This window comes from Amycolatopsis sp. NPDC004625, from assembly GCF_040609695.1.
Taxonomy (GTDB): Bacteria; Actinomycetota; Actinomycetes; order Mycobacteriales; family Pseudonocardiaceae; genus Amycolatopsis.
In genome coordinates this window covers 172616-225131 of sequence record NZ_JBEXKX010000012.1, presented here as the reverse complement: position 1 = coordinate 225131, position 52516 = coordinate 172616, and the positions used below count along the sequence as shown (strand labels likewise).

General features: G+C 69.0%; 44 protein-coding genes and 2 pseudogenes. 22 read left to right on the top strand and 24 right to left on the bottom strand.

All coding sequences use genetic code 11. The annotated features are described in order from the left end of the window. The 3 genes and pseudogenes from ABZW17_RS16745 to ABZW17_RS16735 form a co-directional block, all read right to left on the bottom strand. A pseudogene (locus tag ABZW17_RS16745) lies at positions 1-127 on the bottom strand (IS5/IS1182 family transposase); the annotation flags it as partial. Between the two features lie 55 nt (positions 128-182). Further along, complete coding sequence (locus ABZW17_RS16740) at positions 183-2885, bottom strand: tetratricopeptide repeat protein (RefSeq protein WP_354814184.1); 2703 nt, start codon at positions 2883-2885, stop codon at positions 183-185. Positions 2886-3235: 350 nt separating this feature from the next. Next, the gene (locus ABZW17_RS16735) at positions 3236-4720 is read right to left on the bottom strand and encodes a pentapeptide repeat-containing protein (RefSeq protein ID WP_354814182.1); all 1485 of its coding nucleotides are present in this window, start codon (positions 4718-4720) and stop codon (positions 3236-3238) included. A gap of 448 nt (positions 4721-5168) precedes the next feature. Between ABZW17_RS16735 and ABZW17_RS16730 the strand changes: the two genes are divergently transcribed. From ABZW17_RS16730 to ABZW17_RS16700, 7 genes and pseudogenes are all read left to right on the top strand, one after another. After that, a complete protein-coding gene (locus ABZW17_RS16730) occupies positions 5169-5606 on the top strand; it encodes a GNAT family N-acetyltransferase (protein WP_354814195.1) in 438 nt (145 codons plus the stop codon). Positions 5607-6152: 546 nt separating this feature from the next. Continuing rightward, positions 6153-6392 (top strand): hypothetical protein, encoded by a 240-nt coding sequence (locus tag ABZW17_RS16725; protein WP_354814180.1) that lies wholly within the window; start codon positions 6153-6155, stop codon positions 6390-6392. Further along, a complete protein-coding gene (locus ABZW17_RS16720; RefSeq protein WP_354814178.1) occupies positions 6389-6817 on the top strand; it encodes a hypothetical protein in 429 nt (142 codons plus the stop codon). Before ABZW17_RS16725 ends, ABZW17_RS16720 begins: the two co-directional genes overlap by 4 nt. 79 nt (positions 6818-6896) lie before the next feature. Continuing rightward, positions 6897-7799, top strand: a pseudogene (locus ABZW17_RS16715) (nucleotide sugar dehydrogenase); the annotation flags it as partial. Between the two features lie 89 nt (positions 7800-7888). After that, entirely contained in the window at positions 7889-8194 is a 306-nt protein-coding gene (locus ABZW17_RS16710) for a UDP-glucose/GDP-mannose dehydrogenase family protein (protein WP_354814177.1), read from the top strand. Positions 8195-8337: 143 nt separating this feature from the next. Then, positions 8338-8832: an isochorismatase family cysteine hydrolase gene (locus tag ABZW17_RS16705; RefSeq protein WP_354814194.1), complete on the top strand. Its 495-nt coding sequence runs from the start codon at positions 8338-8340 to the stop codon at positions 8830-8832. 960 nt (positions 8833-9792) lie between these two features. Further along, positions 9793-10545: a hypothetical protein gene (locus ABZW17_RS16700; RefSeq protein ID WP_354814176.1), complete on the top strand. Its 753-nt coding sequence runs from the start codon at positions 9793-9795 to the stop codon at positions 10543-10545. 63 nt (positions 10546-10608) lie between these two features. On the opposite strand, the gene ABZW17_RS16695 is transcribed toward ABZW17_RS16700, so the two are convergent. The 7 genes from ABZW17_RS16695 to ABZW17_RS16665 all read right to left on the bottom strand — a co-directional run bounded on the left by ABZW17_RS16695 (position 10609) and on the right by ABZW17_RS16665 (position 17415). Next, positions 10609-11706, bottom strand: a complete 1098-nt coding sequence (locus ABZW17_RS16695; protein ID WP_354814174.1) for a 3-oxoacyl-[acyl-carrier-protein] synthase III C-terminal domain-containing protein — start codon at positions 11704-11706, stop codon at positions 10609-10611. 2 nt (positions 11707-11708) lie between these two features. Further along, positions 11709-11906, bottom strand: a complete 198-nt coding sequence (locus tag ABZW17_RS16690; protein WP_354814172.1) for a hypothetical protein — start codon at positions 11904-11906, stop codon at positions 11709-11711. A gap of 108 nt (positions 11907-12014) precedes the next feature. Then, positions 12015-12488, bottom strand: a complete 474-nt coding sequence (locus ABZW17_RS16685; protein WP_354814170.1) for a hypothetical protein — start codon at positions 12486-12488, stop codon at positions 12015-12017. Between the two features lie 22 nt (positions 12489-12510). Then, on the bottom strand, positions 12511-13620 hold the full coding sequence (locus ABZW17_RS16680) for a hypothetical protein (RefSeq protein WP_354814168.1): 1110 nt from the start codon (positions 13618-13620) through the stop codon (positions 12511-12513). A gap of 145 nt (positions 13621-13765) precedes the next feature. After that, positions 13766-14509, bottom strand: a complete 744-nt coding sequence (locus ABZW17_RS16675) for a hypothetical protein (RefSeq protein WP_354814166.1) — start codon at positions 14507-14509, stop codon at positions 13766-13768. Positions 14510-14543: 34 nt separating this feature from the next. Further along, a complete protein-coding gene (locus ABZW17_RS16670; RefSeq protein WP_354814164.1) occupies positions 14544-15413 on the bottom strand; it encodes a L,D-transpeptidase in 870 nt (289 codons plus the stop codon). An 82-nt stretch (positions 15414-15495) separates the two neighbouring features. After that, positions 15496-17415, bottom strand: a complete 1920-nt coding sequence (locus ABZW17_RS16665; RefSeq protein WP_354814162.1) for a S53 family serine peptidase — start codon at positions 17413-17415, stop codon at positions 15496-15498. 836 nt (positions 17416-18251) lie between these two features. Here ABZW17_RS16665 and ABZW17_RS16660 point away from each other — a divergent pair. After that, positions 18252-20555: an NB-ARC domain-containing protein gene (locus ABZW17_RS16660; protein ID WP_354814160.1), complete on the top strand. Its 2304-nt coding sequence runs from the start codon at positions 18252-18254 to the stop codon at positions 20553-20555. Here the strand turns inward: ABZW17_RS16660 and ABZW17_RS16655 are convergent. Next, positions 20509-21744, bottom strand: a complete 1236-nt coding sequence (locus ABZW17_RS16655; protein ID WP_354814158.1) for a cytochrome P450 — start codon at positions 21742-21744, stop codon at positions 20509-20511. The genes ABZW17_RS16660 and ABZW17_RS16655 overlap by 47 nt on opposite strands. Positions 21745-21963: 219 nt before the next feature. On the opposite strand from ABZW17_RS16655, the gene ABZW17_RS16650 reads away from it, so the two are divergent. Beyond that, the gene (locus ABZW17_RS16650) at positions 21964-22524 is read left to right on the top strand and encodes a hypothetical protein (RefSeq protein WP_354814156.1); all 561 of its coding nucleotides are present in this window, start codon (positions 21964-21966) and stop codon (positions 22522-22524) included. Further along, on the top strand, positions 22517-23731 hold the full coding sequence (locus ABZW17_RS16645) for a hypothetical protein (RefSeq protein ID WP_354814154.1): 1215 nt from the start codon (positions 22517-22519) through the stop codon (positions 23729-23731). The genes ABZW17_RS16650 and ABZW17_RS16645 overlap by 8 nt, the downstream gene beginning before the upstream one ends. Positions 23732-23758: 27 nt before the next feature. Here the strand turns inward: ABZW17_RS16645 and ABZW17_RS16640 are convergent, their stop codons facing one another. Next, positions 23759-24406 (bottom strand): hypothetical protein, encoded by a 648-nt coding sequence (locus tag ABZW17_RS16640; RefSeq protein ID WP_354814152.1) that lies wholly within the window; start codon positions 24404-24406, stop codon positions 23759-23761. A gap of 236 nt (positions 24407-24642) precedes the next feature. Between ABZW17_RS16640 and ABZW17_RS16635 the strand changes: the two genes are divergently transcribed. The 9 genes from ABZW17_RS16635 to ABZW17_RS16595 all read left to right on the top strand — a co-directional run bounded on the left by ABZW17_RS16635 (position 24643) and on the right by ABZW17_RS16595 (position 34932). Continuing rightward, on the top strand, positions 24643-25560 hold the full coding sequence (locus tag ABZW17_RS16635) for a hypothetical protein (RefSeq protein WP_354814150.1): 918 nt from the start codon (positions 24643-24645) through the stop codon (positions 25558-25560). Positions 25561-25650: 90 nt separating this feature from the next. After that, a complete protein-coding gene (locus ABZW17_RS16630) occupies positions 25651-25941 on the top strand; it encodes a hypothetical protein (protein WP_354814148.1) in 291 nt (96 codons plus the stop codon). Positions 25942-26010: 69 nt separating this feature from the next. Beyond that, the gene (locus ABZW17_RS16625; protein ID WP_354814146.1) at positions 26011-26760 is read left to right on the top strand and encodes a hypothetical protein; all 750 of its coding nucleotides are present in this window, start codon (positions 26011-26013) and stop codon (positions 26758-26760) included. Next, positions 26757-28166 (top strand): hypothetical protein, encoded by a 1410-nt coding sequence (locus ABZW17_RS16620; RefSeq protein ID WP_354814144.1) that lies wholly within the window; start codon positions 26757-26759, stop codon positions 28164-28166. Before ABZW17_RS16625 ends, ABZW17_RS16620 begins: the two co-directional genes overlap by 4 nt. Further along, positions 28163-29671, top strand: coding sequence for an SCO6880 family protein (locus ABZW17_RS16615; RefSeq protein WP_354814142.1), 1509 nt, complete (start codon positions 28163-28165; stop codon positions 29669-29671). Before ABZW17_RS16620 ends, ABZW17_RS16615 begins: the two co-directional genes overlap by 4 nt. A 107-nt stretch (positions 29672-29778) precedes the next feature. Beyond that, the gene (locus ABZW17_RS16610; RefSeq protein ID WP_354814140.1) at positions 29779-31206 is read left to right on the top strand and encodes an ATP-binding protein; all 1428 of its coding nucleotides are present in this window, start codon (positions 29779-29781) and stop codon (positions 31204-31206) included. After that, positions 31203-32330, top strand: coding sequence for a C40 family peptidase (locus ABZW17_RS16605; RefSeq protein WP_354814138.1), 1128 nt, complete (start codon positions 31203-31205; stop codon positions 32328-32330). The genes ABZW17_RS16610 and ABZW17_RS16605 overlap by 4 nt, the downstream gene beginning before the upstream one ends. Before the next feature lie 44 nt (positions 32331-32374). Then, positions 32375-34231, top strand: a complete 1857-nt coding sequence (locus tag ABZW17_RS16600) for a TraM recognition domain-containing protein (RefSeq protein WP_354814136.1) — start codon at positions 32375-32377, stop codon at positions 34229-34231. Further along, positions 34228-34932 carry a hypothetical protein gene (locus tag ABZW17_RS16595; RefSeq protein ID WP_354814134.1) on the top strand — a complete coding sequence of 235 codons (705 nt, stop codon included), beginning with the start codon at positions 34228-34230 and terminating at the stop codon, positions 34930-34932. The genes ABZW17_RS16600 and ABZW17_RS16595 overlap by 4 nt, the downstream gene beginning before the upstream one ends. Before the next feature lie 176 nt (positions 34933-35108). Here ABZW17_RS16595 and ABZW17_RS16590 read toward each other — a convergent pair whose 3' ends face one another. Further along, positions 35109-35516: a helix-turn-helix domain-containing protein gene (locus ABZW17_RS16590; protein ID WP_354814132.1), complete on the bottom strand. Its 408-nt coding sequence runs from the start codon at positions 35514-35516 to the stop codon at positions 35109-35111. 103 nt (positions 35517-35619) lie between these two features. On the opposite strand from ABZW17_RS16590, the gene ABZW17_RS16585 reads away from it, so the two are divergent. Further along, the gene (locus tag ABZW17_RS16585) at positions 35620-35994 is read left to right on the top strand and encodes a DoxX family protein (protein ID WP_354814130.1); all 375 of its coding nucleotides are present in this window, start codon (positions 35620-35622) and stop codon (positions 35992-35994) included. Positions 35995-36416: 422 nt separating this feature from the next. Here ABZW17_RS16585 and ABZW17_RS16580 read toward each other — a convergent pair whose 3' ends face one another. Both ABZW17_RS16580 and ABZW17_RS16575 read right to left on the bottom strand, forming a co-directional pair. Next, complete coding sequence (locus tag ABZW17_RS16580; protein ID WP_354814128.1) at positions 36417-37883, bottom strand: alpha/beta fold hydrolase; 1467 nt, start codon at positions 37881-37883, stop codon at positions 36417-36419. Positions 37884-38102: 219 nt separating this feature from the next. Next, a complete protein-coding gene (locus tag ABZW17_RS16575; protein WP_354814126.1) occupies positions 38103-38534 on the bottom strand; it encodes a hypothetical protein in 432 nt (143 codons plus the stop codon). 333 nt (positions 38535-38867) lie between these two features. On the opposite strand from ABZW17_RS16575, the gene ABZW17_RS16570 reads away from it, so the two are divergent. Further along, positions 38868-39302: an Lsr2 family protein gene (locus ABZW17_RS16570; RefSeq protein WP_354814124.1), complete on the top strand. Its 435-nt coding sequence runs from the start codon at positions 38868-38870 to the stop codon at positions 39300-39302. 125 nt (positions 39303-39427) lie between these two features. Here ABZW17_RS16570 and mobF read toward each other — a convergent pair whose 3' ends face one another. The 3 genes from mobF to ABZW17_RS16555 form a co-directional block, all read right to left on the bottom strand. Next, positions 39428-44539: a MobF family relaxase gene (gene mobF / locus ABZW17_RS16565; protein ID WP_354814122.1), complete on the bottom strand. Its 5112-nt coding sequence runs from the start codon at positions 44537-44539 to the stop codon at positions 39428-39430. 362 nt (positions 44540-44901) lie between these two features. Further along, positions 44902-45123: a hypothetical protein gene (locus ABZW17_RS16560; protein ID WP_354814120.1), complete on the bottom strand. Its 222-nt coding sequence runs from the start codon at positions 45121-45123 to the stop codon at positions 44902-44904. A gap of 68 nt (positions 45124-45191) precedes the next feature. Then, on the bottom strand, positions 45192-46376 hold the full coding sequence (locus tag ABZW17_RS16555; RefSeq protein ID WP_354814118.1) for a hypothetical protein: 1185 nt from the start codon (positions 46374-46376) through the stop codon (positions 45192-45194). 868 nt (positions 46377-47244) lie between these two features. On the opposite strand from ABZW17_RS16555, the gene ABZW17_RS16550 reads away from it, so the two are divergent. Continuing rightward, positions 47245-47859, top strand: coding sequence for a hypothetical protein (locus tag ABZW17_RS16550; RefSeq protein WP_354814116.1), 615 nt, complete (start codon positions 47245-47247; stop codon positions 47857-47859). An 80-nt stretch (positions 47860-47939) separates the two neighbouring features. Here the strand turns inward: ABZW17_RS16550 and ABZW17_RS16545 are convergent, their stop codons facing one another. From ABZW17_RS16545 to ABZW17_RS16520, 6 genes are all read right to left on the bottom strand, one after another. Next, positions 47940-48398: a hypothetical protein gene (locus tag ABZW17_RS16545; RefSeq protein WP_354814114.1), complete on the bottom strand. Its 459-nt coding sequence runs from the start codon at positions 48396-48398 to the stop codon at positions 47940-47942. 257 nt (positions 48399-48655) lie between these two features. Then, complete coding sequence (locus tag ABZW17_RS16540) at positions 48656-49150, bottom strand: single-stranded DNA-binding protein (protein ID WP_354814112.1); 495 nt, start codon at positions 49148-49150, stop codon at positions 48656-48658. Between the two features lie 401 nt (positions 49151-49551). Further along, complete coding sequence (locus ABZW17_RS16535; RefSeq protein WP_354814110.1) at positions 49552-50592, bottom strand: DUF4192 domain-containing protein; 1041 nt, start codon at positions 50590-50592, stop codon at positions 49552-49554. 66 nt (positions 50593-50658) lie between these two features. Continuing rightward, a complete protein-coding gene (locus tag ABZW17_RS16530; protein WP_354814108.1) occupies positions 50659-51096 on the bottom strand; it encodes a hypothetical protein in 438 nt (145 codons plus the stop codon). A 39-nt stretch (positions 51097-51135) separates the two neighbouring features. Then, a complete protein-coding gene (locus tag ABZW17_RS16525) occupies positions 51136-51504 on the bottom strand; it encodes a hypothetical protein (protein WP_354814106.1) in 369 nt (122 codons plus the stop codon). A gap of 406 nt (positions 51505-51910) precedes the next feature. Then, positions 51911-52513, bottom strand: a complete 603-nt coding sequence (locus tag ABZW17_RS16520; RefSeq protein ID WP_354814104.1) for a hypothetical protein — start codon at positions 52511-52513, stop codon at positions 51911-51913. Positions 52514-52516 lie beyond the last annotated feature (3 nt).

Here is a 52516-nt window from a genome sequence, read left to right as displayed (position 1 = left end):
GTCCGTCCGCGATCTCGTCGCCGCCCCGTTTGGCGACCAGCCGTACGAGCTTGCGGAACTGGTCTGGTTCGAGCCCGGTGAACGGGGCAATCCACTCCGGCCGGGACGCTGTGATCACCTGAACCACACCAACATGATCAACTAGCAGCCCGCAAGCCCGACACCGGGTTACGAGACATCCCTCAGGGCGTGCTGTCGGTGTCGTGGGTACGCTGGCGTAATTCGGCGGCGCGGTGGGGATAGCCGGTGTCGTCGAAGATGGACGCGGCTTCCAGCCAGCAAGCTATCGCATCGTCGGTGCGGCCGAGATGGTTTAGACAAGTGGCGAGGGCGTCTAGCGGCTCTGCGACGGTCTCGTTGCGGCTTTGAGGTATGCGGCGGCCGATTGCAATCGCTTCTCTGCACATCCGGATCGCCTGCTTAGAGTTACACAGTCCATGCCAGGCGCGGGCGAGATGTGTCAGCGCGCATGCTTCGCCGACGCGGTCTCCGGCCTGCCGTCGCAGTCGCAGGCCACGTTCGCCATGTTCGCGGGCGAGTTCGTAGCGGCCGAGGCCGGTGTATGCCTCGCAGAGATTGCCTTCCACCACCGCCTCCATTCGTCCGGTGTCAACGCCCCGGCTCAGCGGCAGGGCCCTGTCGAGCCACCGCAGCGCCTCGTCGAACTGTCCCCGATGCAGCAACAGCAGCCCGCGATCGTTGAAGGTCCACGCTCGAAGTGTGCTGTCGTCGAGTTGATCGGCTAGGGATGCTGTGCGATCGAAATCTTCCTGCGCCTGGATCCATGCGCCGAAATAGGTCTCCATTTCTCCCCGGGAGTTCAGGAGGAGCGCTTCTAGGGAGTGATTTCCGGATTGCTGGGCGGCCGCGATTCCGAGGCCGCAGGCATTGATTGCTTCTTGTGGGCTGCCCGCGGAGTGGAGGCCACGGCAGGCGTAGGCGAGGGGAATGGTGTGGTGGTTGAGTTTGTGGTCCGCTGCGTGCTGGAGTACGGCCAGGATGTTGAAGCGTTCGCTGGTGAGCCAGGTCCATGCCTCGTCGGCGCCGACGATTTGGTGTGGGTGATCGGGTCCGATCACCACCGCGGGGAACGGCAAAGCCATGGGAAAAAGGTGGCCGTCGGCGGTACGGGCAGTGTGGGTGTACCAGGTGAGGAGGGATTCGAGGGCCTGGTGGCGCTCATCGAGGGTGTCGTGGTGGCGGGCTTGGTCGGCGGCGTAGGCGCGCAGCAGGTCGTGAAACCGGTACCGCCCGCTCGCGCCGGGTTCAATCAAATGTGCGCCGGCCAGCGCGGCCAGCAACGGGCGGGTGTCGGAGGGGGATTGTTGAGCAAGCGCGGCGGCGGCGGACAGAGTCAGGTCCGGGCCGGGGTGCAGGCCGAGGCGGCGGAACAGCAGTGCGTGCTCGGGTGGCAGTTGCTCGTAGGACCAGTCGAAGACGGCGCGGACGGCGGCGCGTTCGTCGCCGGTTTCGCTCAGGACGTCGAGGCGAGTGCGTTCGTCGGTGAGGTCGGCGACTATGTCGGCGACGCTCTGACGGGGGTGGGCGGCGGCGCGAGTGGCCGCGATCCGCAGCGCCAGCGGTAGACGCGCGCACTGGCGGATGAGGTCGTCAACGGCGTCGGGTTCGGCCGCGGCACGCCTGGCGCCGAGGATGCCGGTGACCAGGTCGAGGGCTTCCGGCGGGTCGAGCAGGTCGAGGGTGAGGCGGTGGGCGGCGTCGGTGACGACCAGCCCGGTGAGACTGTCGCGGCTGGTCACGAGGACCATGCAGCCGGGGGTGCCAGGTAGCAGGGGCCGGACCTGCTCAGCGCTGCGGGCGTTGTCCAGGACCATCAGCATCCGTCTGCCCGCCAGCAGCGACCGCAGCAGCGCTGACTGCTCCTCTACCTCGGCTGGGATCGCACGGGCAGCCACGCCGACGGCGCGCAGGAACCCGCTCAGTGCCTCCCCAGCGGTGGCGGGAGTGGCGGGGCCGTAGCCGCGCAGGTTCACATGCAGCGTCCCGTCGGGGAACCGGTCTTGGTTGCGGTGGGCCCAGTGCAGCGCGAGGGTGGTCTTGCCGATGCCTCCGGCACCGTCCACCGCAGTGATTACCACCGAGTGGGTCTCCGGTCCGCCGAGCCTGCCTTGGCCGGGGTGCCGCTCGCGGTCATGGTGGTCGGGCTCGGGCGGGGCCAGCGCGTCGAGGGCGGCCAGGTGCTCGGCGCGGCCGGTGAAGTCCCGCACAGCGGCGGGTAGCTGTCGCGGCACCAACCCGCCCGAGCTCGACTTCGAGCCGAGGCGGGGATGTCCGACGCCCTGCCGGCCGCCGCCGCGCAACGTGGGGTCAGGTGTGTAGGGGTGGTCGGGCAGGGTGATCCATCCGGTGGTGTCGGCTTCTTTCACTGTGACCGGGACAGGCCGCCATGTGGCGGGGGCAGCGGCCGGGGTGTGGCGGATGACGTCGTCGAACAGCCCGTCGGAGGCGATCACCGCCAGTACTCCCGGTGACCCGGCCAGTGCCGCTTTCAGCGGTTGGGCGTCGCACAGCCGGAACGTCCGGATCAGCGCGGCGGAAGAGATGCCATGGGTGTCGTAGCGGACCTCGCCGGCGTGCAGCGCGACCCGCAGCCGCAGCCGCTGCGCTTCTGGGTAGGTGTCGTTGTGCACGCGCAGCCGAATCACCAATACCGGCAGTACTGTTTCCACGAACCGATTTTTGTCTGTCGCAGCTGATACGAGTACGACCACTGCATCCCCGCGCATCTCCCGGTAGCAGTCCTCCCACACCACCCCGGCTGCGGTGAACGCCGTCCGCATGACCGCGTCGAGCCCGTCGCGTACCGCTGGCAGATGCTCGCCAGTCCGGCGCGGGTCCCCGAAGCCCTCGATGTCTGCGACCACGATCAGGTGGTGCCGTGATCCCGATCCTCGATCCGCCGCCATCGCCCGTCCTCTCCTCGCCTGATGAACACAAGATCCGACCACCGTCGCAAAAATCCGGCACGAGAGGTAGCCCCTGGACGGCGTTTCCTGATTCTGAATGTGTTGACGACACGGCGCGAAAGGTCCGACGTCAACTTTGTGCTGGGGGTGCTCCTCCGCCGTAGCAGGCGGAGGAGCGCATTTGGCGAGGCGCGGGCAGCCGACGGGGGTATTCGCACTGCCGACTGCAGGGCGTACGGACCGGTCCGCGGCGCTCACTACGGGCTCGCGTCGGCGGCTCCAGAGTTTGGCGTCATCTCAAGATGCGGTTAGTCTGCGCTTGTCGCGTCAATGTCATCGAGTTTGACATAGGCATGGAGACTAGCCGGAGTGCCGCGCGCGAAATTAGTGCCGCCGATCTGGACGTACCCGCCGAAGCCTGCACCGCTGAACTCTGCGTCCCAGGCGAAGCTTGCTTCGCCGAAGCTGGCGTCCGCGGCAAAACTTGCCTCGTCGAACCAGACTTCACCGTTGAAGCTCGTCTTGTCAAACCAGGCGTTCCCGGCGAAGTTCGTCGCGCTGAAACCGGCAAACCCGGCGAAGTTTGCCCTGCTGAACCAAGCGCCCCCGGCGAAACGCGCCCCTCTGAACTCCACTTCGGTTGAGAATTTCGCCTGGGCGAACCCGGCGGTCCCGGCGAAGGTCGCCTCGCCGAACCAGGCGCCTCCGGCGAAACTCGCCTTATCGAAGACGGCATTGCTGGCGAAGGCAGCGTTATCGAACCAGGCATCGCGTTGAAACCGTGCCACGCCGAACTCGGTGATCTCGCCAAAGCTCGCCTTGTCAAACCAGGCGTTCCCGGCGAAGATCGCCCCGCTGAAGCCGGCAAATCCGGCGAAGCCGGCGTTGTTAAACCAAGCGTCCCCGACGAAGGTCGCCTCGCTGAACTCCGCAGCCTTGATTCGACAACCATTGAAGTCAAAGTCGATGAGGGTGGCGCCGGTGAGGTCAACTCGGCCGACGTCGTCCCAGAAAGTGTCGACCGGGTGCTCCGGGTCGTCTCCCGGGTTGAGGTGTCTAGCGAGAAGACGCTGGGCGGTGAGGCGGACTTCGCGCTCCTGCGCTTCGGTAGTCGACGCCACGGACTTCGCTGGCACGGTCGTAGATTGCACTATCTTCACCTCGCGTCGTTTGGCTTGCGTGGTGATCAGCGGGCGTCGCATCCCGCTGAGCCGTTGGGTCTGCCCGGAACTTCGGGGCAGGGTGTAGGGACCGCGCAGGTAGGCGCAGATGACGTCGACAACAGTCTGCCGCTGCTCAGGGTTGTTCTGGGCAACTCTTTCGAGAGCGTAGAGCCCTCCGTGCCGGACGGCGGCCTTATCGGAGCCGAGCTGCTCGACAGCCTTGAGGTACAGGTCGGTGAGTCGGCGCTCGCGTGCGTCGTGCTCGGCGTGAGCGGCCGCGCGGTCTGCGGCATTGGCGTTCTGCGCTGCAATGCGTTCGGCCAGCTGGTGAGCTTCGTACTTCTGGAGCAGATCGAGTTCGGTGGACCGCTGCCGCCGGACGGCCAGCCACAGCGCCACGACGCCGCCGAAGCCGACGCCAATTGTGCCGGCGGTCCGGATCGCGTCGAGTTGATCGCGATTGGCGCCGTATCCCAGCAGCAGCCACGCCGCTGCGGCGGCGACAAGGACCATCACTGGAACGCCAGCCACCACCACCCACCGCGGGATCGGCCGCAACACCGGCCGGCCTGTCGGCACGTCACGGTCACTCGCCGTCCCCGTCGGCGTCGGATCCACACTCTCGGTCACCAGAGGACTATCGCTCGGCGACCCTGAACCGCTACGACCAGCCAACGACAGAATTCCTTCGCCAGAGCGGCCCGAGCAGGCCCCGGCAGTAACTGGCTGACTGTGGCGGCGCGCGGTCTACATCAGCGCCACCGGGCTCACCGGACAGTAACGCGTATGACTGCTCACCGATTCTATGACCATGCCACCCGCGGACACTCCGGAACCACTGACGCCTCTAGAACGCGAGCTGATCGAGCACGTCGAAGGCCGCTGGTCAAGATCCTGATCGGTGACAGTGGGTACGGAGCTGAGCGCCGTACGCTGCGGCGGCGTCACGACGCGGGCGAGGTTGCCGGCTACTGGTGCAGCGTCGGTATTCGAACCTGCATTATTCGTTGCGCCGTCCCAAACGAGTGATCAGATAGGGTGAGGTCACCGTTACCGATTGCACGGGTGGCTGTGCGAGGTGTGCCGTGGGCCGGAGGCGTGCGAGCCGGATGCTCGGCGCCTCGCCGAGTGGGCGCTCCTCGACGTCACGGTCCAGCACGCGCCCGACGCGGCGCCGACCGGCGGCCTCGTCTTGGTCGCTCATCCGCCGGCCGCCGGAAGGCTGGCCGGCCGGGTCGAGCTTCGGCTCGAGGGCGTGGAGGTCGGCTCGGTGACGGCGAGCCCGTGCGGGAGGTGCCGAATCGCGACCCTTGACTATGTCCACGTCGCCGCCGAGTACCGGTGCCGGGGCTTCGGTCGCACGTTGGTGGCGGCCGTGGTGGCGCGGGCGCCGTCGTACCGGTGGACGGCTCCGTTGCCGGACGGCCCGGTCGCGCAGTCGTTCCGTGCCCGGATCGCCATGCGCCGCACTGGTCCGCCGTGTGCCCAGGTCGGAAGCGCGGAGTTCAGGCGATGAGGGCCAAGGGAATGAGCGGGAATCGATCGTCGAGTAACGCCTTGCAGTAAAGGCCGGCCGCTCGGCGCGCAGGAGCTTGTCGTGAGACATCGCGACCGCGGTGGCCGACCACCAGCGGCGCTCAATTACGCCGCGATTCGCGTGACACTGCCGTAGACGAGGGGTTAGGGCTCGACGGCACATCGGGGGGCGTTGTGCCGCCGAGCCAGGACTGGCGATGATCGGGACGGTCGGGGGGCGTGCCGGACCGATCACCTCAGCAACCAACAAGAGGGCGTTCGGCGGCCACAATAACGTCCGGCGCTGGAGATCACCGAGACGGGTGACGCGCTGGTATCCGGGTTGCGGAGGCGTGCTGGCGAGGAACCTCCCCAGCATCCGGCGTCACCCGGCAGTTCGTGTCGCCATCGGTGGAGACGCGTCGGCGGACTTGAGCGATCGGAAGCCGGGTATGTCCGCGCGGCCGCACCGTGGGCGCGAGCGAGGTGTGGCGGAATATCCACCATCAAGGCACTGCGACGGTCTTCGGGTGCAGCTCGTCTTGCGGTGATCATCAGCACCGCGATGACCTTCGGGCGGCTCACGAGCGAGCAGATCGACCAAGCACGACAGGTTTACAACACCGAAGCCGGACGAGCCGGTGCCGCCGTGAGCTGCACCGCGGATGCCCTGCGGCACTACTGCGAGTTCCACCACCACCTCACCGCGCGCTACTTGCACCGCAACGGCTATCGGCACCCGTGGCCCCACGTACGTCCCTGGCCTGAGCCGCTGGTGATTCCATGAGCACCGGCCGGCACTCCGATCAGCCTATCGACGCGCACACTGGCCTGGCGCGCGTGCTGGGCGACGTCACTGCCGAACGAGAAGCCCAGCACGCCGCCCATGGCATCCAGCATCACCTCGCCGACGGCACCGGCGCGGAGTGGCGGGCCTTCGCCGAGCAAATGTGCGCCGAATGCGAACGCGCCGCTGCCGAAGGCCGCATGACCTGGCGGCACATCCTGCTCGAAGAAGTGGCCGAAGCACTCGCCGAGGAGGAGCCGGACCGCATCCGTGGCGAACTCGTCCAAGCCGCCGCGGTCGCCGTGCAGTGGCTCCAAGCAATCGATCAGCGACCCGCCGGCAGAACCTGCGCCGTGGTTCAGCAGCAACGGAAACAAGCCTCTGTTGCCGTCGACGCCAGATACCACAGGGGTTTGCCCGACTAGGACGCGCCGCAGTCCGACGGCCTAAGGCATCGACACACGTCGACGTCGTGCCCACGAACGCGAAGGGAAGGGCTTTCCCATGGAGATTGTTGAACGCATCACCGTCATCGGAAGTGGCTACGTCGGGCTCACCACCGGAGCCTGCCTGGCGTCACTCGGGCACACCGTCACGTGCATCGATCTCGACGGGCCCACCGTCGCAGCGCTGCGCGCGGGCCGCAGCCACGTTGCCGAACCCGGCATCGATTCGCTGCTGCGCGAAGGACTCGACGCCAACCGGCTCAAGTTCGCTTTAGCCCCCGACCAGGCGGTCACCGAGGCCAGCTTAGTCATGCTGTGCCTCCCCACGCCGTCGGCGCTCGACGGATCGGTTGACCTCACTGCGATCCGCGACACGGTCATGCGTATCCGCGACCTACTGCCGGCTGGAGCCGTGGTGGTCACGAAATCCACCACACCGGTCGGGACAACGGCCACGATCGGGTCCTGGCTGCCACGCGACGACACCGCGGTCGTGGCGAACCCAGAATTCCTCCGCGAAGGCCACGCCGTCTATGACTTCCTCCATCCCACCCGCATCGTCATCGGATCCGACGACAGCGCGGCAGCCAAACGCGTCGCAGCGCTTTACGACGGTATCCGCACCGAAGTGATCATCACCGACCCGGCCACGGCAGGGCTAGTCAAGTACGCGGCGAACTGCTACCTGGCAACAAGACTGTCGTACAACAACTCCATCGCGGAACTATGCGAGGCCTTCGATGCCGACCACAGCGACCTCGCCTACATCCTCGCCGCCGACCCCCGCATCGGCGGGGACTACCTCAAGCCCGGCCCAGGCTGGGGCGGCCCGTGTCTGCCGAAAGACGCTCGCGCACTTGTCCAGCAGGCCCACGACGTCGGCGTGCCGTTCCCGATCCTGGACGCGACTATCAGCAGCAACCAGCACCATCTCGAACCAACGATCCAGCGGCTGAGGGAAGAACTTGGCTGCGAGCTTGCTGGAACACGTGTTGCGCTCCTCGGCTTGACCTTCAAAGCAGCACCGACGACCTCCGGAACTCCCCGGCGATGCACGTCGTGCAAACACTCATCGAGCACGGAGCACACGTCACCGCACACGACCCCGCGATCACGGACACGATCCCAAAGCTGCGTGTCGCCCCTACCGTCCATGCCGCGGCAGCCAGCACGGATGCTCTGGTGCTCCTAACCGAATGGCCCGAATACCGCTGGGTGAACTGGACGACCGTAGCAACGCTGATGACCGGCGAGCTGGTCTTCGACACCCGCAACGCGCTCGACCCCGCGGTCGTTGCCGACGCGGGGCTTCGTTACGTCGGCGTGGGACGCAGGCGAACACCGATGCCGACGTAAGGCAGTACTGCCATCGTTCGGGCATCGCCAGGTAGCTGGACTCTCCAACGAATGCTGGAATCGACTCAGGACGCGATCCGTTGGACGTTCGAGGTGGTCAAATCATCGTCGGCCGGGCAGCTTTCGTTGAGGAGAGTCAAGTGATGGGGATTACCGCGCTGTTGATGATCGACATGCAGAACTCGTACGTCGCGGACGACGGTGTCCGAGACGCGTTGGGCTGGCCGCCTATTTGGCGGCTAGAGGAAACGATCGCCGCCTGCACCGAGCTGCTGGCGGCTGCCCGGGTCCAGGGGCTGCCGGTCATTTACTCCCGATCGACCGCCAGCGCGACTGGGGCCCTCGGAGAGAATCCACGCATCGCGCGGTTGCTGGCTCACCGAGGGCACATCATTCCTGAGGTGGGCAAGACCGAACGGGAGTGGAAGCGGCAGATCATGGACGCGGTCGCGCCTCAGCCCGGCGAGGTCGTGTTGGAAAAGACGCGGGCCAGCTTCTTCGACTACACCGAGCTCGATCCGCTGCTCCACAACCTCAACGTGCGGCGACTCGTCGTTGCCGGCTTGCAAACGAACGTGTGCGTCGAAGCGACCGCGCGAGCGGCTCTGGCGCAACTTCGAGGGCGCCGTGCCCAGTGATGCGGTGTCTACCGACGGCCCGCATTGCACGAGGGCGCGCTCAACTCCCTGCACGTCCTCTATACCGAGGTGGCCACGTGGCGGGAGATTCTCGTGCCCGACGCGGCTTGGGAGCGTGCGTTTGCCACGCCGAACTACGGTCGAGATCCTGCTTACTGGGATGAAACCGTCGTAAACACTCGGTTGTAATCGTGACACTGCAGTTGGTCGCAAGGTGCAGCTCGGTTTCCCAGCAGATGGCAGACGCGAAGGGGAACTGGGTGCTTTGAACACGGGGGCAACCGATTTCAGGTCAGGTCTGAGGTGGCAATCAGGGTTATTGAATGACTGGTTGACCGCAACGGTCTTCCAGGCGCTGTGGAGCGATATCAGTCGCTGGCGTCTGTCGTCCCTGTTCTGGGACCGCATCCTAAGGATGTCCGCCCGCCCAAGACTGGGGGTGTACAAAGTGGGGGAAGTTAGTTCCCTGTTGGTTCCGGGCTTCGGAAGTTCGATTGTTGTGAAAGCGTCGCAGTCTGTTTCACCTCCCGTGTAGCGGCGCACGCGTTTGAGGATGCCGAGTTTGAGTGCGGCGTCGCGGGCTCGGCGGACGGTCTTGGGGTCGAGGCCTGCTCGCTCGGCCCAGTGGCGTACGGAGATCGAGCCGTTGGTTGTGAGTGCGGCGTGCGCGAATGCGTCGAGGGCAGCACGCAGGCTGCTGACTCGTACGCCGGCGATCGTGTCGTTGCGTCCTTCGGAGCCGAATTTCTGTGCCAGATGTCGGTCTACGGCGGCGTGAAGGGCCGCCTGCACCTGCCGGAGTCGGCAAGGTGAGGGTCCACGTACGCGGCCGGTGGCGTGGTGCGGTCCGAGGCGTTTGCGCCGCGGCCGAGTTTCCGCTGCCTCGCGGAGGGCGGGTAACCAGCGGTTGCGGCGCCACACGTCCCTCCCGATGTGGGCGGCCTGGGCGGGAGAAGCCTGGTGGAAGAGATCCCATGCCTGCTGCTCGGTGAGGCCACGTTCGGCGGCGACGATGGTGGTGGCGGGTGCCCAGAACCAGCGCCGCCATGCTTTCTCGCCGATCTCGCGGGCTTTGGTGCCGCTGAGGTTGGCGAATGTCCAGGCGTGCGCGGTGCTGTGGCCGGCGCGGGCAAGGGCGAGGGCGTGGCCGTATTCGGATTCGGATCTGCTGTGGCCGGAGCCGCGTCGCGTGCCCGCGGGTCGCGCTGTATGCGTTGTTGTGGATATGACGGGCGTATCTACATCGGCCGTCTTGAGCGTGCAGCCCAGGACGGGGCTGGCCAGCCCGTGCCGGTGCGGAGAGGAGGTGAGCCGGAGGGTGGAGCGGACGGTAGCGGAGACGTTCTGCTGGCTGGCGACTGTGCGGACGACGAGCTGGAGCTCTTCGCGCAGGCACGGCGGTGTCCTGATGATGAGGTGGGTGTGGCCGGGGCGTCCGGAGTCGCGGCGCAGCCAGGGCAGCCCATAGCGGTCGGCCCAGAGGAACAGCTGTTCGGTGACCACGTCGCCAGCGTCGGCACCGGAGCCGGTGTCGGCGGGGTCGATATCGATGGCGAGCAGAGGCCGCTGGAGGGTGCCGACGATCGCGCGTGCCGCATTGTCGGCGTTGAGGACATGGGCGGCATCGTCGAGGCGTTGGGTGATCGTGTGCGCGGTGTTGTCGGTGTCGATGACGATGAACGGTGGGCCGAACAGTGCCTGGTCGAGGCGTGACGGGAGGTAGGCGTCTGGCATGGGAGTCCTTGGGAGCTCGGCGCGGCGGGGCTAAGGCGCTGGTCAGCTCGGCAAGTCAGCTCGGGCGCGCCAGGGCCAGCGCAGCGGCGGGGCGAGAGCAGCGAGGCATGGTGCCGCGGTGTCGATGCGGAGGATGGCGGCGGTCCAAGTCATCCCGATGCCGATGCCGAGCAGCGCGACACAGTCGCCTGGACTGACGACGCCGCGGGTAACCAGGTGGGTCAAGCCGATGATCTGGTCGTTGGGGCCGATGTGGCCCCACTGGTCGCCGGCGTGGCACAGAGTGCGGTCGGCGGTGATGCCGAGCGGTTGGAGGCAGTGGGCGTCGAGCAGGTGTCGTCCGTAGTGCGGCAGCAGCACCCAGCGCAGCTGGCCGAGGTCGAGCTCGGCGTCGCGGAGTACTTCGTCGATGACGGCTCGGACGCCGTCGTGGTTGCGGCGGGTGACGGAGTCGGCGCCGACGAGGTCGGTGTATTGGCGTTTGCGTTCGTGGATGCGTTCGATGCCGTGTTCGGTGGTGCCGGCGGGGGCGAAGTGGTGGTTGCCGCGGTGGAGTTGTTCAAGGGTGGGGTCGGTGTAGGAGCTGGTGGCGAGGATGTGTGCGAGGCCGGGTTGGCGGCCGAGGATGAGGGCGGAGCCGCCGTCGCCGTAGGCGATGCCGTGGTCGGCGGTGAGGTGGTCGAAGGCGGGTGGGCCGAAGGTTTCGCCGCCGGTGAGCAGGACGGTGTCGAGGTCGGGGCTGCCGGCGAGGACGCGGGCGGAGATGTCGATGCCGCCGACGAGGCTGTTGCTCATGGCGTTGAGTTCGGTGGCGATGCCGCGGCCGGCGGGCAGGCCGAGGCGGGTGCGGACGTAGGCGGCGCGGGACCAGAAGTCGATGCCGCGGCTGCCGCGCCAGATCGCGGCGTGGAAGTGCAGGTCGGGAATGGGCAGTGGGTCGGTGGTGGTCATGGCCATGCTGGCGAGGGCGTTTCGGCCGGCGCGGACGGCGAGATCCATGCCGGTGCTGTCGCCGGCGATCGACACGGCGCGCTGGCTGGTCGCGCCGTGCAGTGTCCGGCTGGACTCGAGGTCGTCGACGGCGACGATCTCGCCGAGCGCGGCGCCGACGCCGCGGAGGTGCAGGTTTCGCCAGCGCATCGTTAGCACCGCCCGACCTGGCTAGGGCGTGCCGAGGTGTCGGTGTGGTCGGTGATGATGGCGTCGACCGAGGAGTAGTAGGCGCGGAGGTGATGGGTCTTGATTCCGGCGCAAGCGGTGATTTCGTCGAGCGTGAGCGGTCCGCCGGGTGGCGGGTCGTCGAGTAGGTCGCGGGTGGTGTCGGTGATCCAGGTGCGCATGACGTCTTCCTGATCGAGCCGGTCGTGTGGCACGCCAGGTGACGGGGAGGGCGCCGAATAGGACTGATCGGCGGGTGGCGTGGTGTTGGACGGAGGGTGAGAGCGGAGTCAGGCTCGGCGGGCGCGGCCGCTGCGCCGGGTGAGTAGTGCCTTGTGGTGGGCGCGGCGCAGGTCGGGGATCTGGTCGCGGGCGACAGGGTCGAGTTCGGGTATGCGGTGGATGTCGGTGTCGAAGGCGGGGTCGGTGCGGAAGATCAGCGCGAGGACGGAGGCGTTGTTGCTGAGGTTGACCACCGCATACGGCAGCGTCGGCGGAATGTAGATGATGTCCCCGGCCTGCGGGTGGAACGGTTGCATGGTGTTGCCAGAGAGGACGGCGACGTGGCCGCTGATGATCGCGATCGCGGTTTCGGTGGTGTCGTGGAGTTGCGGGGCGAGAGTGGTGGCGCCGGGCAGGTGCATCCGGCCCCCGGAGAGTGCGCGGGTGGGCACGATCCCGGTGCGGAGGATCGGGGTGAGCGTCTCGCCTTCGTCGGCAAGCTGGCCGGCGGCGGACGGCGTCGGTGTGGTCGTGGTGTGCATCTCGGCGGTCCTTTCGGTGGGTTCAGCGGGCCGGGGTGTCGGTGGTGTGGTGGGCGAGTTCGCATGCGAGTGCGGCGTTGGCGACGGCGTCGGGGACGAGCCGGCGTCCGTGGCCGCAGGCGGCGGCGACCGCGAGTACGGGCCGGTCGAGTTCGGTCTCGACCAGCCCGAGCGCGACGTGGGAGTCCTTGGGGTGGGTTTCGTCGACGAGGCCGGCGATGACGTCGATGTCGCGGCGCAGGTGTCGCAGGGCGCGGTAGAACCGCGGGTCCGTCGGGGGCGCTTGGGTGCCGGTGCACATCGGGATGTGTACGGCCGGCATCGGGATCCGCAGCCGGTGGAGCTGCTTGTGCAGGGCGTTGAGGAACTGCACGGCGGGAACGAGGTCGGTCAGGGCGAATAGCGGCTGGTGGCCGAGGTCGCCGTGGCAGAGGTGGATCCGCCAGGTCGCCTCGCGCGGGCCGTCGATGAGAACGCGCGTAACCTGCTTGGCCAGCGCCCGCACCGCGGCAGGCCAGAGTGGCCGCGGGGTGCGGTCTAGCGTCGCGAGGACGGCGGGTGTCTCGAGCTGGAAGACGACCTGGTTGCCGTACCACTGGTGGATGGTGTGGACGTCGTCGAGCACGGCCTGGCGGAATACCGGTAGGTGCGTGACCGCGGCGGCGGGGCTGCCGAAGGTGAACAGCGCCAAGTCGTAGGGGTTCGGGATCGACACCTGGTGCGGTGGGAAGTCGCGGTCGTCGTGCAGCTGGGCGCGGGCGGCCATGACGGCGGCGGTGTGGGCGGCGCGGCCGAGGGACAGATCGTCGGATTCCAGCCAGTGGCCGTGCTTGAGACGGTAGGTCGGCATGTCGTCGTAGTCGGCGGAGTGGCCGGTGCGGACGGGTTCGAGCGCGTCGATGGTGGCGAGGCCGTCGAGCCAGTCGATGACCCACCGCGGGTCCGGGTCGCACGGCAGCCCGGTCAGAGCCGTCGTGTTGGGGGCGTGGTCGAGGAACCACTGCATCATCTGCCTGTGGTCGCCGGTCATGGCGGCGGGTAGCGAGCCGACGAAGTGCACGGCCCGGACGTCTTCGGATGACGTGAGGTCGAGCTGGTTGTTGCCGGGGTGGCTGAAAACGAGCGTGGACATGGGAATCTCCCCTGGTGGGCGAGTGGGATCGGTTGAGTTGTGCGGGCGTGGGGAGGGCCGCCCGGCGGGGACATGGGAACGAATGGGGTGCGCGGGCCCGCGACGGAGGGATTGAGGTCTGCGGGCCCGCGCGGCCTGATGGTGGTCAGCCGGTGACGGCGACGTGTCCGGGCTTGGGCTGCGGCTTGGGTGCGGTCTGGTCACCCGGGTTGTCGCCTTGCTGGTGTCGCTGGCCCGGCACATCCGGTCGGGAGCTCCCGGGTGCGCTGGGTTTGTGCGTCGGTGCGGGGCGGGTGCCGGTGGGCAGGTTGTCCGTAGGCGGTGTGGTTCCGGCGCTGCAGCTGACCGTCGCCACCGTCACCGTGATCGCCGTGCCTGAGGTCGGCTTGTTCGGTGCCCCGGACTCGTTCGTGCGGGTGGGTGCGGTGCTGGTGGTGACGGTGATGACCCCGGCCGTGCCGTGGCCGCCGGGGGAGACTGTGATGTTGCCGCTGCCGCTCTTGGGTGCGCTGGTGGTGATGGCGCCGTTGCGGCAGGTCGCGGCGAACGGCCCGACCGTGGTCCCGCCGACCCGCACCGACGCGACGCGGGCCTCGGCGAAGCCCGCGCCGGCCTGCAGACTGATGCCGCTGGCCACCACGGCACGGCTGGGACTGGACACCGACCCGCCGGCGGACTTGATCGCGCTGCTGCTGGACACGCTCGGCTGGGCGAGGAGGTGTTCGCCGCCGGAGACGGAAATCCCGGTCGCTGTCGACGCCGCCGCGGCTGCCGCGAGGGCGGGCGGCGCGGCGGTCGCCGGGGTGCAGCTGGAGGTGAGCGTGGTGAGGGTGCCGACGAGGAGCGCGCCGGCTCCGGCGGCGGCGAGTGCGGTGCGAGTGGTGTTCATGGCAGATCTCTCCAGAAGTGGTGGCGTGGTTGGGTTAGCGGATAAGGACCGGGGTGCCGATGGGCACCGGGTCGACGGGGTTGGTGAAGGTGGTCAGGGCTTCGGCGGGGACGCGGATGCATCCGTCGCTGGACGGTCGGCCGAACACGTCGGCCGTGGGCCAGCCGTGGATGCCCGTGGTGCCGGGCCCGCCGCCGTAGGTGGAGAAGGTCGCCGAGTGGATCCCGAGCGGGAAGATCACCGGGCTGAACTTCTGCTTCGTGTCGGTCATCGAGGCGAGGACGAACGTCCGCCCGGCCGGGGTTGGTGCCGCTGCGGTGCCGACGCCGACGCTCCAGGTGCCGATCTGCTGGTGGTCGCGGTAGAGCGTCAGTCGGAACGCGGCCCGATCGATGACGATCCGGTCGGTCGTCGACCGGGTCGTGAGTGTGCTGTCCTGGGTGGACAGCCAGCCGGTGGAGCCGTTGGGCTTGGACGGGAGCAGCACCTGTACCCAGCCCGGTTCCTCGGCGATCACCGGAACCCACGTGTCGGACCCGAGCTGCGTCGTCGGCAGGACGGCGATGGCCGGCCCGCCGGGCTGGTCGAACACCGGCACCGGCTCGGTGGGGTGAACGACCTGCCCGTCAGGGACCTCCTCGGCTGTCGTGTCCTGCGGAGCGGCCGGGATGGTGCCGAAGGTGCTGGCCTCGGGCAGCACAGCCGGATTCGGGACCGCGCGGGCCGCCACGACCGGGGCCTGCAGTTCGACACCGAGCTCGACCGGCTCGGCCCCGCGAGCAGCGTTGGGCGCAGGCTGCGACGGTGCGAGCAGCGCTCCGGCGGTGCCAGCCATGGCGATCCCGGCCAGCCAGAGCGCGAGCGCTCGCCACTTGTTCGGTGCCGGCTGTGGCAGTTCGGACATGGAACTGTCCTTCCTGGAGTCGATAGAGGCCGCAACGGGCCCGCCCGCCGTCGAGCGGGCCCACCGCGAAGAAAGGCTGTGGTTACTGGGAAAGTGCGCCGATGAACCCGTCGGCGGGTGTGCCGAGGCCGGTGACGGGGTCCCAGCCGGGACCGCTTTGCAGGTTCTGCGGGCGGGCGTCGAAGTCGATCAGGTAGCTGCCCTGCCCGCCGGGGACGGCGACGCCGCCGAAGGCGTGCATCATCGGCGTCCACACCCCGGCCCGTTGTGGCGTGACGTCAGCGATCGCGCCGGACTCGCGCAGGCCGTACAGGACGGGGGTGAGCAGACCGGCGCGGGCGTTGCCGGAGCGGGCCTGCTGCGCGTCGACGACGAGCCCTGCGATCAGCGGTGACGCCAGCGAGGTGCCGCCGTAGGAACCGATCCCGAACTGACCTTTGATGGTCTGCCCGACCAGCATCCCGGTGTAGGAGTCGGCCAGCGCCGCGATGTCCGGCACCGCCCGCTTCCCACCCGCGCCGGAGACGACACCGCTCTGCCAGTCCGGCGCGTCATACAGCGCGGAAGGTCCGCCGCCGGCGCCCGAGGCGAACGGCCCGTCGGCGTCGCGCTGCGGCGCCCAGGTGGTGCCGGATTGGGTGTTGCCGCTGTTCTCCCACCCGGTCAGCACCGTGGCCTGGTTGTTCTGGTCCAGGCCGACGCTGGTCCCGCCGACCGCCACGACCCAGGGGCTCGAGGAGGGGAAGCTGGTGGTCGCGTGTCCGATGGGGCCGGAGTTGTTGCCGGCGTCGCCGGTGGACACGGTGATGGTTTGGCCCTGGATCGCTGCCTGCAGCGCCATGCTGTTGAACTGGTCTCGCGCCGCCTGCGGTAGCGAGCGCTCGCCGTCGGCGTTGCCGTAGCTGTTGCTGATCACGTCCACGGCGTTGTCGGTGACGGCCTGGTTGAACGCGTCGTAGATCCCGGTGCCTTTGCAGGTTTTCCCGGCGTAGTAGCGGATCTTCGCGGCTGGGGCGATTGTGTGGGAGGCTTGGACGTCGAGGGTCTGTTCGGCGTTCCAGCCGTCGGCGCCGCATTCGGTTGCGTCAGTGAACCCGCCCTGGGGCAGGACTGCGCTGTACTGTCCGTCGGCCAGCGGCGGGACGCCGAGCTGGGCGGCGGCCTGGTTGGTGTCGGCCACGACGGTGTCGGAGTTGTAGGCGCCGACGACACCGATGGTCGTGCCCGCGCCGGTGTTTCCGTTGCTCAGCTTGTACATCGCGCGGACCTGGGTGCCGGTGTAGCCGCAGAGCGAGTTGGACTGGAAGCCGGCCGGGTACTTCTGCGGGACGTCGGTGTTGTTCTGTTCACCCCACCAGCGGGCGCAGTGCTGCTCGGCCGTCGCCGCGGCCGGGTGGGTGTGCTGGGGTTTGAGCAGGGTGGCGCTGTCGTCCAGGCCGAGCACGGCGGTGATCGAGGCGCGCAGCGAAACTGGAACGGTGACCGGCGACGCCGGAGCGGTCAGGGTGCGGACCGTGCCGTCGATGCGAGTGCGGAACGCGGCGATCCGCGTCCCGAACGCGGTTTCCAGCGCTGCGGTGGGGGCTTCGGCGTCGACGAAGTGCCAGTTGGCGCTGACCCCGGTCACGTGCAGGCCCTGCGCGGCCAGCCACCGCGATACCTGGTCGACGGTGTCCTGGGTGGCGGCGAATCGGTCGAGGAACTCCTTCGAGGACAGGAACTTGCCGTGTTCGGCGCTGCCCGGGGTGGCCAGCTGTGCGGCGAGTCGTTCGGCGCCGGCCTGGTCACGGAGCGCGAGTGCGACCTTGATGTGCCGGACGGTGTTCCTGTTGGCGCGGGCGACTTCCGTGTGCGGGGTGGCCCAGGCGGGAATGCTCCCGGTGATGGGAGTGCGGTCAGTGGTGTCGCTGGCGGGCGTACTGGGTGCCGCGCCGGCGGTGGCCGCGGTGGAGACGAGGAGGGCCGCGGTCGCGGCGAGGGCATGCCAAAGACGGCTGTGCATCGAGGTTTCTCCTTGAATAAAAGGGAAAGCCGTCCAGTGCGACATCCGTCGGTGACGGGCGTACTGGGAGGCGGGCCTCGTGCCGCAGCCGGGAATACGCAGAAAGAGGGCTGAGCGGAGACTTCGGACGTGTGGACCGGCCGTGCGGGCCCGGTCATCACGCCGGTCGCTGCGCGACCGGCGAGGATCAAAGTCGGAGGTGATCGCCGGATCGAGATCGCTACGGCGGTCCGCGAGCCTTTACGTGGAATACAGCAAATAGTGTGAGCACGGGTACGTCCCAACATATCGGCCGACCGTGCCTGCGCCACGCCTCCCCCGGCGTGAGCACGATCCGCCTTGCTGAAACGAACAATAACTCGATCTTGGCAAAAGTCAACAACCGTTGCGCGAACCGGCTGGGCGCGCACGCACGGTAAGCCGCTTTCTCTGCCTGTTGTTGCCATGCGTGTCTTATTGGGTGCTCTTCGTGAGCTGCCGCCGTGTGGCTTTCCGGCCGATTGACCGAAAATCGGCGCTACTACTGACTGTAGCCACCTGGCGGCCGCCTGGTTGTTGACGATTAACCCGATTGAGTGTTCCCTGGTGAATGCCTGAGGATCACGGTGTTACCCGTGGTAGGAAACATGACGCGGGGCGCGGTACGCCTGGGGTGATCGCAGCGCTCGCCGGCGAGGACGGAGCAGGCGCAGGGTAATGCCTGTGACGAGCAGGGACGGCGGTGGGAGGGGCAATGTCGGAGTCGCGCACCTCGGCGCGATGCGCCGGAGTGATCAACGGCGTGACCCCCTGGCGCCATGGCGCATAGACCATCGCCGAGCGCCGGTCCTCCGGGCGTGGCCTATCCGACGGTGCTGGTCGGCCAATCACGCAAGGTGACCGAGGTCGAGAGCTATATCGACAACGGCGCCCGCCTGGTGACAGTGACCGGCAGTGGCGGAGTGGGAAAAACGCGACTAGCCGCTGAAGTATTCCGGCAGCGACGCGACGCCTACGACGCGGCGGCCTTCGTTCGCCTCGCCGAAATGAGCGACGACGCGGACAGTGAAACGACCCTCGAACGAATCTGCAACTTGCTACTCGCAGTTTTACGTGTCGCCAATCATCAGCCAGATGCCCAACCGCTGGACGTACTGATCGGGTTCCTGCGCGACCAACGAGTCCTGCTCGTACTCGACAACTGCGAACAACTGCTCGCGTGCGTCCAGGAACTCGTGGACCTGCTGATCAACCAGACGCCGCAGCTGCAGATCGTCGCGACCAGCCGCGCCTGGCTGCAGATCCACGGCGCGCGCATCGTGCACCTGAATCCCCTCCGCGTCCCGGAGGAGGACGCCGACCGCGTCCAGGCCGAGGAATGCGACGCCGTCCGGTTGCTGCAGGACCGTGCAGCCCTGGCCGGGCGGCCGCTGACCGTCGACGAGGACTGGTCGGCCATCGTCCGGCTCGTGCGCTGGTCCGACGGCATTCCACTCATCCTGGAACTCGTCGCGGCCCAGCTGAGCACCGGCCGCTCGCCGGCCGTGGTGTTCGAACGGCTGGAAGGCGGGCTGTCACTGCGATACGCCCCGGGCACCCGCGGAGTCCAAGCCCACCACCTGGCCCTGGACGTGGCGATCGGTGAGTCCTGGAAGCTGTGCAGCGAGGTACAGCAGCGGGTGTGGGCTCGCCTGACGACGTTCACCGGCGGCTTCACCCTCGAAGCGGCCGAGGAAGTCTGCGCCGACGAGTGCGTCGACCGTGCGGAGATCCTCACGACGCTGGACTACCTGGTCACCCACTCGATCATCGACGGCGCGTCCGCAGACGGCCGCTACCGCCAGCACAACTACCTACGCGAGTACGGCCGACGACGCCTGCGGCTCTTCGGCGACCAGGACACGATCGAGGAACGCCACTGCGCGTGGACCGCGCAGCTGGTGCGCGATGCGGCCGAAAACTGGTTCGGACCGGACGAGATGACCTGGCTGAACCAGATCAATGCCGAGTCCGGCAACATCACCGCAGCCGTGAGCTGGTGCGCCGACCACGGGCAGGCGGAACGCGGGCTGACGATCATGGTCGACCTGCTGCGCACCCGCGCGCCGTACTTTTTCGCCACGGAAATCCCCGCCTGCCGCCAAGTGGAAAAACTCCTGCAGGCGCGCACCGCGGCGCCGTCGCCGGTGCGGGTCTCGGCGCTGGCGATGGTCGGCTGGATCTGGATCGCACTCGGCACCCGCGAACGCGGCAAAGCTCACCGCGACGAATGCCTCGACCTCGCCCGGCAGATCGGCATGGAGAACGCGCCCGCGGTGCAGTTCATCGACGGCACCTACGACACGCTGGCTCTGGGGCTGCGCAGCGGATACGCGAAGCTGGAGGCAGCCCGGGAAGGATTCCGCGCGGTCGGCGCCCACGGCTCGGCTTACATGGCCGGGCTGTTCCATGCCTTCACTGCCGGCTTGCTCGGTCCGGTCGAGGAGGCCGACCGCATGTCGCAGTGGTGCCTGGACGAGGCCCACACGCGCGGCGCGGAGTGGGCGATCACCTGGGCGGAATGGACCCGCGGCCTGCCGGAAGGCTCGCAGCCGCAGGCCAGCGCCCGAAGCGCCCTGCGCGCGCAGGTGAAACTCGGCGACCTGTGGGGACCCGCGTGGGGCGTGGAAGAAGAAGCCCGCAAACGCGTGCTGGCGGGCGATCTTGTCGGCGCGGCGCACCTGTACGGCGGCTCGGACAGCCTGCAAGCGCGCCATGGCGTCTGGTTCAACGGCCTGCCTGGTTGGCGCCATCACCGAGACATCGCGATCGACACGATCACCGAACGCATCGGCGAGGAGGCTTTCGAGGCGGCCCGCCGGGCCGGAAGCCGGTGGCGGGACGACCGGATCGTGGCGTTCGCGCTCGGCGACACCGACCCCACGTCGCCGTCGCTGACCGAGCGGCAGTGGCAGATCACGCGCATGGTCAGCGAAGGAAGGTCGAACCCGGAAATCGGTGCCGTCCTGCACAACTCGGCACGGACGATCGAGGGCGATCTGACGAGGATCTACCGGCTGCTGACCCTGCGCGGCCGCACGGAGCTCGCCGAGTGGTATCGCACGTACGACGCGCCTAGCGACGGCTCCACCGCACCGGCAACGCCGCCACTCCGCGGATGACCCCGAAGGTGCGCCGCACGGTGGCGTCCGGCTGAAGCCGGAAATCGGGAAGCGCGCTTAGCAGCTCCTCCAGCATGACCCGCAGTTCGACACGGGCCAGATGCCGGCCGAGGCAGCGGTGCTCACCTGCACCCCACCCCAGGTGCGGTGCCCGGCTGCGTTCACGGTCGAGCCGGAAAACTTCGCCGTCGGCGAAGTGCCGTTCGTCGCGGTTGGCGCTGCCCCACGCCAACAGCAGCCGGTCCCCGGTTGAGAGGGGCATCCCGCCGAGCTGGGTGTCGGCGGTGACGGTGCGGCCGGTGGCCGCGACGGCCGGCTCGCAGCGGACCAGCTCCTCGACGAACGGCGCCAGCAGCCCCGCGTCGCCCGTCACGCGCTCGCGCAGGGCGGAATCGTCCAGGAGCTGCAGGATCGCGGTGGCACAGGAGTCCGCGGTAGTCAGGTGCCCGGCCGCGACCATCAGCATGGTCATCTTGACCAGCTCGTCCTCACCAGCGGCGTGCCCGTCGGCCTCGGCAGTGACCATGCACGAGAGCAGGTCACGAGCAGGATGACTGCGGCGTTCGCGGATCTGTCCGAGCAGGAAGTCCGCGTACACCCGCCCGACCTGCTGAGCCTCGGTCAACGTCTCGGCGTCGTAGAGCGCCCGGACATGCTCCGAGAGCCACGCCCGCTCCAGCTCCGCCAGCCCAAGGACCCGTCCGATCACCAACGGCGGCACCTGCTGGGTGTAGCTGCAGACCAGGTCCGCCGCACCGCGAGGGATCAGCTCCTGCAGTGTCTCCCGGCAGATAGCACGCACGTACTGCTCCTGGGCCGCAGCGACCGCCGGTGTGAAGAAGTCCATCAGCGCCCGTCGCCACTGATGATGATGCTCCTCGTCGGTCTCGAACATCGGCGCCACGGCCTCCCGCATCTCGGTGACGACCGCCGCCGCGCCCAGCCCGTCGACGTAGGCGCTGAACCGGTCCGGCGCCTGCGCCACCTCACGGATCTCGTCGTAACCAGTGACCAGCACAAACCCCTCCAGCTCACCGCTGCGCGCGACCGGACACCCTCGGCGGATCGTCCCCAGCGTCTCGTAGGCCCTCTCGGCGATCGCGGGATCGAGATGGTTGAACCCCCGTGCCAACGCCCTCGGCTCAGTGTCGGCACCGGGCGTCGGCGCGTCCCCCGTATTCAGCACCATGACGTCCTGACTAGTCGGCCGCAGACCACGGAATCAACCCTCTACCAGGCAAGAATGCGGTCCGCGCGAGAAATTTGCGGACCCGCATCGATCCCGGGACGACCGCAAACACCCCCGCATGGCCCCCGCCATCAAACATTGCGGGATCCGGCGGGCGTATCCGGGCGTCTGAGGTGTATCGCGTCCGTCAAGATGGCGGCAACGCTCTGACCTGCTTCGATGAAGATCCATCGGGGCAGCGTCGACCAGGGGGCCGGCGGGGACCGGCGGGATCGGCACAACATCCAGGGGACAACGTTGAACAACACAGGATACAAAGACCAGGAGTTCATCCGGCGCTGCGAAACCCTCATCGCCACGCTGCCGATTCGGTATCCGTTCGAGCTACGCGCGTTTCTCAACGCGCTCGGAAAGCAACGGGGAATGACCGTGGTCCTGGGGAGGATGCCGAGCGGGCGCGGCGGGACCAGCGGGCTGCTGGTGCGCATGCGGACGCAGTGCTGGCTCGGGGTCGCGGCCGCCGCCGTCCCGGCCCACGTGTTCCACATCGCCTTCCACGAGGTCGGGCACTGGCTGCTGGGCCACCCGGGCGACTATGTCTGCGGACGCCGCACCAGCATCGACGACCGCCGCGAGATCGAAGCCGAGCAGTTCGCCGACCTGCTGCAGGCGCACGTGCGGGCCGGGACCGCACGCCACTGCGATCGCCACCTCCCGCCAGGCCGCACAGCCCTGCGCGCGGCCTTCGGCGCCCGTCGCCACCTGGCCGCCGATGCCTGACGCGGTCACCGTCCTCTGGTACGGCGCCGCAGCCGCAGGCGTGGCCGAATCGGCCCGGAAGGTGCTGGTCAACCGCGGTGTCGGCTACACCCTCAGCCGCCACCTGCTGACCGCCGGCATCGCGAGCATGGCCCTGTCGATGGCGGCCGGTAACCCGATGACCTTGGACTGGGCCGACCACCTGACCGGGCTGCACAACGTCGCGATCGTGGTCCACCACCTGCTGGCGATGCTGGCGATGGTCTTCTCTGCCGCGTTCCTGCACACCCTTGGGCAGCTCCGCCTTCCCATGCCCGGCGTGGTCACGATCTTTCTGACCTGCGCCACGGCGATGGTCACCCTCTATGTACTGGCCGGCGCGCACACGCCCTGGTTCGCCTCGCCCAAGAATCCGGCACCGCCTTCCCAGCTTTACAGCGCGATCTACCTCGGTTACGTGATCGGCTGGCTGGCGCTGCTACTGCTGGGGCTGACCGTGGTGGCGAGGGGTGAGGTGACCGCGGTCCGCGGCGGCGTAGCCCTGGCCCAACTGGGTATCGCGGTGTCGCTGGTCGGGCTGTGCTGGCGGTTCGGTGGCGCCCTCCGGCTCCTGGCCGACCCGGACCACCTTCCCCGGGGCAGTCACTTCGGGGTATTCACCGACGCCGCCGGGCTGCTGCTGTTCGTCCTGGGCTCGCTGTTCGCCGCCGCGACCCGCTCGGTGTTCGACCGGCGCGACCGGCGCCGCAGCGCACGCCAGGACGCCGCGATCGAGCGCCTCTGGCGGCAGGCACGGATCCTGCTCGCCAGCCGCCGCCGGCCGCCACTGTCCCAGGCTCAGCAGCGGGTCGAAATCGAGGACGGACTGCTGATTCTGGACCAGATGATCGACCCGGCGACGCGCTGCGCGATACGGCACGACCTGCGGGACCTCACCATCATCTACGGCGTCGACATCGAACCGATGGCCACCGCCGTCGAAATCGAGATCGCGATAGCCGCGCTCGTCGCGCACTTGTCACACCCATCGGGGAAGCGCACCCGTGATGGCACCGGCGATGCTGAGGATGGCGAGGCGTGGTGGCCGGAAACCGAGCGCTTGCGCGTCGACGACGGCACACGCCTGACCTATCTGGCAGCTGTCGGCGAGGCGCTGAGCGACCGCCGGGTGCAGCGGCTCGCGAAGAAGATGGGACCGACGCAGTTCCCCGCCGGCAGCCGGACGTGATGACGGACGGCCCGGTTGTCGGACCCGTCAGCCGGGCCGCTCGTGGCCGGCGTCGCGGGCGGTCTGGGCGATCCGATCCAACACCTTCAGCAACTGCTGCTTGTCCGCTTCGTGGGCTCCGTCCAGGTAGCTGGTGATCGTGCGGGCGTCGACGCCGACCCCGCCGAACTCGGTCATCAGCTCGTGGGCTCGGCGGTCGGTCTCGTCATAGGGCAGCGCGAACTCCGCGGCCGCAACGTGGGGGTCGAGCAAATCCTGGTGGATTCGCCAGAACGCGGCCAATGCCCGGTTGATGGACGGGCGGGTGTTTTCCCGGACCCCGCCCTTGAAGTTGTGAAGGGCCTGTTTAGTCAGGGGGACCCTGCTGCGGGCCTGAACCCATCGCGCCACCAGCGGCACCCGCGCAACGAAGTTCCGGAACCCGGGCGTCTCGTCGGTGGCCAGGCGGGCGATCTCGTCGGGATCGACGACGGCTTCGCCCTCGAGTGCGTAGTAGGTCGACCGGTGGTCGAACAAGTACGTCAACCGCTCGGCGAAGGTGTCCAGTTTGAGCAGTTCGAGGGTGAGCTGCTGTTGCTCGGCGTAGGAGCGCTGCGGGAGCGGCGAAGTCAGGTGCTCGGGCGCAGTCGATTCCCAGCTGTCGAAAAGCGGCTCATCCTCGTACCGTCGGCCCACGCCGCACCCCGCCCATTTTCGTCACCCTCGGCGCTGACTTCGTCGTGATGACTCGTGTTTGACACATCGCAAGTTACGTCTACCATCGAATGCAAAGAGCCACACTCGTTGCGAGTATCTTCGGTTTACCGAGAGAAAGCAACCCACGCCACCCCGTACAGGGGGTTGGAGCACGGTCCCATTGCGACCGCCGCACCCTTCACCGGCGCACCACCACCGCTGAGGGGAGGCCCGTCATGACCGCATCCAACCTACCTGCGGATGTCCGCTCCATCGTGTACTCGCCAGCTACAGGTCGGCAGCGCCAGCCCGTCCCAGCGGAAGGAGCGGCCGAGCTCATCGACTGGTCGCCGTTTGGTCGCGTCGTGGCGATTCTGGCCGCCTCTCCGGGTGCTGGTGCGACGAGCGCCGCCGTTGCGATCGCCGACGCCCTCCAGCTGGCGGGTCGGTCGGTGCTGCTCGTCGATGCCGGTGATCCCGTCCGATCCGGACTCGGGCGCGCCGCGCGGCTCGACGGGCCGCGGCGCGACGGGCCCGGCCCCGCGGCCGGGGTTCGTTTCTCCCGGCGCGCCCGGGCGATACTTGCCCGCCTCGACGTGGCGGAGAGCGCTGTAGAGCCGGTGATGTTCCCGCCGCCGCCGTACTGGCACCCAGGCGGCGCGTGCGGTGTCGACGTGACCGTGGTCGACATCGGCCACGACCCCTGGCGGCTGGCAGCCGACCCCACGCTCGGCCCGGGGCAATGGCTGCGCGTCGGCAGCCCCTCACCGATACCCGTTCTGGTGGTCCGGCCCACGGTGCCCGCGCTCGCGCACGCCGAACAGGTCCTGGCCCGGTTGGAGCCGTGGGTGCGGGCGGCCGCGGTGACCCCGCCCACGCAACTGCTCGTCGTGGGTGCCCGTCGATGGCCGAAAGGTGTGGCCGGTACTGCGGGCCGCCGCACCAGCGTCTTGCTCCCCGACGCCGTCTTCTTCCCGCACGAGCGTGACGTCGCCAGCCAGGGCATCACGGCCGACGTGACGCCCGCTGCGCTGCGCTCAGCCGCCGAACAACTGCTCCGTTCCTGGCACGTGCTGAAGCCGCCGACACGCCGCCTGGCGCTGCGGTGGCCGCGGATCGTGCGCGGTCGTGTCCGCGACCCCGACACCGACTGAGCCCACCCGTCGTTCAGCCGAGAACAACTTCAACGCCCTCCCACCTGATCCGCCTGACATGACGTCGGGCGGCGCGATGTGGAGGGCGCGATGTCCGCGCACAGTGCCATCGACTGGCTCGTCCAGATCCCCAATCCGACACCCGTGCAGCCCGAAGTCGGTGGCGACAAGATTTTGGGGCTGCTCAACAACGTCAAGTGGGGCGCGGGAGTCGCGCTCATCGCCGGGTTCTTCATCGGCCTGATCGTCTGGGTCGGCGGCCGGTGGGTCGACCACCACCGCGCCGGGAAAGTCGGCGTCGTCATGATGCTCTGCGCCGTCGCCGGCGCGATCCTCTACGGCATCGGCTGGTCGCTCATCAACTCTTTCGCGGGCGGATGAGCCATGTTCACCACCAGTCCATCCCCACGCGCCCGCACTCGCGCCCGCCGCTGGATCACCGTCACCGCCGTGCTCGTGGTGGCGATTGCGGTCGTCCTGATTGCTCGGCACGCGACGAAACCGCCTGCGTCGCCGACGACAACGCCCCTGCCGGGCGCCGCGCCTATGCGCACATCCACAGCAGCGGTCGACGAGGCGACCGCGCTGGCGACTCGTCCCATGCTGGCCCTGCCGCCGGAGGCGGCCCTGCCGCACGAGCTCACCACCGCAACGGCCGGGCCGCCGATCACCGTTCCGCGACCGGCGCCGATGGCGGACCGGGTGATCTCCGACGAATTCCCGGCCACTGCAGAAGGCGCGCTCGGCTGGCTGACCGATTTCAACGAGACCGCGCTGCGCGGCGGCGACCCGGCCACCTACGTGCGCGCCTACACCGAATCCGAGCTCCCGCACGCTCCATCCCCGCAAGGCAGCGGCCCGCTCGCGCTGCTGACTTCGTTCCGGGAACGCGCCGGCATCCACCCGGGTGAGACCATGCCCGGCTTGACTGTGACCTACGAGGTCACCCAGGGTCTGATCAAGGGCACCGCCGACGGCGGGCGGTTCGCGGTGGTGTGCACGCTCGGTCAGCTCGACTTCGGCTACCAGGGCCGGGCCACGAGCATGGGCATCGGCGACTGCCAGGCGTTGCGCTGGACCGGCAGTGCCTGGCGCATCGCCCCGGGTTCCCGCGCCGCCTACGCCTCCTGCGCGTGGCCGGGCAGCTCCGAATCCGTCGTTGCCGGCTACCGTCCCCTGAACCGGGACGGTGCCCGATGAACCCCTTGGATCTGTTGAAGAAGCTGGGCGAGCTGGCGGGCGAGGGGATCGGCGCTCTCGCCGGCGGCGTCCTCGAGCCGCTCATGGCCGCTACCTGGGCCGCCGCCTTGTTCATCCTGCGCACCGCCTTCGCACTCGTCGACCAGTTCTCCGTTTTCACGGTGTCCACCACGGACGGACCGGTCTCGATCTTGTGGCCGATGACGCTGTGGATCTCCGGAGCCATCGCGCTGGGTATGTTCTTCTGGCAGATCATCACCACCGTCCTGCACGGCGGCCGCGGCTTCATCCGCCTGATCACCGGCCCCATCCAGTACGGAATCGCCCTCGCGGTCACCGTCAGCGTGATCGCCGCATTCCTCACCGCCGCCGACGGCCTGACCGAAGCGATCCTGTCCACCGGCCTGCGCGTGAACAACTTCCAGGACGCCCTGAACATGACCGGATTCACCGACGCGCTGTCGGACGAGGTCAAGAATGTCGTGCTCGGCCTCGCCGCTGCCTTCGGCGTCATCCCGGCCGGTTTGGGCTTCGCCGTCGAGGCGGTGTTCCGTGAGGCCGCGATCTACGTGCTGATCGCCACGGTCCCGGTCGCGGCGGCCGGGCTGGTGGCAGACGCGACAGCGCGGTGGTACTGGAAGGTCGTCCGCTGGGGCCTGGTCGCCATCGTGATGAAACCCGCGCTGGCGTTCGTGCTTGTGCTGGCGGTCGCGATCGTCGGCGGCGCGCAAGGTCTGTCCGGGCTGCTGGCCGGTATCGGGGTCCTGTTCGTCGCCCTGTGCGTGCCGCTGGTGCTGTTCAAACTCTTCGCGTTCATCGATCCCGGCTCCGACTCACAGGGGGTCTTTCGGGACAAGCTCTCGGATACCGGCCTGGACTCCTACGGCGCAGGTAGCATCGCCGGGCGCGTGGCCGGAGCGTTCCGGAACAAGGCTCGCAGCGAGCGGAGCAACAACGGGAACGGGGGCGACGGGGAAGACGGCGCCGATAGTCAGGAGCAGGCCAACGTCGACCGCTTCGACGAGGCCGTCACCGAGGACGACCCAGCCACCGGGCCATCCGAAGCTACCGATGATCAGGACGCGTCCCACGCGCCGGCGGCCCCGGGTGCGGCGTCCGGCAGCGACGCCGACTCCGAGGCATCCGGCGGCGGGACACATGAGTCGGCGATCGACTCGGCCACCGATGCGACAGGCCGGACGACTTCGGAAGCATCCGGCACCAGCGCAACGAGCCCGGCGAGCCCAGTCGACGAAGGGGACGACGGAGAATCGCCACCTCCGGACCCACCCGGCGACACCGGCCCGCCGACACCACCCGTCCCGAACCCTGACAAAGGCCCGCCGGCGGACGATGGCGGCGACGCTGCAGCCGGCGAAGCCGAAGAAGCGGCGGTACTGCTGTGAGCGCCGCAACCAGGATCTACAAAGGACTTTCTCGTAGTGAGCGCGCGGGTTGGATCGGCGGGCTGACGCCGGTGCAGGCGTTCGTGTGCGTGGGGCTTGCCATTCCGGTGATTCTCGCCCTGACGTCAGGGCGATTCGGGCAGGCTCTGGCACTCGGAGCGTTCTGCGGCACAGCGGCGGCGCTGGTGGTGGTGCCAGTCCGCGGCCGCCCAGCCGCGCGGTGGCTGGGGCATCTGCTGCTCTACCGCGCCGGTATCGCGCTCGGCTGGTCGCGGTGGCAGTCGCGCGCTATCGCCGGGCAGGCCGAGGAGCTGGACGAGCCGGATCTGCCTGGAGTGCTGGCCCGCTTGCGGTTCCCCGACGGACCGCCGCTGCGAGACGTCGGCCGCGTCTGCTTGATCCACGACACCGTCGAGGGTCGGTGGGGTGCCACCGCCCGTCTGACCCACGGCGGGGTCGGGATGCTGTCGGACGCCCAGTGTGAGCGGCTGGCGAACCGGTTGGGCAACCTGCTGCTGTCGATCGGGCACCGCGAGGTCATCGACCGGATGAGCCTGCTGGTGCGCACCGTCCCCGACGACGGCGCCGACTATCAGGCGTGGCGCGCCGAGCGCGACGTGCCCGACGCCCCGGCGCTCGCGCGGCAGGCGGCCGAGGAGCTGGATCGGCTGGTCGGGGCGGTGTCGGTCCGGCATGAAGTGTTCGTCACCCTCTCCGGCGCCGAAGACGCCCTCCGGCGTCCCGCTGCCGCTGCTGGTGGCGGGGTCGCAGGGCGAGCCGCCGTGCTGTATCGGGTGCTGGACGGGCTCGAGGACAAGCTCAAGTCCCTCGGCGCCACCGGCGTCCGGTGGCTCTCGGGTCCGGAGCTGGCGGTGGCGATTCGCACCGGGTTCAACCCCGCCACCTCAGCCGGTCTCGCCGCGCGCCGCCACCAGGCCGGCGGCGACGCCGGCGTGCGCTGGGCGACAGCGGGTCCCGTGCACGCTCCGGCGCCGTCGGCGCGGGTCTACTACCACGATGGCTTCGCGACCGTGTCTTTCTCGGTGTTGATGCCGGAGGCCGGGACGGTGTTCGGGTCACTCGGCGGGCTGCTGGCGGTCAAGACCGCCGGCGAGCGACGCAGCCTGGCCATCCACTACGAGACTTTGTCCCAGCACCGGTCCCGTAAGGCCGTGCGCCGGCTGCGGTTCCGCACCGGTGTGATGCGGGACTGGAAGTCGGCGAAGGGCTTCAATTCCGGTGCCGCCGAAGCCCGCGAGGCGGGCGGGGCGCGGGCGCAGGAGCACGCGGTAGCGGCCGGGCACGGCATCGTCCGCTTTGCTGTCGCAGCCGCGGTCACGATCCCGGATACCTGGAACGTCGAGGACCACGCGGCCAAGCTGGAGAACGACATCGCCGGTCGCTTCCAGCTTCTGCGGATGGAACTGGCCCAGGACGCCGGGTTCGTCGCCGCCGTCCTGCCGGTCGGTGTGGGGTTGCCGCGGCTGCGGGGCGGTGCGCCGTGAGGGGCCGCGACGACGAACGGACCGCTGCGGAACTGCTGGCCACCTTCGGGGCCGCCCTCAGTACGCGGCCACCCGGACGTCAGCGTCCGGACGATCGAGGTGCGCGGGTGAACCGGCGGGCGGCGCCGCGGCGGGGCTTCGCCCGCCCGGGGTACGGCTGGTCGCCCGTGGCAGCCCCGCTGCAGGTCTATCAGGCCGGCACGCACGAGATCGGTGGCCTGTTCCCGCTGCTGGCGGCGAGCCCGCTGCCGGCGGTCGGGGCGCGGATGGGCTACGACGTCCACTCCGGCGGCGCGTTCTACCTGCACCCGGTCGAGTTCGTCCTCCGCTCGATCTGCACCAACCCGAATCTCTGTCTCTTTGGTGAGCCTGGCCGAGGCAAGTCCTCCACGGTCGTGGCCTTCCTGCTGCGGATGATGCTCACCGGCGTCCGCACCCTGATCTCCGGCGACGTCAAAGGCGAATACACCCCATTGCTACACGCGCTCGGTGTCACGCCGATCATGCTCGGCCGCGGCAGCGGTGCCCGCCTCAACGCCCTCGACCTCGGCCCCTTGACCGCCCGCTGGCACGGCTGGTCGGCCGAGCGGCAACGCGACGAGGTCGACGGCGTCCTGGGCCGGTGGGTGCAACTGCTGGTCGCGCTGGCCGAAGCCCAGGGCTACCGGCCCACTGTCACCGACGAGGCCGCGCTCTCAGCCGCGCTGCGTCAGCTGTTGGGCGTCAGCAATGGCTACACCCAGCTCGCGCCGATCACCATTCCCGACGTCCACCGGATGCTGTCGAACCCGGACGAGCGGCTGTGGCAGAGTCTGCGCTTCGCCGGCCGCCGCCAATTCCTCGATCATCTCCGGTCGATCACCGATGCGCTGGCCAACCTGATCAGCGGCCCGCTGGCCGGCCTGTTCGACGCAGCCACGAATTTCACCGTCGACTGGGACGCCCCGATCCAGAGCCTGGATCTCTCGCGGCTACGCACCCGCGGCGACCAGGCCGTCGCCGTCGCGCTGACCTGCTTGGGCTCATGGTCGTCGCTGGCCACGGATCTGCAGGAAGACGGGGAGCTGCGGATCGTCGTCCGCGACGAGATCTGGCGGCAACTGCGGCTGGGGCTGCGCGCGGTCCAGGCCGTCGACAGCGAACTGCGGCTGTCCCGCGCGGAACGCAAGATCCAGGTGCTGGTCAGCCACAAGCCCGGCGACTTCCTCTCTGTCGGCGCCACCGGCTCCCAGGAAGTCGCCATCGCCCGTGATCTGCTTGCGCTGTGCTCGATCCGGGTCCTGCTTGGACAGTCGACGCGGGTGGCGAGCGAGTTGGCCGACGTTCTTGCGCTGTCTGAGAAGGAGCAGGAAGCCACGACCGGATGGGCGAATGATCGTCAGGGCCGGGCGTTGTGGAAGATCGAGAACCGGACTGGGCTCAAGGTGCAGACGGTACTGAGCCGGGTTGAGCGGCAGATCTTCGACACCAACAGTCAACTGGTCCGGAAGCCAAATCCGCTGACCCACGGCGGATCCTCGGCGGTGTCGTCGTGAGCCGCACCGGGGTTCTTGCCGGCGTAGCCGGTGCATTGGTCGGGTTGGTGCTGCTGCCGATCCTGGCCGTGGCCCTCATCGTCGTGCCGGCCGCGACTGCGACGGTCGTGCAGTTGAGCGGGTGCGAGCAGGGCGGCCCGGGCGGCGGCTCGATCGTGGTCGACCGGCAGCAGTTGGGCGCCGAGGAGATGGACATCGCCCGCACCATCGTCGACGTCGTTCAGCAGCGCCGCCTGCCGCGGCGGGCCGCGGTTCTTGCGATCGCCACTGGGATGGTCGAGTCGGGGCTGCGCAACCTCGACTTCGGCGACCGCGACTCGATCGGGGTGTTCCAGCAACGCCCGAGCCAAGGCTGGGGCACCCGCGAGCAGATCCTCAACCCCGTCTACGCCACCGGCAAGTTCCTCGACGCCCTTATCGCCCTGCCTGGCTGGGACACCATGGCCCCGGGCCAAGCCGAGCAGGCTGTGCAGCACAGCGGCTTCCCCGACCGCTACGCCCCGCGTGAACCGGCCGCTGCCGCGATCGTGGCTCGATTCTGGACCGGTCCGGACAATCCGACCCCGCCTGCGGTGCCCGGCGGCGCGACGGAGGCGGTCCAGGCGAAGACCCTGTGCCCGGACCAGGGCGGATCCGACGTCCCCCGAGAGCCGGACAAGGTCGACCCGGCCAAGCTGCCGCCAGGGTTCACCTTGCCGGATGATGTCCGCCAGCGCGCCGCGGTCGGGTTCGCCTTGGGCCAGCTCGGCAAACCGTACGTGTGGGGCGCGAAGGGCCCGGACGCCTACGACTGCTCCGGGCTGATGCTCGCCTCCTGGGCCGCGGCCGGTGTCGGGATCCCCGCCGGGACGGTCAGCCAGGTCCACGCCGGGCACGCCGTCTCCTCGCTGGATCAGGTGCAGCCCGGGGATCTGCTGTTCATCCCCGGCTCGCTCGGCACCGCGCAGGTACCGCGGCACGTCGGGATGTACGCCGGACACGGCCTGATCGTCGACGCCTACGACACCGGCACCGGAGTCATCCTCGAATCCCTGTCGGCCTGGACCTCGAAGATCGTCGCGATCCGCCGGATCGCCGACCCGAGTTCGCCCTCCTCGCCACCGGGAGGGAGCCCACTCCGATGACGTCGCCGTGGTGCCGATCTTCCGCTGTCCGGGAGGAGCGGCCGATGCCGCGCACACGCACCGACACACTCAACCTCGACCGCGACGTCGCCCTGATGGGCCTCGCGGTCGCCGCCCTGGCAGTCGTCTGCGCCCTCGGCGGGATCGTCGTCACCGCCGCCGTCCTGGTCACCGGGTTTCACGCCGGTAGCTGGGCGTGGCCGCCGATTACCGCGTGGCCGGGTTTCGCGCTGACGGTCGCCTTCCACGCTGCTGATCCCGGTCCGGCGCTTCCGGCCCCGTGGTCCGGTGCGGTCAGCGATCACCAGCTGGCGTTCTACATCTGGTTCACCACGATCACCATGCTCGCCGCCGGCCTGACCGTCGGCGCCGCGATCCCGGTCTGGCGGCGGGTGGCGCCGACCGATGCCGGACATGCCACCCGCGGCGAGCTGGCCAAGAACCTGTCGGTCGCCGCTGCCCGCACGACGGCGGTGTGGACTCGGGGTGACCTCACCGAGGAGCAACGCCGGACCGCGCCGGTCGAGCAGATCGCGGTCCCGCTGCACCTCGGGCCCCGGCGCCAGCATCTGGTGACCTCGCTGGAGACACCGACCGGGACGATCGCACCCACCCGATCGGGAAAGTCCCGCACGGACCTGGTGCACAAGGTCCTCGCCGCGCCGGGCGCGCTGATCGCGTCGACGACAAAGAACGACCTCGCCGAATGGTGCCTGCTGGCCCGCACCCGCCGCCGGGATGCTGGGCCGGTGCTGGTGATCGACGCCACCGGCACGCTGTCCTGGCCGGCGCACGCGCGCTGGTCTCCGGTGACCGGCTGCGCCGATCCCGCGGTCGCGCTGCGGCGGGCGGAGACGCTGATCGAGGCGTCTTCGCTCGGGCTGGAGAACGTCGGCGGCAACGATGCGGTGTTCCGTGGCCGGGCGATGATCGTCATGCAGGCGTACTTGCTCGCCGCTGCCATGCATCACCGGACCGTGGACGGCCTGGTGCGGTGGTCGATCGCCAAACCCGCCGATCGGGAACCGGTTGAGTTGCTGGAGCGGCAGTTTCCTCAGCTGGCGCAAAACCTTGAGGCGGAGATCGGGATGGTCGCCGAGACCTCCGACGCGGTCTGGATGTCTGTCCGCCGGGCGATCGAGCCGTTCATGAACCCCGCCATCCGCTACTTCGCCACCCCCAGCCCGGCCGAGGAACTGAACATCGACGAGTTCCTGCACCGCCGCGGCAGCCTGTTCATCATCGCTGGCGAACACCAGGCCCCGCAGGCCCGGCCAGTCCTCACCGCGCTGGTCGAGCAGATCCTCACCACCGCCCAGGACACCGCACTACGCCACGAACGCCGCCGGCTGGAACCACCGGCGACCGCGATCCTGGACGAGCTGTACGCGGGGACGCCGGTGCCGCGGCTGCCGGCGATCATCGCCGACTCCGCCGGCCGCGGGGTGCTGATCCATTGGTCCGCGCAATCCCGCTCGCAGCTGGACGAGCTCTACGGCGAACCGGGCCGGTTACAGCTGATCGACAACACCCTCACCCTGACTGCTTTCCCCGGGCTCAAGGACGACAAGACCCTGGAGTGGTTGTCCACGCTGTCCGGGCAGCACCGCCGTCGCACCCATCAGCACCACAGCGACGGACTGTTCAGCGTCGGCCGCGGCGCCAGCGGCGAGGAGACCGTCCCGACTCTGCACGCCGGCGACATCCGCACCCTCGACCGCGGCCGGGTGCTGATCCTGCACGGCAACCTCCGCCCGATCCTCGGCCGCACCGTCGATGTCGAGCAACGGCCCGACTGGCCGCAGCTGCAGGCCGACGTCGCCGTTATCCGTTCCGGCCGGGCCGCGATCACTGCCGACGGCTATCCGCAGGCGCTGCCTGGCGGAAGTGATCTGCGATGAGCGACGACGACATCGCCGCGCGCCCGAACGATCCAGCCGACCACGAGGAGCAGCGGACGGACGGCGAGGACGGACTGGAGCCGCGGTCGCTGGGTGAGCTTGACGAGGTGGTCGCCGGGCTGGAAACGGTGGCCAAGGCCCTGGGGCGCCAGATCGAGCAGGTGTCGCAGAAGCTCGCGGAACTGACCGACGAGCCGGAGAACGACCCACGGATGGCGCGGTGGCTGACGTTCCTGCCACCGGCAGCCGCTGAGGACAAGGAACATCGCTGGGAAACACCGCTGTTCACGCTCGCGCACTTCGTGCAGTACTACAACGAGACCTATGTCGGCAATCCCGGCACCCGCGCGGTCGCCATCCCCGACTGCTGGCTCGACCATCCTGGCCTGGTCGCCGAGATCGCCAGCCTCGCCTACACCTGGCGCGAAGCCCACCTGGGCAAGAAGGCCACCGCGCGTGATGCGCAGTACTGGCACGATCACTGGCGCCCCGGGTTCGCCGAGCGCATGGCCACCGAGTGGGTTCATCAGCGCTGCCGCGCCGACGGCCACAAGACCGCCGGCGCACCGGCTCGCCCCGATCGCTTCACCCTCGAACATCGCCAACGGGAGACACGGGCAGCTGCCGAGAGCGGTGGTGGTCGAGCGAGCGTTCCGCACGGTGCCGAAGCACCTGTTCGTGGCGGAGGGCACTTCGCTTGATGTCGTCTACAGCGGCGACAACTCGGGCGCAAACAAATACGAACCGGATGGCGTTGTCATTTCGTCCACCAGCACGGCCTGCTTCCAGGCCTGGATGATCCAGCAAGCAGGGCTCGTCGCCGGAATGAGCGTCCTGGAGATCGATGGTATCGGCTGCTTCCACGGACTGACCGAAATCATTCAGAGGTGTCCCTGGTCAACCGCGCATAACCTGATCGACTATGTGATCGGTTGGCATTGATCTGCTTGTGGTTGGCCATCGCCCACTCGGCGAGCGCCATTACCAGCGGCACCAGCGACCGGCCCAGTTCGGTCAGTTCGTACTCGACCCGCGGCGGCACCTCGGCGTAGGCGGTGCGCACGACCAGACCGTCTTCGACCAGGTGTTTGAGCGTCAGCGTGAGCATCCGTTGCGAGATACCGGCGATGGCCTCCGCCAGCGCGCCGAACCGCATGGGCCCGGCGCGCAGGGTGCTGATCACCAGCAGGCTCCACTTGTCGCCGACCCGGTCCAGCACCTCGCGGACCGCGCCGCCCTGACGGATTCGCGGCGGGCTGCCGGTCGTCCGTGTGACCTTTGCCATACCCGAGGCTCCTATCCTGGACCCTTACCTTGGTGTGCCTTTTGCAGCCGACCCCATGCGCACAGACGATCAGGTTACGCACGAGAGGTAATGATTGGGGTAGATGGTGAACATCGCACTGTGGGTCGTCCAGGGTCTGCTCGCACTGGTCTACCTCGCCGCGGGCGGGCTGAAGGTCGTGCGATCGCGCGAGCAGTTGGTCGCGTCGGGCAACTTCGAGTGGATGAAGGACTCGTCGGAGGCCGGGGTGAAGGCGGTCGGCCTGGTCGAGGTCCTCGGCGCGCTCGGCGTGATCCTGCCCCGGTTGACCGGGATCGCTCCGATGCTCACTCCGATCGCCGCGGTCGGCCTGGTCATCGTGCAGATCGGCGCGCTCCGGGTACATCTGGTCCGCAATGAACGCCGACCGTTGCCCGCCAACGTGCTCCTGCTGCTGCTGCTCGCCGCCTTCGCCGCGGTCGGCCGTTTCCTCGGCTGATCTCCAGCGGCGAGACGTTGCCAGCCATTACGCGGTGCCGCGGTGACAGATGCGTCAGCCTGCTTCTTCTCGGCCAGGTGTCGGAGCGACGGTCGCAGTTCGTCGGAGGGGCCCTCGATCCTGTCGCGGACCAACCGCGCGCCCGCAAGGTCGCCACGCTGCTTCGTTGAGCTGTAGTCGTTCGGATCCCTCGGTGCTGGATTCGCAATCGGCGCAGGTGGCACGATCCGTGCTCGCATAGCCAGTCCTTGAGCGGTGGTCCGACGCCGCGCGCCCAGCCTTCCAAAGCCCGGCGTTTCTGGTCGGACAGGATCAACGGCGCCAACTCGAGCTCGGCGTCGACCAAGCGTACGGTGACCAAAAATTAACGATTCGGCACATTAGGGAGGCGACACGGACGTTGCCTCACCGCTGCGCCACCCTCAACACCGGGAACCGGGGGCGGGCAACCGGCGGGTGGTGAAGTAGGTGTCGGCATACGCGATGACACAACGGTTTCCGGTGGCGTACAGCTCATGGCCACCCCCGTCGTGGCGAATGGCGAAACTTCCGGGTACGTGCCGGACGACGCGCGCGGTGGCGCCGAATTCGGCCCAGGTTCCGGCGCCCAACAACGGCGGTACGCCGGGCGGGAACGGACGCGGCGGGTTTGTCATCGGGGCGGGCCAGCCGACGCATTCCAGTGCCCGCCAGACCGTGGTGTTGGCGCTGCCGGTGTCGGGGGCGATCCGCGCGAGCCGGGCTTGCGTGGCGGCCAATGCGCCATAGCCGGTCGGCCTGGGCCAGTCGAGGCAGGGCGTGAACGGGAGATCACGGGTGTCGGCGCCGAAACCGGAGGCGTCGCCGGCCTCGGCACGCTGGATGGCTTGCGCCAGTTGGCCCCAGCCCGGATCCGGTGCCGGCTGCTGCTCCGCCCGGACGATCGCTTCGATCAGATGCCACTGCAGTTGCGTACCGTCGTAAGCGGCGCCGAACTGGGGCGCGGGGATCGGAACGCTCTCGGCCCGGGCCACCAGTGCCCGCCAGATCCGTGGCACGTTCCGGCCGTGCAGAACACATGAGCTGGTCGAGGCACACCAGCCGAAGAACCGCTGCGCCTGCTGCTCGTTGTCCCGGGCGCGCGCCTGGTCCTCCACATCGGAGCTGCCCGCGTGGTCGAATCCACCGTCGATCATCATCGTGCGCACGTGGCCGGGGAACAGGTTCGCGTAGGCCTCGCCGATGACGGAACCGTAGGAGCCCATGTAGAGGTTGATCCGCCCCTCACCGAGGGCTTGCCGGACGGCGTCGGCGTCGCGCGCGAACGTGGCGGAATCCAGACTGTCGAACAGGCCGGGGTCCTTGTCCCGGCAGGCGCTGATCGCGGCACGGTTGGCGGTGGCCAGTGCGTCGAACCCGGCTTGGTCACGCGGAAGCCGGGGGTACCGCTGGCCGTGCGGGACATCGGCCGGGCCCCCGCACACGGTGGGACTGCTCAGCCCCGGATAGCCACGCAGGTCCCAGGTGACGATGTTCATCGTGTGCCGCAGGTCCGCGAAGGGCTGGAAGTCCGGTGTGAACGTCCGATCGCGCATGATCTCGATCTGGGTACCGATCGGGCCGCCGTAGTTCACCAGCAGCGTGCCTTCCGCAGGCCCGGGACCGTCGGCCTTCAGCCGTCCCACCGCCAGGGTGAGCCGGCGACCGTCCGGCTCGGCCCAGTCCACCGGCACCTGGAGCAGGGCGCATTCGACGCCGTCCGGGCCGCCTCCGCCGGGGCAACTGCCCCAGATGAGCGCCGCACCCGGGTTCGCGTTCGCGTTCGCGTGAGCATTCCCGACCGCGAGCAGGGCGAACACCCCGAGGACCGTCAGCAACAGCGACAGACAGCGATTCTGTGACCTGATCATGGGCAGCAGGCTGCCGCACCCGGCGGTCACGACACGTCAGCCCGGGGGACGACAGCTCTGCTCCGACCCAGGGCCTACGTGCGCCGGAGGCCAGCGCTATCTGTGTCAACGCTCTGTGAAAATGACCCCTCCCTGCCGTTGCAGATGGCTTGGTAGACCGCCCTGCGGCAGACGTGCTGGCTCGGTCGGTCCGGAAAAGCGTGCGCAGGTCGTCGGCGATCACGTTCCGATCGCTTCACCCTGGAACATCGCGAACGGCAGGCGCAGGCAGCTGCCGAGAGCGGCGTCAACGACCAGGCAAGCGGACCAGGTCAGCCATGATCGTGCATGCGCGTCGCCCGGCAACGGCGCGCACATCGGCCACCCGGCTCGCCCGCGTGTCGATGATTGCGTTGATGTCGCGTGCGTGGCCGGCGCGAACTGGCTGGCCGAGCATGTCGGTTCCGTCGGCGTCGGATTCGGGCTGCGCGCGCCCGCCGCGGTGTACGCGGCGGGCTCGGTGCTCGTCGTACGGGACTGGGTGCAACGCCTCGCCAGGATGCGGGCGTCGTTGCTGGCGGTCGCCGCGGGCACGCTGCTGTCATATCTGGGCGCCGGCCCGGCCATCGCGACCGCGATCACCTTCGCCGTCAGCGAAGTGCTCGACACCACCGTCTATACCGTCATCGTCCGACGCCGTGTCGTCGTTGCCATGCTCTGCAGAGCGGCGCGGCGTCGACCACACGGCAGCTGGGCTGGTGGGAGTGGGCAGCATCTGCCGGTTCGATCGGAGACGAGGAGCGGCACGTCGAGCAATCCCAGCCAATGCGGCCGATGCGCACCGAGCAGAAACCTCATGGCCGGCGACCGACGATGGGGGTCACCTAGAAACGGCCGGTGTTCCCGCCAATCATGTTGGCAGAGGTATAAGTTAAACAATGTTGAGTTATAGTGGCCAGGCCCGGCGTATCCCGTTCGTGGCTGGAGCTACTGGAGGTCCCCGATATGGCGCAGAAAGTCCTCGTGGAAATGGTCGACGACATTGACGGCGAGGTGGCCAGCCAGACGGTCCCCTTCACTATCGACGGTGTGAGCTACGAGATCGACCTCTCCGACGCCAACGCGGCCGCGCTACGCGACGAACTCGCCCGATACATCGCAGCGGGGCGACGCATCGGTGGTCGCAAAGTGCGGCTTGCCGCCGGAGAGTCCACCCGCGTGACGAAGCCTGGCACTGCAGCCGAGGACCGCGAGCGGGCACGCCAGATCCGTGCCTGGGCCAGCGCCAACGGCTACACGGTCTCCGAGCGTGGACGTCTGTCCGCCGAGATCATCGAGGCATTCGACGCGAACGACGGCCGGCCAATCGTCGTTGAGGAGCCTGCACCGGCAGCGCGGAAGCGCCCTGCGCGCAAGAAGGTCGAGGCCGCGAAGAAGTAGCGCCAGCAGTCGTCGGCGCTCAAGCAGGACCCCCGGTGGCGATTCCGGGTGAACGCCGACCTCCGGTGAGGACGCCACAAGGTCGATCTGTGACTGTCCTCGCCGGAGGTCGTCGATGTTCAGATTCAGTAACTGAGCCCGCGGTGGCTGCTTTCGCCATAATCGTGGCCCTGGCCGTCGACCAGTTCTTCTTCCAGTTCGGTTCGTCGCGCGGCCGCGGCCGTCTCCTTCTCGGCGTCATCTTCCTGCGCCTTCGCGGCGGCGAGTTCGGCGTCGAAGTGCGCGGCATAGGCGTCCGCGGCGTCGCGTAGTGATTCGCGAGTCAGCATCACGTCCGATGCAGCGTCTTCGCGGTCGGGGGTGGTCATCACGTGCCTCCATTGCCGGGTGATGTCGCGCCAGGCGTCGGCCCGAAGGTCGTTGCCGGCGGGTTGGTTACCGAGTGGGGAGGCAGCATCGGCGGTCGTGATGCCGTAGGTTTCACGATACGCCGCAGCGAGCCCGACGATTTGGTCCCAGCGCCGCGCGAGCTCGGCATCCTCAGGCCGGTCGCCGAAGGGCGCAAGCCACGCCGGTTGCTCCCGGATAGCCCGGTCCCTCAGTTGGTTGGTTCTTGCGTCGATCTCCGCGTTCATGGTCGCCAGGCTCTCCAGCGAACCGTGGTAGTTGGCGGCGTGCGCGAGGTCAGGTTGCGCCTGCCAGGGCAGCGCGGAGTGGTGTCCCTCGCCGGCGTCGTGCTGGCGGACAAGGGCGCTCACCAACGCGACGCCGGTTTTCCGGGGGGCGGTGTTCTCGGCGCCGGTCGTCGTCGCCGCGATCTGGCGGACGGCGTCGGTGAGCGCGGTATCGGGGTCGAGGCCTGCGGTGGCGCTGCCGGCGGCGTGGTGCCACACGATGTCCCAGCGCTCCTCGGTCACGACAGCGTCGGGCAGGTGTGCGGCGACGATCTGCTGCCAGCGGCCGATCTGCTCGTCGGTCGCCGGGGCGATCCGGGCGGGCGCATCGTGGGTTCCGACGTGGTCGTTGATGCGCTTGGCGAGCACCGCAGCCGGGTCGTCCGCCCAGCTGAACCCGCCGTCGTCGACGAGGTCACGGACGAGACGTTCGGCCTGCCACCCACGATCTTGGGCGCGAGCCAGCGCCGCCAGCGCTGCGGGCTCGCCATCGGCGTTGACCCCGTCCGGGACGTAGCGGGCGAGGACGTCGAGGTAGCGGTCCTCGTCACCGTCGCGGGCCAGCAGCTCGTAACGGCGAAGGAGCACGTTCAACGGCTCGAGGACGACACGTTCCTCGACGCGATCGAACTTGGCGAACACCTCGTCCAGCTCGGTGGTGTGAGCAGTCGTGCGTGGCTTCCCGGGCGCAGCTGATGCGGACGCCGGCGTCTGCCCGAAGGTGTCCCAGCGCTCGCTCAGGGTGTGCCAGGCGTGCGCCCTCGCGCCGTGGCTGCCGGGCTTGGCGCCCAGCGGCGCCTTGCCCTCGATACGGAAGGTCTCGCGGTAGGCGGCGACCAGGCCGACGAGCTCGTCCCAGTCCTCCGCAGCGATGGGGTTCTCTGGTCGCGGCCCGATGCCGGCTGTCCAGTCCGGCTGGTCGCGTATGGCCGCGGCGCGCAGCTGCTCGACACGGTCGGCGATCGCGTGTTTCATCTCGTGCAGGTACTGGGCGTGTCCGGGGTGGTGGCGGACGTGCGCGAAGTCGGGGCGGGCCAGCCAGGGAACGGCGCGCACATGCGCTTCGCCGCAGTCACATCGGCGCTGCAGCTCGGCGGCGAGAGCCGCGTCGGCGTAGCGGTCGTCCGGCATCGGATCTGGCACCACCGGACGCGCAGCGAGCTGATGGGCGACGAGGGCCAGCGCGGCGTCGACGTCGAATCCGGCCGCCAGCGCACCGGCGGCACGGCGCCAGATCGTGTCCCATTCCGGGTCTTCGACGGCCACGTGCGGGGCGATCGCGTCAACGATGCCGCGCCAGCGAGTGACATCCGCGGGTAGCGCAGGTGCAGTCGGCGGCGGTGGCTGGCGGCGCTCAAGGTGCTTTCTGATCCTGGCTTGCAGTGCGGCGCCCGGGTTGTCGGCCTCGTCGAGCGATTGGCGCCAGCGCATCACGGCGGCGACAAGTTGGTCGGGCTCCCAGCCGAGGTCGTGGGCGTTGCGCAGCGTCTGGATCAGCGCAGGTTCACTGTCGAGATCGGCGGTGGAGGGCGCGTGACGGGCGAGGATGGCGCGGTAGCGCTCGTCATCGCGGTAGGTGGCGGTGTAGTTGTAGCGGAGTACGAGTGTGCCCATCGACACCGCTTCATCCTGCGCCTCCCGCATCGTCTCGGTGGCCGAGACCTCGGCGCCGGAGTGGTGCAGCACGCCGGTGAGCACTGACTCCGGAGACACCGGCTCGGGTGTCTCGCGGTGCTGGTCGATGACGTGGTGGTGGGTGACGACGTAGATGAAGTTCCCGAGCATGGCGCGGGTGATGCCGGGGTAGAACTGCTCGCGGGTCATCGTCGGTGGCACCAGCAGGTGGGCGTTGCCGGTGCTGGTCATGCCCTGAACCCGGTTGACGGTGGCGGCGTAGGCTAGCTCGACGTGGGCCTGGACGTACCCGGCCGGCAACGTGATCGCGGCCTTGTGCACGCGGTGCTGCACGGTGATCTTGCCGCTGGCGTGGACAGCGGTGACGGTCCAGACGTCGCCGTTCTTGACGAAGTCCTTCCCGCCGAACAGTGACAGCAGTCGCTGGTTGTGGCGGGTGACGACCCAGTCTCCGACCGCGGCGGTGGTCGCGTCGTGCAGCTCCACATCCCTGCCGCGGTCGACCAGGCCCCGGTTGAGGCGCCGTTCGCGGGCGTCGTTGTTCAGCGCGACGGTGTCTTCGTTGGTCGGCACGATCAGCAGCGACTGCACGCCGGCGTCGAGATCGGCCTGCCAGCGCGAGCGGGCGGCGTTGCGCATCGTCTCCAGCGACCCGTCGGAGACCCGGCCGGACTCGAAGTAGTACTCGAGCCCCTTCGGGTTCGCCGTCCGGATTTGCAACGACGCCGCGGCCTGCTCTTCCCGGTCTTCGCCGCCGAATCGCACGATCTGCCGGAAACGCACGGCGCCGACATCGTGGGCGATCAGCCGGATCGCGCCGCCGGCCTCGACGGCGGCCAGTTGCGCGTCGTCGCCGATGAGTCGTACATCGGCACCGTTGTCGAGCGCGTGCTTCACGACCTTGTGCAGCGTGTGGGTGCCGGCCATCGCCGCTTCGTCGACGATGACCAGGTCTCCGGCTTCCATCGGGAACGCGCGGTGGGCGAACCCGAACTTCAGCGCGGTGGTCAGCTGATGCAGCGTGTGCGGCTTCGCGTCGATCGATGCGCCGAGCTCCTGGGCCGCTCGGGCGGAGGGGCCGAAGGCGTAGACGCGGCGTCCGGTGCGCCGCCAGGCGGTCGCCAGCACCTTCATCGCCGAGGTCTTTCCGGCTCCGGCCGGCGCGAGCGCCAGCTGCAGGCGCCGTCCGGAGCGGGCGAACCGGCGCACCATCTCTGTTTGCCCCACGTTCAACCCCTGGCCAGCGAGCGTCGTGTCGACGGTGTCGGCACGAAGCCGGTGCCCGCCTCCGCGGCGGGCCCAGGCGACCAGGTCGCCTTCGGCGGCCAGGGTCGCGGTGGTGGTGTAGCGGGTGGAACGGCGCTCGACGAACACCGACTCGCCGTCCCGGCGGCGCAGCGACGCGGGCTCGTTGACCGCGGCGGGGCCGACGAGGGCGAGGGTGTCGGGCTGGGCGAGAATGGTGTCGACGACGTCGTCGACGAGCTGTTCGCGCTTGTCGACCGGCACCGTCAGGTGCGCGGTCTGGCGGTGCGCTTCGGCGGCGAGGTTCCACCACGAGAAGTGGCTGTAGTTGTCCGACACGACATCCCGAGTCGCCTGGGCGAGTTTAGCGATGTCGAATGCGTCGGGTTCCGCGTGTCCGCTGAGGAATACGCGGTCGGCGACCGTGTCCAGAACTTTCGCGGGCACGATGCTCAGCGCGTGCTCGCGCCACGCCTTGAGATGTTCCGGCAGCGTCTTGGGTGGCTGCTTGCCGGGCCGATTGTCGTACTGGGCGGCCCGGCCGATGGCGAAGATGTCCTTCGGCGTCGGCTCCTTCCCGTGCTTCGCCGTGAACTCGACGATGCGCTTGGCCCGGGCGGCTTCGAACTGGCGGTGGCGCTGGGAGAACAGCTTCACCAGCTCGACCGGGACGGCCTCGAGCTGCCACACCGGACGTTTCATGTCCACGCCCTCCGCGCCGCGCTGGACCCAGGTGGCGCCTTGCCCGCGGAACAGGTCGCGCAGGCGGTTGTCGAAATACTCCGACGCGGTGACCGTCGCGGCGAACATGGTGCGCAGGTCGAGAGCAGTCCATTCCCCGTCGTCGCTGCGCTGCACCTTCGAGGAGATCAACACATGAAAATGCAGGTGCGGGTCGCCGGCGCGGGAGTCCCAGTGCTCGAACATCGCCGCGGTGATCCCGTTGACGTCGACCTGGGCCTCGCCCATGTTCCCGCGGCGGGTGAAGGCGACGTTGCGTTCCATGTAGGACACGGTGTCCAGGGCCGCGTGGCGGGCCATACCGACAATGCGCTTCCGTCCGGCCGGCGACGCTGCCGCCCATGCGATGGAGAGGGTCTTGTCGTAGCTGAACACGGCCTCGACCCCGGAGACCGCGGACTTGAGGTTCTGTTTCTGCTCGGCCAGCCATCCCTTCAGCTCCTTCTCGTCGGCGGGGTCCTTGCCGTCGTGGGCTGTGCGGTGGGCCTGTAACTGCACGCCGCGGCGGATCTCGGCGCGTGTGGCCGCGGAGATCGGGGCCCCGATCGGAAGGCCGTGCAGCCGGTTGTGGTCCTTGTACGCCTGGGAAACTTGACTGCGTAGGTGGTCCAGTGCGGAGTACTGCGGGAACCGCCGGCCCAGCCGGGTGGCCTTCAACGCCTCGGCGGCAGTGGCGCCGTCGGCGATCATCTCGGCTTCGATGGCGTCGGCGTTCGGGTGCCGGCCTTCGCCGAAGAGGGCGTTCATCTGGGCAGGGGTGACTGCGCCGGAGAGTCCTAAGTGCTCTGCTCCGGCGCCGAACCATTGGCCTGCCGGGTAACCACGGGAGAGGTAGTAGTCACTTAACAGCTCGCCGGGTGCGAGCTCACGGCTGCGATCGGCGCACGCCACCGTGTTCGTGAGGTACTCATGACCACCAGGGCTCAGCTTCCGCAAGCCCATCATGTCCACCTCAGACTACGCCGAAAAGGCGGCGGCGCCCACCTGGTTCAGAACGTCTGCAAGACGTGCTGTGTGCGGGGTAGGGGCAGGCAGGGGTGAGGTGGTGGTGGTGGCGTGGTCGGCGGGGTGAGTGGGTGGCGGGGAAGGTGCGGGGTGGGATGTGGTGGTGGGCGGGGTGCGGTAGGCGGGGCGGGGTTGGTGGTGCGTGGGGGTGGTGACCGAAATTCCGGTCAAGCGCCGGCGCCTGCACTAAGGCGCCCCTGGCGCCGTCTGCCGGCGCCTGCGCGGTTCCCGGCTGTGCCGACACAGCAAAGCGGCCGCCGATCGTAAGATCGGCGGCCGCTGTCGCGTGTGGAGAGTCGCTAGCTCGGGTTCGCCTGCGTGAGGTGGTCCAGCTCGCGGCGGATGGCGGCGGCAGGCACGATCTCGACCGTGTCGCCGTTCGCGGTCGTGAGAGGCCGGGCGTCGCGCGCGAGTAACGTGCGCAGGAAAGCTGTGACGGCGGCGGGTTCGTCGGTCGGGATCGTGTCGGCGGCGGCTAGCTCGCGGTCGATGTCGGCGAGGATGTCGTGGAAGGTGCGCACGGTGGCGGCTCCTGGTTTGAGGTGGGCGGGGGCACCCGGTCCCGGGTGCCCCCGCGTGTGGCGGGTGGTCAGGCGACGGCGGCGAGTTCGCGCGACGGCGCGAACGCGGACAGCGGCGGCATGTCCCGGTCCCGGCACATCTCGCACCGCCCATCCGTGCCCGGAGTGCGCTGCTCGCTGGGGGTGCGTTCGATGTTGCACGCCATGCACAACCCGCCCGGCACGACCGGGAGCAAGGCAAGCCGGTCGTAGTCCTCATCGGACAGGGCGTAGCCTGTCAGGTCGGTTGCGGCGTCGCTGCTGTCGTCAAGGTCGGCATGACGCTGCCGCTCCTGCTCGTAGAGGTCCACCCCGCGCTCATCCTTACGGACGAAACCGGCGGTCGGGATCGCCTGCTGAATCTGCCGCCACCGCTCGTCGTACTCGGCTTCGACCTCACCGACGACGTAGCGGCGCGCGGCCTGCTGCTCGATCGGCTCATGCGCAACCGGGCGCGCAGGTGCGGTGGTGGTGTGCTCGCCGTCGGCTGGGCGCTCGGCGCTTTCGGCGTTCTTGCGGCAGGCATCGGAGCAGTAGCGCATTTCGGGGAGCCCGGCGAGGTTGCCGTCACAGTTGCCGCACCGGTGGATGTCACCGGCGGTGGCTTCGGTGGTCTGCCGCCGGGCGCGCGCGTGGGCGGCGCGGGCCTTGCTGGCGTACACGCAGGCCAGGACGAGCGTGCGCAGGTCATCGGAGAGGCCGGGCCAGAGAATGTGAGCGGTCTGGATGGCTTCGACGATGGCGGGGTGCGTGGCGCTGGGGTTCTTCAGCAGCGTCCCGCACACGGTGAACACCGCCTTGTGCGCGTACTGGGTCTGGGCGTTGAGCCACCGGAGGCCGTTGAGCGCGTCGGCGACACGCGGCGGGGTCTCGCGCAGCATCACCGTGACGTCGTTGACCTCGGTCACGGCGACGGCCCGGCGGGTCTGGCTGGACCAGACGCACTGGTTGAACAGCTCGCGCTCGGCGTTGCCGTAGCTGTCCCACTCGGCGTGGGCGGTGCGCACGGCGGCGAGAACGTCGCCGCTGATCGCAGTGGTGTCCTGGAGCAGCGTCGCGCACGCGGCGAGGATCGCGGGCGGGTTCTCCCCGCTGTCGGTAAAGATCTTCCGCAATTGGGTGAGTGCGGACCGGTCGCGCGGCGGCTGCGCCTGCAGGTCCTGCACGATGCGCGTGATGCTCTGGCGGTGCTTCGGGTGAATGGTCGAAACCATGATATCCAACTTTCTTGAACGGAAATTGTGAAGGCTTTCGGGTTTGCCGTCCCGATCACCTTGCGATTTCTATATTACCCGGATATCGCTGTCTGTTCCACTTGAAATGGTGCTCTCGACTGCGTATTTCAGCGAGTTTTAGCGAGCGGCTGAGCTGTTTAATCGCATTTGCTCGCCGCTCGCTTGCGCGTCGTCCACGTGGCTCACTGGCCGTGTCTTCGTGCCTGCCGGGGCCACTGGTCGGCGCAGTAAAGGTGACCGGCTGCTGAGTGGGTGGTGGGTGGCCCCGAAGCAACCAGGGCAGGCCCTCGGCCTGCCCTTAATGCCTGACCTAGGGAGTAGGGGCCCCGAATGCAAGGGTGGGGCCTCGAAATATTTTTGGCCACGCTTTTCGGTCAAAAATATTTTGGGGTGCCCTTGTATTTGGGGGGACGACCGATACAATTTCGGGGCCACCCACCGCCCGCGGACGCAACAAGAACACGTGAAGGCTCCCACTGCCGCAGTGCGCGAGGATCAGCGACCTGACCACCTGAGACGGCATGCCGGCCGATGCCGGGTCGAGGCTCGTGGCCTGCGGGTATGCTGTTGGCAGCGCTCCGTGGGCTTGAATGGGCCTTGTGGCGGAGCGTCAGCGGACCGCCGCGAGTTTTGCCGCTCGCCACTGCGGTGGCGTGGCCCTCCGGGGCTGCTGCGGCGGTACCGCGCCCTTCTCCTTGCTCGCCGGCTGTCGTCGTGAACACGGTCGACGCTGTCGGTCGCTTTGTCGGCGGTGCGAGCGCTGCCCCGCAGGTGCGCCGCGGTGGCGCCGGTGCCGCGGGTAGCTTGGTGGATAGAACCGCAGCCCTCCCCGCGCGGGAGGTGTGTCATGGTTGAACGTCACAGCAGGACGATGAGGCGGAAGCGTCGGTCGTCGGCGACGCTGGAGCGGCTGGAGGCAGTGCGGCGCCGCCGCGCCGAGCAGTTGGAGCGTGAGCGCGAGAACGAGGCGCGGGTTGATGCGGCGCTGGGGCCGTTCGCGGAGGCGGTGACGGCGATCGAGGCGGTGGAGCGCCGGCGTGAGGACCGCATCGGCGCGCTGGAGGCGCAGCTGGAGCGGAGGCTGGCCGAGCTGGACCGGCAGCGCGCGGCGAAGGTCGCGGAGTTCGAGCGGGCGGCCGAACAGGTCCGGGCGGATGCGGAGATGGAGATCGGCGAGTGGCGCGCGGTGATGGCGACGTCGGTCGCGGAGATCCGCGCGTCAGATGTGGGTGCGGCGGAGACCGCGGCGCTGCTGGGTATCTCGGCGAAGGCAGTGACCACGTTGTCGCGTAGTGCTGCAGCCGTGTCGGACGTCGACTGCCAGAAGAGCGACGCGGACTCCACCCGAGCGGAAGCAGTGGACGCGGCAACTTTCGGTGATGAGCGGGCTGCCGAGGCGCCCGCGAACGAGCAGGTCGAGCCGTCCGAACGAGATTCAGGGTTGGATGTTCCGGCTGACTGATTCGGCTGGGCACGCCGCGCACGAGAAGAGGGGCGTTGGCACCGTCAGGTGCCTGCGCCCCTCGTGTAGTGGTCGGGAGGTCAGCGCGTCGCGGTCGGCTGGTCGGCCTGCTGCTGGGCGAGACGCCGGACTCGGCGGGCGACGGTGAGGCGCTTGCGGCGCTGGTAGTAGACGATCATCGCGGCGATGCCGCAGCAGAACGCGATCCCGAACGCCCACTGGCTGGCGGTGCCGCCCTCTCCGGCGCCGGGAAAGTGTCCGATGAACAGGTAGCCGGGCAGGGTGATCGCGCCGAGGATGGCGCCGCGGCGGTAGCGGTGGGCAAGGTTCGGTTTGATGCGGTTGCGGCTGAGGTAGGCGACGACGCACCCGAGGAGCGCACCGGACAGCACGGCGCCGGGGAGGGCAAGTAGGCCGGAGGGGTCGGTGAAGGGCGTGATGAGGAGTCCGATGTAGCCGAAGGGCTGGATGCCGAGGTAGAAGCCGGTGCCTCCGGCGAGGACGAGCCCGGGGATCGTGACGCCGTAACGATTGCTCATGTTCCGAGCGTAGGGCGATTCTCCTACCCTAAAGGGTGATTTCCGGGCCAGGGCGCGGAGTAGCCGCTCGGGCGCGACACGGCTGTTCGTCGGCGCATCGGATCGGGTGGACGGCGTGGTGCTGGGAGCGGCGGGCATGGTGGCCTCCGGGGTGCGGTGGTGTGGCATGGGAAAGGCCGGGGCCAGCCGTCAGGCTGGCCCCGGCCTTCGGAGTGGTGCCCGGCCGGAGGGGAAGTCCGGCCGGACACCGGCTCTCATCAGAACGGCGGCTCGTCGCTGAAGCCACCGGCGGTCGCCCCGACCAGGTCGCGTCCGGCGTCGGCGCTCCACGGGTCCTCGGCCGGCGTGGCTGCGGTGCTGGTGACCGGGTTGGGGTTCACCTTGGCCTGGGTGGTCTTGGTGACCTCGGCGGTGGCGTAGCGCAGCGACGGGCCGATCTCGTCGACGTTGAGTTCCAGGACGGTGCGCTTCTCGTCGTCCTTGGTGGTGTAGCTGCGCTGCTGCAGCCGGCCCTGGACCAGGACGCGGTGGCCCTTGCGGAGACTGTTGACGATGTTCTCGCCGAGCTGGCCCCAGGCGTTGCAGCGCAGGAACAGCGCGTCGCCGTCTTCCCATTCGCCGGTGGCGCGGTTGAGCTTGCGCGGGGTGGAGGCGACGGTGAAGTTGGTGACGAAGGAGCCGCTGTCGAAGAAGTGGCTGCTGGGGTCGTCGGTGAGGTTGCCGATGATGGTGAGGGTGGTGTCGCCGGCCATGGTGTGTCTCCCTGGTGCTCGTTGGGGTGTGGAACGCGGCGCAGCCTGAGCGCACGGCGGCCCGGGGGTCGCCTTCAGGCGACGTCCCCGGCCCGGCTCATCCGCCCGCGCGTGAACCAGCCCGCGCGCGACCGGCTTCGGAGCTCGGCAGGGTGAGGGGGCTGGTTCACCCGGGCGGATCGGGCCGGGCTTCGGGGACGCATTGCCCCCGGCCGGGGTGTGCTTACCTTCGGGCGATCCACGACCCGGCGAGCCGGGCGAGGCCACCGCCCGGTGACACCGCCCCACCGTCGCGCCAGCATCCGCGCCCCCGAGTGCTTGTTGCGGACCGTCGGCCGGTAGTCGATGCCCTCGTACCGGGACAGCTCAGCCGCCCGGCGCGAACAGTGAGCACGGTGGGGTCATGCCTGCTCCGCCGCGGGTTCGCTCAGCAGCGTGCGGCGAGCGTCGGCGCTGGCGTTCTGGATCACGCCGTGGATCCTCGACGGCGCGATTGCGTGGCGGAGCATGGTCGAGAGCAGTACCGCCAGGGGCTGTCGGGGGTCGGCGTGCTCGAGTGCGATCTGCGCGCCGGCTCCGTCGCCACGCAGGTAGGCGTGTATGCCGATGACGGTGGCGAGCTGGCCGGCGATGGGGTCGCTGCTGTGGCGCCACAGGTGCAGAATCAGGTTCTCGGCGGCGTGGTGTGCGGTGTTGTCGGGTAGGGCGAGCAGAGCGTCGCGGAATGCGGTCCCGGCGAAGGTCGCGGCGAGATCGATGATGTCGGCATCGTCGGTGGGCAGGGTGCCTTCGTTGGCCGCGTGGAGGGCGGTGTCGGCGCGGTCGAGCCGCGCGGCCGCGGCGGCCGGGTGGTGCTGGTCGGTGGTGGCGGCGGCGAGGGCGGTGCTGATCGGTTCCCGCAGGCGTTCGCGCATGTGCTCGGGGGCGGGGTTGAAGCGGGCTTGCAGATCGCGACGGTCGTCGGCGATGACGCGTCCTTCGGCCACGGCGTCGGCTGCGAACGCGGTGCCGGCGGGGTCGGGCAGGACTCCGGTGCGTTCGGGGGTGCGGTAGGAGCGCCATCGGGCGTCGGCGGCGATGTCGGGCACGTGGATGACGTCGATGTCGGTGAAGCCGTGGCCGGTCAGGAGGGCGGCGATCGTGTCGGCGGTGTTGCGTTGGGGCAGGGTGGTGTTGTCGCCGGGGTTGGTGAGGGGGTGAATCATGGCGGCGAGGACGCTGTGGACGGGCCGGTCGCCGACTTGACGTGCGAACGTGTCGACGGCCTGCCCGGGATTGGTGACGACGTGGGCGAGGTCGGCGCGGATCATCGGTCCGACCTTGCAGGTGTTGTCGGTGTGGTGGAGGGTGGACAGCAAGATCAGGGAGTGGCGCGGGACGAATCCGAAGAGGGCGGGCAGCCCGGCGAGCACCTGGCTGGTGCCGTTGATGGTGATCGTCATCGCAGGAAATCCTCTCGGGCGAAGAACACGGACGAGGGCGGCTGGGGACTGGGGAGAACTGTCGGGTTACTGGCCGAGTTGGGCGCGCAGCGTTTGCGCCACGGTGTGGGCGATCCACGGCGGCGAGGGCCTCCGGCCGTCCTGGCCGGAGGCGGGGATGAATCCGTTGACCGCGACGCTCCAGAACTCCGGCCAGGGTTCGGTGTCGGTGCGTTCGCTGCGGTAGATCACGCGCACGTCGTGTCCGTCGGCACGCCGGGCGTGCGCGGTGATCCGGATCGCGACGCGCATGCGGTTGCGGCGCTGGACGGGTTCGTCGTAGAGCAGCGAGATCGGTGTTGCGGGCAGGGCGCGGCACAGCTCGACGAGGACACCGCGTGCGAGGTTCCAGCCGCCGTAGTCGAGGAGGCTGCCGCGGTGGGGGATGTTGGAGGCGACGGACTCGGGTAGCAGGTAGGAGCGGCTCCAGTCGTAGGCGGTGAGCCACAGCCGGTCTTCAGACATGGTCGGCCACCGCGGTGTTCGCCTCGGCGAGCGCGCGGGTCACGCGACTGTCGGTGAAGCGGCGCCGCTCGTCCTGCAGATCCTCGTGTGAAATGCCGGCGTCGGGTTCGAGGATGTTCCAGGCGGCGGTGAGCGCGGCGTCGGTGGCGAGCCCGTCGGGATCGAGGTAGGGTAGACGGCTTCGACGACCCGGCAGGCTTCCACGAGATTGGAGGGGAAGCAGGTGTTCCAGACTGCGGTGATGAGCGCGGTCTTGTGCCGCCGGGTGCGGGCGAGGTCCTCGAGCCAGGTTCGGGGTTCCGGCGGGAGTCGGCGGCCGCCGAGTTCGGTTTCGATCAACCGGCACGCCCGGGCGTAGGCGGATTCGGAGTGGTCGGACGGTGCGCTCTGGGTGGTGGTCGCGGTCATGGCGGGCCTCCGGGTCGGCTGCGGATGAACCCGACCTTCGGGAGCACACCCGTGGCCCTCGGGCGCCTGTCTGCTCGCGTGAGGTGGCGCGGGGGAGTCGGCGCCCGAGGGCTCGGGTGTGCTGTGCTGGCGGCGGTCGTCCGTACCGGCCGGAGTGCCTGATCGCGGCTACGGTCGGTCGGCGGGCGGAGGGGAGGTGAAGCCCCCTCTTTTTCCAGCGCGTGCTGGGTCCGGCGCACGAAGTCGAGCAGTTCGGCCGGGGTGCCCGCAATGGTGACCACGGTGTCGTTGCGATCATCGGTCAGGACGAGGGCGAAGTCGCCGTCAGTGAGCAGGTGGACGCCGGCCTCGTCGCCCGGGCGTGCCAGCGTGACGTCGCTTCCTGCGGGGGATACCGGCGTAGTCGCTACTCATCGTGGGTGTCCTCGGACTCGGTGGCCTTGGCGGGCGCTGTGGGCGAACCTGCGAGCGTCCGGTGCTGGGCGCGGATGTCTCGGAGCGTCCTCGGATCCGGCGCGGGGTAGGTGTTTTCGGTGACGTAACGGATCACGGTGTCGAGGTGGAGCGGATCGTCGGTGGCCAGGACGGCCAGCGCGGCGTGCGCGGTGTTGTCGAGGCGTTCGGTGGCGGGGTCGTGCACGTGCCACAGCCAGGTCGGGAAGACGTACCGGCCGTCAGCGCCGGGCCGGAGGCGCTCGACGGCGGGTCCGCGTGTCGGATCGGTGTCGTCATGGAGTGCGTCGTGGTCGGTGACGATCAGGTCGTCGCCGTCCCAGCGGAAGCGCAGGTGATCGGAGGTGGCCTCGACGGTAATGGCGATCCACTCAGTAACGATTCGACGAAACCGCGGTGTCACCATGTAGAGGCGGCGGCCGTCTTCGTCGTGGGCCGCGAACGTCGGCTCGCCCAGCTGCGCGGGGAAATAAGGCTGGTCGTCCCCGCACACCAGTCCTTCGTCGACGCGGAGAACGTCGGCGGGGAGGCTGTGCGGCGGGATGTTGTCGGGCATCGG

What these genes read in the sequence shown, in the direction of transcription:
- ABZW17_RS16720 (WP_354814178.1), top strand. Translation starts at nt 6,389, where the DNA reads ATGAGCACCGGCCGGCACTCCGATCAGCCTATCGACGCGCACACTGGC.
- ABZW17_RS16710 (WP_354814177.1), top strand. Translation starts at nt 7,889, where the DNA reads ATGCACGTCGTGCAAACACTCATCGAGCACGGAGCACACGTCACCGCA.
- ABZW17_RS16705 (WP_354814194.1), top strand. Translation starts at nt 8,338, where the DNA reads ATGGGGATTACCGCGCTGTTGATGATCGACATGCAGAACTCGTACGTC.
- ABZW17_RS16695 (WP_354814174.1), bottom strand. Translation starts at nt 11,706, where the DNA reads ATGCGCTGGCGAAACCTGCACCTCCGCGGCGTCGGCGCCGCGCTCGGC.
- ABZW17_RS16690 (WP_354814172.1), bottom strand. Translation starts at nt 11,906, where the DNA reads ATGCGCACCTGGATCACCGACACCACCCGCGACCTACTCGACGACCCG.
- ABZW17_RS16685 (WP_354814170.1), bottom strand. Translation starts at nt 12,488, where the DNA reads ATGCACACCACGACCACACCGACGCCGTCCGCCGCCGGCCAGCTTGCC.
- ABZW17_RS16680 (WP_354814168.1), bottom strand. Translation starts at nt 13,620, where the DNA reads ATGTCCACGCTCGTTTTCAGCCACCCCGGCAACAACCAGCTCGACCTC.
- ABZW17_RS16675 (WP_354814166.1), bottom strand. Translation starts at nt 14,509, where the DNA reads ATGAACACCACTCGCACCGCACTCGCCGCCGCCGGAGCCGGCGCGCTC.
- ABZW17_RS16670 (WP_354814164.1), bottom strand. Translation starts at nt 15,413, where the DNA reads ATGTCCGAACTGCCACAGCCGGCACCGAACAAGTGGCGAGCGCTCGCG.
- ABZW17_RS16665 (WP_354814162.1), bottom strand. Translation starts at nt 17,415, where the DNA reads ATGCACAGCCGTCTTTGGCATGCCCTCGCCGCGACCGCGGCCCTCCTC.
- ABZW17_RS16655 (WP_354814158.1), bottom strand. Translation starts at nt 21,744, where the DNA reads ATGGTGCTGAATACGGGGGACGCGCCGACGCCCGGTGCCGACACTGAG.
- ABZW17_RS16650 (WP_354814156.1), top strand. Translation starts at nt 21,964, where the DNA reads ATGAAGATCCATCGGGGCAGCGTCGACCAGGGGGCCGGCGGGGACCGG.
- ABZW17_RS16645 (WP_354814154.1), top strand. Translation starts at nt 22,517, where the DNA reads ATGCCTGACGCGGTCACCGTCCTCTGGTACGGCGCCGCAGCCGCAGGC.
- ABZW17_RS16635 (WP_354814150.1), top strand. Translation starts at nt 24,643, where the DNA reads ATGACCGCATCCAACCTACCTGCGGATGTCCGCTCCATCGTGTACTCG.
- ABZW17_RS16630 (WP_354814148.1), top strand. Translation starts at nt 25,651, where the DNA reads ATGTCCGCGCACAGTGCCATCGACTGGCTCGTCCAGATCCCCAATCCG.
- ABZW17_RS16620 (WP_354814144.1), top strand. Translation starts at nt 26,757, where the DNA reads ATGAACCCCTTGGATCTGTTGAAGAAGCTGGGCGAGCTGGCGGGCGAG.
- ABZW17_RS16600 (WP_354814136.1), top strand. Translation starts at nt 32,375, where the DNA reads ATGCCGCGCACACGCACCGACACACTCAACCTCGACCGCGACGTCGCC.
- ABZW17_RS16595 (WP_354814134.1), top strand. Translation starts at nt 34,228, where the DNA reads ATGAGCGACGACGACATCGCCGCGCGCCCGAACGATCCAGCCGACCAC.
- ABZW17_RS16590 (WP_354814132.1), bottom strand. Translation starts at nt 35,516, where the DNA reads ATGGCAAAGGTCACACGGACGACCGGCAGCCCGCCGCGAATCCGTCAG.
- ABZW17_RS16585 (WP_354814130.1), top strand. Translation starts at nt 35,620, where the DNA reads ATGGTGAACATCGCACTGTGGGTCGTCCAGGGTCTGCTCGCACTGGTC.
- ABZW17_RS16580 (WP_354814128.1), bottom strand. Translation starts at nt 37,883, where the DNA reads ATGATCAGGTCACAGAATCGCTGTCTGTCGCTGTTGCTGACGGTCCTC.
- ABZW17_RS16570 (WP_354814124.1), top strand. Translation starts at nt 38,868, where the DNA reads ATGGCGCAGAAAGTCCTCGTGGAAATGGTCGACGACATTGACGGCGAG.
- mobF (WP_354814122.1), bottom strand. Translation starts at nt 44,539, where the DNA reads ATGGGCTTGCGGAAGCTGAGCCCTGGTGGTCATGAGTACCTCACGAAC.
- ABZW17_RS16555 (WP_354814118.1), bottom strand. Translation starts at nt 46,376, where the DNA reads ATGGTTTCGACCATTCACCCGAAGCACCGCCAGAGCATCACGCGCATC.
- ABZW17_RS16550 (WP_354814116.1), top strand. Translation starts at nt 47,245, where the DNA reads ATGGTTGAACGTCACAGCAGGACGATGAGGCGGAAGCGTCGGTCGTCG.
- ABZW17_RS16545 (WP_354814114.1), bottom strand. Translation starts at nt 48,398, where the DNA reads ATGAGCAATCGTTACGGCGTCACGATCCCCGGGCTCGTCCTCGCCGGA.
- ABZW17_RS16540 (WP_354814112.1), bottom strand. Translation starts at nt 49,150, where the DNA reads ATGGCCGGCGACACCACCCTCACCATCATCGGCAACCTCACCGACGAC.
- ABZW17_RS16535 (WP_354814110.1), bottom strand. Translation starts at nt 50,592, where the DNA reads ATGACGATCACCATCAACGGCACCAGCCAGGTGCTCGCCGGGCTGCCC.
- ABZW17_RS16530 (WP_354814108.1), bottom strand. Translation starts at nt 51,096, where the DNA reads ATGTCTGAAGACCGGCTGTGGCTCACCGCCTACGACTGGAGCCGCTCC.
- ABZW17_RS16525 (WP_354814106.1), bottom strand. Translation starts at nt 51,504, where the DNA reads ATGACCGCGACCACCACCCAGAGCGCACCGTCCGACCACTCCGAATCC.
- ABZW17_RS16520 (WP_354814104.1), bottom strand. Translation starts at nt 52,513, where the DNA reads ATGCCCGACAACATCCCGCCGCACAGCCTCCCCGCCGACGTTCTCCGC.